We start from the raw sequence: 42,494 nt of genomic DNA, 5'->3' as shown, positions 1-42,494 counted from the left end.
GGGCGGGGGAGGTCTGGTTGGGGTAGTCGCTTGCCTTTCGTTGCCGGCTTGCGTTGCGTTTCCCGGTGGTGCTGGGTCAGCTGACCCAGCGGCCCACTACCGACAGCAGCCACAGGCCGATGAGCGTCGCCGCGAAGAGGAGGCTTGACCAGCGCAACAGGGGGCGGTAGTCGCCGTCCGCGGTGCGTACCCGGCGTATCGCGTAGAACCCGATGCCGAGCACCGGGAGCGGGATCAGGGGCAGCGCCGACAGCCGCACGGGGGCGGCTACCACGCACGCCAAGGTCATCAGCCCGAGCAGCACCAGCATGACCTTGTACAGGATCGGACTGCTCAGGTACGGCGCGACCACCCGGAAGGTCAGGTCGCTGATGCCACGCACATCGTCCCGCCCCTCCGGGACGACGGTGTCCCCGGCCGCCTCGGCCGGAGCGGTGCCCTCGCCGGCACCCGAACGGGGACCAGCCCCCTCCACGCTCATCCGGCTAGCTTAGCGAGCGTGGAGGAGCCGCCTTCACGCAGATCAGGCCGTTTTCTCGCCACGTTCGCTGCTGCGCCGCCGGGACGGCTGACGCGACACGATCGTGGGATTGACGTTCTCGCGGACCGTCTGCTCCGTGATGACGACCTTGGCGACGTCGGTGCGGCTCGGGATGTCGTACATCACCGGCTGCAGCACCTCCTCCATGATCGCGCGCAGGCCACGGGCGCCGGTGCCGCGCAGCACCGCCTGGTCGGCGATGGCTTCGAGCGCCGTCTTGGTGAACTCCAGCTCGACGTTGTCCATCTCGAAGAGCTTCTTGTACTGCTTCACCAGGGCGTTGCGCGGCTCGGTGAGGATCCGGACCAGCGAGTGCTTGTCCAGGTGCGTCACGTTCGCCACGACCGGGAGACGGCCGATGAACTCCGGGATCAGCCCGAACTTGATCAGGTCCTCGGGCATCGTGTCGGAGAAGACGTCGCTCTCCTCGATCTCGGCCTTCGTGCGGATCTCGGCGCCGAAACCGAGGCCGCGCTTGCCGACCCGCTCGTTGATGATCTTCTCCAGGCCCGCGAACGCGCCCGCCACGATGAACAACACGTTCGTGGTGTCGATCTGGATGAACTCCTGGTGCGGGTGCTTGCGCCCACCCTGCGGCGGCACCGACGCCGTCGTGCCCTCCAGGATCTTCAGCAGCGCCTGCTGCACACCCTCACCGGACACGTCCCGCGTGATCGACGGGTTCTCCGACTTGCGGGCGATCTTGTCGACCTCGTCGATGTAGATGATGCCCGTCTCGGCGCGCTTGACGTCGTAGTCCGCGGCCTGGATCAGCTTCAGCAGGATGTTCTCGACGTCCTCGCCGACGTACCCGGCCTCGGTGAGCGCCGTGGCGTCCGCGATCGCGAACGGCACGTTCAGCATCTTGGCCAGGGTCTGCGCGAGGTAGGTCTTGCCGCAGCCGGTGGGCCCGAGCAGCAGGATGTTCGACTTCGCCAGCTCGACCGGCTCGTCCTTGGCATCCTTCGGACCGGTCTTGTCCTCGGACTGGATGCGCTTGTAGTGGTTGTACACCGCCACGGCGAGCGTCCGCTTCGCGTCGCTCTGGCCGATGATGTACTGGTCGAGGAACTCGTGGATGTCGAGCGGCTTGGGCAGCTCGTCGAGCTTGACGTCGCCGGCCTCGGCCAGCTCCTCCTCGATGATCTCGTTGCACAGGTCGATGCACTCATCGCAGATGTAGACGCCAGGTCCGGCGATGAGCTTCTTCACCTGTTTCTGGCTCTTCCCGCAGAAAGAACACTTCAGCAGGTCCCCGCCGTCGCCGATCCGTGCCATGACCGTTGACCTGTTCCCCTCCGGTGCGCCTGCCGGCACACCTGATCGTGTTCCTGCCCTCGCCGCCGAGCCAGCGGGAAAAATGGCCGCTGCCCCTAGACGGTACCCGCCCGGAGCGCCGCGCGGGAGGACCAGCGGGCGCCGGGCGCCCCGAGACCCTAAACCGGGGGCCGGGGCGCGCCGGGTAGGACACGCACCGGCCGGGTCAGAGTCCCGGGGCCGGGCCTCAGCCGATCTGCGTCGCCTTGCGGTACGGCAGCACCTCGTCGATGATGCCGTACTCCTTGGCCTGCTCGGCGGTCAGGATCTTGTCGCGCTCGATGTCCGCGCGGACCTCGTCGGCGGTCTTGTTCGTGTGCTTGGACAGCGTGGTCTCCATCAGGCGGCGCACCCGCTGGATCTCGTTGGCCTGGATCTCCAGGTCCGAGACCTGCCCGTAGGTGCCCTCGGTGGCCGGCTGGTGGATCAGCACGCGGGCGTTGGGCAGCGCGAGCCGCTTGCCCTTGGTGCCCGCCGCCAGCAGGACCGCGGCCGCGGAGGCGGCCTGGCCGAGCGCGACGGTCTGGATGTCCGGGCGCACGAACTGCATGGTGTCGTAGATCGCCATCAGCGAGGTGAACGAGCCACCCGGCGAGTTGATGTAGATCGTGATGTCGCGGTCGGGGTCCTCGTGCTCGAGGTGCAGCAGCTGGGCCATCACGTCGTTGGCCGACGCGTCGTCCACCTGCACACCCAGGAAGATGACCCGCTCCTCGTACAGCTTGTTGTACGGGTTCGACTCCTTCATGCCGTAGCTCGTGCGCTCGACGTACGACGGCAGGATGTACCGGGACTGCGGAAGCTGGAAGTTGTTCATGAGAGCTTTCTCCTCATCAGGCCCGGTCAGCGGCTGCCGTTGCTGGACGGGAGCTGGTTCTCCCGGGTGAGGACGTGGTCGACGAAGCCGTACTCCCGCGCCTCCTCGGCGGTGAACCAGCGGTCCCGGTCGCCGTCGGCGATGATCTGCTCGACCGACTGACCGGTCTGCTCGGCGGTGATCCGGGCCAGCTCCTGCTTCCACTTGCCGAAGACCTCGGCCTGGATCGCGATGTCGGACGCGGTGCCACCGACACCGGCCGACGGCTGGTGCATCAGGATGCGCGCGTGCGGGAGCGAGTAGCGCTTCCCGGGGGCGCCCGAGGACAGCAGGAACTGCCCCATCGAGGCGGCCAGGCCCATCGCGTAGGTCGCCACGTCCGGCTCGATGAGCTGCATCGTGTCGTAGATGGCGAACCCGGCGGTCACCGAGCCGCCCGGCGAGTTGATGTAGAAGCGGATGTCCGACTCGGAGTCCTCCGCGGACAGCAGCAGGAGCTGCGCGGTGATCCGGTTCGCCACCTCGTCGTTGACCTCGGAGCCGAGGACGACGATGCGCTCCTGGAGCAGCCGCTCGTACACCGAGTCGGTCAGATTGAGGCCCGCGGTCGAGCTGCGAGCCTCTGCCTTGTGCTGCGTCACGTCTGCCTGCCTTTTCACCGCTGTGGCCCTCCCGGAGGGAGATCCACTGTGCACTGTCGAAGATGCTGAGATCTTGTAACCGACCCTAACGAACTCGGGCGGCCCGGCATGCCCGGTACCGCCCAAGTTCGCTGACAGCTTTATTTCTCGGAAGCGGCCGCGGGTTCCTCGGTGACCTCGGTCTCAGTGGCGGCCGCGGGGGCCTCGTCCTCGTCGCCGCCGAAGAGGTCGCTCAGGTCGATCTCGGCGCCGGAGGCGTCGGTGACCGTCGCCTTGCGCACGATCGACGCCAGCGCCTTGCCGCGGCGCACGTCGGCGAAGATCGCGGACAGCTGGCCCGACTGCTGGGCCCGCTGCACGTACTCGTCCGGGCTGATGCCGAAGCGCTGGGCCTGGTAGATGATCCGCTCGGTCAGCTCGGCGTCACCCACCTGGACCTCCTCCGCGTCGGCGACGCTGTCCAGCAGCAGCTGGGTGCGCACCGCCTTCTCGGCCTCGGTCTGCAGCTCGGCGTGGAACTCCTCCAGGGTCTTGCCCTGGGTCTCCAGCACCTTGGCGAGGTTCTCCTCGCTGTGGTCCAGGTCGTGGATCGCGTCGTGCTTGCGGTTCTCGACCTCGGCCTCGACGACCTTCTCCGGCAGCGGGACGTCGACGGACTCCAGCAGCTCGTCCAGGATCTTGTCGCGCGCCTGCACGCCCTGCTGGACCTTCTTCATCTTGGCCAGGCGCTCGCGCAGGTCGGCCTTGAGCTCGTCGATGGTGTCGAACTCGCTCGCCAGCTGGGCGAACTCGTCGTCGGCCTCGGGGAGCTCGCGCTCCTTGACGCTCTGCACGGTCACCGACACCTCGGCGTCGCGGCCGGCGTACTCACCCGCCACCAGCTTCGTGGTGAAGGTCTTGGTCTCGCCCTCGTTCGCGCCGATGATGGCCTCGTCGATGCCGTCGACCAGCTGGCCGGAGCCGATCTCGTAGGACAGCCCGCTGGTGGCCGCCTCCTCGACCTCCTGGCCGTCGACCGTCGCCGACAGGTCGATCGACACGAAGTCGCCGTCCTGGGCGGGGCGCTCGACGCCCTTCAGGGTGCCGAAGCGGGCGCGGAGGTTGTCCAGCTCGGCGTCGACCTCCTCGTCGGTGACCTCGACGTCGTCGACGCTGACCGACAGGCCGCTGAAGTCGGGGAGGGTGATCTCCGGGCGGATGTCCACCTCGGCGGTGAACTCCAGCACCTCACGGTCCTCGAGCTTGGTGACCTCGAAGTCCGGCTGGCCGAGGGTGCGCACCTCGCCGGCCCGCACCGCCTCCAGGTACTTCGCCGGGATGGCCTCGTTGACGACCTCATCGAGCACCGGCGCGCGGCCGATCCGGCTCTCCAGGACGCGAGCGGGCACCTTGCCGGGGCGGAAGCCCGGGATGCGGACCTGCTGGGCGATCTTGGAGTAGGCGCGGTCGAAGTTCGGTTTGAGTTCGTCGAACGGCACCTCGACATTGATCTTGACTCGCGTCGGGCTGAGCTGCTCGACGGTGCTCTTCAACGTGTTCTCCTCGAGCCGTGAAAACCTGGTTTTCGGGTGGTAGCCGACAAGCGGGCACGGCTGTGCCCAAAGGCCGAGTCTAGGCCAGTGACCCGACAGCACCGGCCCGGCCCTGCCTGCCAGGCGGTGAGGTACGGACGCGTGCGCTCCGTTTACATTTACGCACGCTTTGTCTACCGTCTTGGTCCTGCCGTCCCGCCGTCCCCAGGAGCCCGGTCCGTGACAGCCGATGCCCAGGTCCAGGGCGTTCCGCAGGTCGTGGCGGAACCCCCGACGCGCCTGCCGATGGTGGTGGCGCCGACCGTCGCGCTGGCCGCCTGCGGGCTGGGCCTGTGGAGCTGGGCGACGCTGCTCGCCCTGGTCTGGCACTCACCGGCGTGGGTGACCGTGCCGCTGCACACGCTCGCCGTGGTCGCCCTGTTCACCGTGCTGCACGAGGCCGCGCACCACGCCGCGGGCAGCCTCACGTGGGTGAACGGGGCGCTCGGCCGCCTGACGGTGCCGTTCGTGTCGCCGTTCGGCGGCTTCCCCGCGGCCAGGTACGTGCACCTCACCCAGCACCGGTCCGGTTCGCCGGAGCACCTCACGCCGTGGAACACGCGCGGACCGGCGTGGACGCTGCCGCTGCGATGGGCCACCGTCGACCTCTGGTACGCGTGGCGCTACCTGTCCACACCGGGGCGGCCGACCGCGGAGAGCGCCGAGATGCTCGGGATGCTCGTGTTCCTGCCGTGCGTGCTCGCGGCCGTGGTCGGCACCGGGCACGGGTGGGAGCTGGCGGTGGTCTACGTGGTGCCGCAGCGGCTCGCGCTCGCGCTGGTGTCGTGGTGCCACGACTGGCACCCGCGGCGGCGGCCGACCGGCTACCACCGGATGCACGCCGAGCGGCCCGGCCGTCCGTTCTACCGCTACACCGCGATCCCCCGGCCGCGGTCGCCGGAGCCGGCGGCGCCCGCCGCCGAGGCGCCGACGGAGTTCCACCCGCTGACCGTCACCGGCGTGCGCTCGCTGACCGGCGAGGCCGTCGTGGTCACCCTCGCCGTGCCGGACGATCTGCGCGAGGTCTTCCGGTTCACGCCGGGACAGCACCTCGTGCTGCGGGCCGAGATCGACGGCGAGCCGGTGGAGCGCAGCTATGCGATCTGCGCGTGCCCGGACGAACCGGAGCTGCGGGTGGCGATCAAGCGGGTGCCCGGCGGGCGGTTCTCCGGGTACGCCATGGGGTTGCGGCTCGGCGACCGGGTCCTGGCGCGGCCGCCGTCCGGGACGTTCACACTGCGCTCGGAGCCGCGGCACGTGGTGGCTGTCGCGGCGGGGTCGGGGATCGCGCCGGTGCTGCCGGTCGTGGTGCACCTGCTCGAGAAGTCACCCCGCAGCCGGGTGACGCTGCTGTACGTGAACCGGTCCGGGGACGACACGCTGTTCGCCGACGAGCTGTCGGAGTACACGCGCCGCTTCGAAGGGCGGCTGCGGGTGACGCACTACCGGACCGACGAGCGCGACCCGAGCCTGCGGTACGCGCGGGGGACGCGGCCGTTCGACAGCATCGGCCAGGCGCTGGCGATCTCGTACGAGCGGTACCTGCCGGGCGGGCTGGACCCGGGCCGAATCCGGGGGCTGCTGGAGGCGCGGCTGCACCCGTCGAAGGTGGACGAGTGGCTGCTGTGCGCGCCGGCCGAGGTCGCCGGGCCGGTGCGGTCGGCGCTGGCGGAGCACGCCGTGCCGGACGAGGCCGTGCACGTGGAGCACTTCCACCGGCCCTGACCGGTCATTCGCAGAGCGTGCGGACGGACTCCAGTTCACCGCGCACGACCGACGCCTGCTCCGCGACGACCGTCTCCGGTGTGCCGTCCGGGAAGAACATCGTGAACTGGTACTCGGCGCCGTCGCCGTTCGGGAGCACGCGGGTGTAGACGCCGGCGGCCGGGTTGTCGGCGGCGAAGAAGTCGACGGTGCCGTGTTCCCGTGACGCGCGGACGCGCACGCGTGTGCCGTCCACGCCGGGCGCCCACTTCGGCAGCTGGCTGGGGTCGGACACGAGGTCGAAGACGGTCTGGGGCGTGGCGGCGATCGAGACGGACTCGGCAATCGTAGGCATGAGCAGATCGTACGCTCATGCTTATCGTCTTGTCACTCTACGATTCGGTGCGTGGCAGAACTCGGCGCCTCGCTGGCGCGCATCGTGCGGCGGTTGATGAAGGCGGAGGAGCCCGTGCTGCGTGCGCACGGGCTGTCGATGTGGGCGTACGCGGCGTTGTCGAGCCTCGCGGCGCAGCCGGCGACCTCGCAGCTGGCGCTGGCGAAGGCCATCGGTTACGACAAGACCCGGCTGATCGGCCTGCTCGACGAACTCGCCCAGGAGGGCCTGGTGGTGCGCGAGCGCGACCCGGCGGACCGCCGCTCGCACACGGTGCGGCTCACCCCGGACGGCGAGGCCCGCCACGCCGCGGCGCGGGCCGCCATCCGCGCCGTGGAGGACGAGCTGCTCGGCCCGCTGAGCGCCGCCGAGCAGCGTTCGTTCCGCGCGATGCTGGCCCGCGTCGCGGAGGGGGCCTAACGCCGGTCCAGCAGGATCAGCGGCACGGCGGCCGCGGCGAGCGCGGCGCCGATCAGGCAGACCGAGGTGAGCGGGGCGCCCCACGTGAGCGCGGCCGCGGCCAACGCCGGGGTGATGCTGATCCCCAGCTGGAACGCCGAGACAGTGGTGGCGCCGGCGAGGGTCGGCGCGCCGGCCGCGACGGTGAAGACGCGTCCGTAGATGGCCGGGTTCAGCACGAACGCCCCCACGCCGAGCAGGAAGACCAGCGGCACCACCGCCCAGCCGTGCCCGACCGCGGCGGCCATCGCCACCGAGAGCACCACGATCGCGCCGGCGCCGGTCAGCAGCGCCAGGTGCGGGCGGCGGTCGGACACCCGGCCACCGATCGACAGCCCGGCGAACGCCCCGATGCCGAACAGCGCGAGGATCGCCGGGACCCACACCGCGGGCACGGTGAGCATGGCCGCCAGGTAGTTGAACGTGATCATGTAGGCGGCCGTGGTCAGGATCGTGATCGCGAACAGGCCCCACAGCGCCGGTTTCCGCATGGTGGCGAGTTCACCCGGGACGCTGGGCCTGCTCGCGTGGTTCGGCGTGGCGGGGATGCCGAGCAGGCACCCGGCGATCCCGGCCACCGTCAGGGCCACCACCGCCCAGAACCCGCCGCGCCAGTCGGTGAAGTGGCTGAGCAGCGTGCCCGCGGGCCCGCCGGCGACCATCGCCACGCTGAGCCCGCTCACCACGACGCCGGAGGCCCTGGCTTTCCGGTCGGGCGTCACGAGGCTGATCGCGGTCACCGACGCGACCGCGAAGAAGCCGGCGTAGGCGATGCCGGCGACCACGCGCGTGACCACCAGGACGGGGTAGTCACCGAGCAGCCCGGCGGCGATGCTCGCGGCGAAGACACCCTGCGCCACCACCAGCGTCGTGCGGCGCGGCCAGCGCAGGCTGAGCACCGCGAACGGTGGCCCGCCGAGCACCACACCGAGCGCGAACGCGGTGATCAGGAACCCGGCCGAGGACAGCGTGACGTCCAGGTCCGCGGCGACCGCCGGCAGTACCCCGGCCAGCAGGAACTCCGCCGTGCCCATCGCGAACAGGCTGAAGCCGAGCAGGTACACCCCTGCGGGCAGGCGGTTCCGGGTCCGCCTGCCGACCAACATCTCCATTCGGATCACCTCCACCGCGAGGATCCGGAGATCCGCCCGGCTCCGACAACAGACGTTGCCGAAACCGGGACGCCTTTGGTTCACTCCGCCTGTGGAGTCGCAACCGACCGTCGGCGCCGTCATCGAGCAGATCGCTCCCCGGCTGCGGCGCGCCCGTGAGCGGAAGAACGTCAGCCTGACCGCGCTGGCGCGCGCCACCGGCATCTCGACGAGCACGTTGTCGCGGCTGGAGTCGGGTCAGCGCAAGCCGAGCCTGGAGCTGCTGCTGCCGGTCACCGCCGCGCTGGGGGTGCCGCTCGACGAGATCGTCGCCGCGCCCCGGATCGTCGACCCGCGGGTGCCCCAGGAGCCGACGCGGAAGGACGGCAGGGTGCTGATCCCGCTGTCCCGGCAGCAGACCGAACCGCGGGCGTACAAGATGATCATCCCGGCGCACGACGAGGAGCCGCACCTGCGCACCCACGCGGGCCACGAGTGGCTGTACGTGCTGCGTGGACGGCTCCGCGTGCAACTGGGCGGCCAGGACTTCGTGATGGGCGCCGGGGAGGCCGCCGAGTTCGACTGCCAGATCCCGCACTGGTTCGGCGCGGCCGGCCGGGGTGCCGTGGAGGTGCTGAGCCTGTTCGGCAAGCAGGGTGAGCGCATCCACCTGCGCACGCGGGCGCGCGGCTGACGGTTAGCGGCGGGGTGTCCCGGTCGACCCACACCGTGACGGTGCGCGGAGGGCGCGATGGCGCGCCAGGCGCGCCGCTGGCGGTCAGGCCGGCGTGTCCCGCTCGAGCCAGACCGTCACCGTGGGCGGACGGCGCGGCGTGCGGGTCCTGGCGAGCGATGCGTCCGGCGACCGGCGGTGCGCCGGTCACCCCGTCGGTCAGCACCACGCCGGTTTCATCGGCCAGCGCGCGAGCCTGCGGGACCGACAGCCCCACGAACTCCGGGACCGGCCACTCGGGCTGGTAGTTCAGGTTCCGCGACGCCCCGCCCATCCGGCGATGCTAACGGCGCAGCCGCAAAGCCAGCGTCGGGCAGAGGCGGGCCGCTCGTTCGGCGTGTGGGACCAGTCCGGGCGGCACCTCGGGCTCCCGGGTGGGCGGCACCGGGTAGCCCCACGGGTCCCGGTCCAGCGCGCCAGCGCCGTGCGCGAGGTCCGCGTCCCGGTCGGCCAGCGCGGGAAACCCCGTTGCGGCGCGCGCTCGCCCCGCCAGGTAGGCCCTATCCGCGCCGCCGTCCGTGGGACGACAAGTCCCCGCCGCGGAGCGCGGGCACCGTAGCGCTGTCCGAAGTGGACTCCCCCGTCGCTGAAGCCTCGTGCACCGTGCCCGCGACCGCGGTCAGCCAGCCGGCCCGCCGCGCGTCGCTCTCCCTCGCGCCCACGTCAGTTCGAGCCCGATGTGCTGTCGTCGCGGCGCGGCAGCACGCCCTGCTGACCGCCCGGGCCTGCCATAGCAGTGCCCTCGGTCAGCGTGTCGGCGGTCGCGGCGTCGCCGGACACCGATGCGACGACTGTGACCGTGTCGCCGGTGGCGATGCTGCTCAGGTCGGCGTTGCCGCCGACCGCGGTGTCGCTGTCGATCGTGTAGGTCTTGGTGTAGCCGTCGTCGCTCTTGGCGGTCAGCGACGTCGCGCTGACCTCGGTCACGGTGCCGATCTGCATCAGCTCGGTGGTGTAGCCGCCGTTGCCGTCGGAGACGACGTACTCGCCGTGCAGCGCGTTCATCATCGCGCTCGGCGAACCGCCGCCGGGCATCCCCATTCCGCCCTGGCTCATCGCCGACGAATCGGTCGAACCGCTCGCCGCGTAGATCGCCACGCCACCCGCGCCCGCGACGCCGACCGCGATGGCGACCGCGGCCACGGTCTTGCGCGCGGACCACTTCCGCGGCGGCTGCTGGGCGCCCCATTCCTGGGACTGCGGGGCGGTCTGCTGTTCCGTGGTCATCGTGGGTTCCTCTCGCCGGTGCGTCGAGGACCAGCTTCGGCGGCTCCGCTGTGGACCGACTGTGGGACGGGTGAAGGATTCCTGTGCCCGGACGGACACAGCCGCCTCACAGGGACGGCACAAGCACCACACACGAACCCGACGGATCGTCGTGGCATGAACCTGCCCCACCGGCGGGCCGGGACGCGACCGCGGCGCGTCCGCCCGCTGCGGACCAAGCTGATCGCGGCGCTCGTCGCGCTGCTCGCCGTCGTGTGCCTGGTGGTGGGCGTGATCAGCGAGTTCGCGCTGAGCAGGTTCCTCACCCAGCAGGTCGACACCCAGGTGCGGGACGCGGTCGAGCGGACCCGGCACTTCGACGGGCCCGCCGGAAACGATCCGCTGCACATCCCGGGCACCGCGGAAGGCACCCTGTACGCGCAGCTCTCCGGCGGCCGGGTGCTCGAAGCGGCCACCCTCGCCCCCATCCCGGGCTCGCCGGAGAACGAGGCGCAGGCGCTGCCCGCCGCCGACGCCGCGGCCCTGCCGGCGATCCCGGTCGACGGCCACGCCCACACGATCTCGCTGTCCAGCGGCGACTACCGGGTCATCGCGACCATCGACGACGGGGTCGTGCTGGTCCTCGGCCTGCCGATGAACCAGGCCGAGGACACGCTGCTCACCGTCGGGATCATCCTCGCCGCGGTCGCCGCGATCGCCGTGCTGGGCGCGGGGTTCGTCGGGGCGTTCGTCGTGCGCCGGACCCTGCGCCCGCTGGACCGCGTGGCCGCGGCGGCGTCCAAGGTGACCGAGCTGCCGCTGGACCGCCGCGACGTCGCGTTGTCAGTGCGCGTCCCGGTCACCGACACCGACCCCTCCACCGAGGTCGGTCAGGTCGGCTACGCGCTGAACCGGATGCTCGTGCACATCGACAACGCCCTCGACGCCCGCGCGAACAGCGAGATGCGGGTGCGCCAGTTCGTCGCGGACGCCAGCCACGAGCTGCGCACGCCGCTCGCCGCGATCCGCGGGTACGCCGAGCTGACCCGGCGCAGCGGCGGCCGCGTGCCGCCGGAAATCGCGCACGCGATGAGCCGCGTCGAATCCGAAGCCGACCGCATGACGACGCTGGTCGACGACCTGCTGCTGCTCGCCCGGTTGGACGCGGGACGCCCGCTCGACGCCGGCGAGGTCGACCTGACCCGCCTGGTCGCCGACGCCGTCGGCGACGCGCACATCACCGGGCCGGGGCACCGGTGGCGGCTCGAGCTGCCGCCCGACCCGGTCGTGGTGACCGGCGACGCGCAGCGCCTGCACCAGGTGCTCGGCAACCTGCTCGCCAACGGCCGCACGCACACCCCGCCCGGCACGACGGTGACCACGCGGCTGACCGTGTCGGCGGACGGCAGCGCGGTCCTGACCGTCACCGACGACGGCCCCGGCATCGCGCCGGACCTGCTGCCGCACGTCTTCGAACGCTTCGCGCGCGGCGACTCGTCACGCTCCCGCACGGCAGGCAGCACCGGTCTCGGCATGGCCATCGTCGCCGCGGTGGTGCACGCGCACCACGGCACGGTCGGCGTGCACAGCAGACCCGGCCGCACCGAGTTCGAGGTGCGGCTGCCGCGCACAGGTTCCGCACAGGAACGCCACAAGACCGGCCAAGCTCGCGCGGTCACAGTGAACTCATGACGGCCCTCGCCGAGCGCGGCTCCACGCCCTCGACCCCCGAACCCGCCGATCCGCACCCGTCCCGCCCGGGGTGGGTGCGCCCGGCACTGGGCGGGCTGCTGATCGCCACCGCCGTGCTCTACCTGTGGGGGCTGAGCGCGTCCGGCTGGGCCAACGCGTTCTACTCGGCCGCCGCGCAGGCCGGCGGGGAGAGCTGGAAGGCGTGGTTCTTCGGCTCCAGCGACGCCGCGAACGCGATCACCGTCGACAAGACACCCGCCGCCCTGTGGGTGATGGGCCTGTCGGTGCGGCTGTTCGGGCTCAGCTCGTGGAGCATCCTCGTGCCGCAGGCGCTGATGGGCGTCGGCTCGGTATGGGCGCTGTTCGCTTCCGTGCGCCGCGTCTCCGGGCCGGCGGCAGGACTGCTGGCAGGTGCGGTGCTCGCGCTGACCCCGGTGGCGGCGCTGATGTTCCGCTTCAACAACCCGGACGCGCTGCTGGTCCTGCTGCTCGTGCTCGGCGCGTATTGCGTGACGCGGGCGCTGGAGAAGGCGTCCCCGAAGTGGCTCGCGCTGGCCGGGGTCGCGGTCGGGTTCGGCTTCCTGGCGAAGATGCTGCAGGCGTTCCTGGTGCTCCCGGCGTTCGCGATCGCCTACCTCGTCGCCGCACCCGCCTCGCTGGGCAAGCGGCTGCTGCACCTGCTCGGCGCGCTGGGCGCGGTGGTCGTCTCGGCGGGCTGGTACCTCGCGGTCGTCGAGCTGTGGCCGGCGGACTCGCGGCCGTTCATCGGCGGGTCGCAGAGCAACAGCATCCTCGAACTGACCCTCGGCTACAACGGCGTCGGCCGGATCACCGGCGACGAGGTCGGCAGCCTCGGCGGCGCGCAGAGCAGCGGCAGCTGGGCGCGGCTGTTCGGCAGTGAGATGGCGGGCGGGATCGCCTGGCTGCTGCCCGCCGCCGCGATCGCCACCGGCGCGCTCGCGTGGCTGACCTGGCGCGCCCCGCGCACCGACCGGACCCGCGCCGCGACGATCCTGTGGGGCGGCTGGCTGGTCGTCACCGGCGGCGTGTTCAGTTTCATGAGCGGGATCATCCACCCCTACTACACGGTCGCGCTGGCCCCGGCGGTCGCCGCGCTCGTCGGCACCGGCGCCGTGCGGCTGTGGCGGGCGCGGACGCACCCGATCGCGTCCGGGCTGCTGTCCAGCGGGGTCGTGCTCACCGCGCTGACCGCATACCTGTTGCTGACGCGGGAATCCACCTGGCTGCCCTGGCTGAAGTACGTGGTGCTGCTGCTCGGGCTGGCCGCCGCGGTGCTGGTGCTGGTGTCCGACCGGCTGCCGCGCGCCGGCGCCCGCGGGGTCGCGGCGCTGGCCCTGATCGCCTCGCTCCTCGGGTCCGGCGCGTACACGGTGGCGACCGTCGCCACGCCGCACTCCGGCGCGATCCCCTCGGCCGGGCCGAGCAGCGGCGGGTTCGGCGGCTTCGGCGGCCAGGGCGGCCCGCCCGGTGGTGGTCAGCGCGGCGGGATGCGCGGCGGCGTCGGCAGCCTGCTCACCACCACGACACCGAGCGCCGAGATGACCGCGCTGCTGCAAGCCGACGCGGAGAACTACACGTGGGTCGCGGCCACCGTCGGCTCCAACCCGGCGGCGAGCTACCAGCTGGCGTCCGGCTTCCCTGTGATGGCGCTGGGCGGGTTCAACGGCACCGACCCGTCCCCGACGCTGGCGCAGTTCCAGCAGTACGTGGCGGACGGGCGGATCCACTACTTCATCGGCGAGCCGACCGAGATCAACAGCACCGGCGGCAGCGACTCGGCCGAGGAGATCGCCGAATGGGTCGCCGCGAACCACAGCGCGACCACTGTGGACGGTGTAACCGTGTACGACCTGACTTCCTAGGCGCCACAAGAACTTTTCACAGAAGGGGCACAGCGGGCCGGCCGATCGTGGAGTCATGACAGTCACGACTCCCGCGGCCGGCCCCGGCACCACCCGCATCGACACCTGGACAGCCAACCCGGTTCTCGATGTCGTCATCCCGGTCTACAACGAGGAAACCGACCTGGAGCCGTGCATCCGCCGGCTGCACGCCCACTTGACCGCCACCCTCCCCTACCGCTTCCGCATCACCGTCGCCGACAACGCGAGCACCGACACCACACTGCAGGTGGCCGAGCGCCTCGCCCGCGAGTTCGCCGAGGTCGAGGTGCACCACCTGGACCTCAAGGGCCGCGGGCGGGCACTGAACGCCGTCTGGTCCACTTCGGACGCTCCGGTCGTCGCCTACATGGACGTCGACCTGTCGACCGACCTGGCCGCGCTGGCGCCGCTGGTCGCCCCGCTGATCTCCGGGCACTCGGACGTCGCGATCGGCTCGCGGCTGGCCCGCGGCGCCCGCGTCGTGCGCGGCCCCAAGCGCGAGTTCATCTCCCGCTGCTACAACCTCATCCTGCGCGGCGCGCTCGCCGCCAAGTTCTCCGACGCGCAGTGCGGTTTCAAGGCGATCCGCTCCGACGTGGCCAGGCAGCTGCTGCCGCTGGTCGAGGACACCGGCTGGTTCTTCGACACCGAACTGCTGGTGCTCGCCGAGCGCGCCGGGCTGCGCATTCACGAGGTGCCGGTGGACTGGGTGGACGATCCGAACTCCTCGGTCGACATCATCGCGACAGCGACCGCCGACCTCAAGGGCGTGGCCCGGATGCTGCGCGCGTTCACCAAGGGCACGCTGCCGATCAGCGACCTGCGCGCGCAGCTGGGCCGCCACCCGATCGGCGTGTCGGCGCCCGGGGTGCCGCCGCGGCTGGCCACGCAGCTGGTCCGCTTCGCCGCGATCGGTGTCGGCAGCACGCTCGCCTACCTGGTGCTGTTCCTGCTGCTGCGCCTCGGCATGGGCGCCCAGCTCGCCAACTTCCTGGCGCTGGGCCTCACCGCCGTCGCCAACACCGCCGCCAACCGCCGGTTCACCTTCGGCGTGCGCGGCGCGAAGGGCGCGGGGCGGCACCAGTTCGAAGGCCTGATCGTGTTCGGCCTCGGGCTCGTCCTGACCAGCGGCTCGCTCGCGCTGCTGACCGGGCTCACCGCGCCCGGGCTCGCACTCGAACTGACCGTCCTGGTGCTGGCGAACCTCGCCGCCACCGTCCTCCGATTCGTCCTGCTGCGCGGCTGGGTGTTCCACCCGCGCCGCCAGAGCTGACTCCACCGAGAGAAAAGAGAGCCGAGATGACCAGCGTCCTGACCGAGCCGGCCCGCACCGGGCCGCGGCACCGGGCCGGGGATCCCGACGGGTCCCCGCCCGGCGGCCGGATACGCCGGCTCTTGCGGGGGCCGTCGAACCAGCCCGCCTGGGTGCGGCCCGCGGTGCTCGCGCTGCTGGCCGCGACCGCGGTGCTCTACCTGTGGAATCTGACCGCCTCCGGCTACGGCAACAGCTTCTACGCCGCCGCGGTCCAGGCCGGCACCCAGGACCTGAAGGCCTGGCTGTTCGGCTCGCTGGACTCCGGCAACTCGATCACCGTCGACAAACCACCCGCCGCGCTGTGGGTCGCGGTGGCCTTCGCGCGGATCTTCGGCTTCTCCAGCTTCACCGTGCTGGCGCCACAGGCGCTGATGGGTGTCGCCTCGGTCGGACTGCTGTACACGACCGTGAAGCGGATGTCCGGACCCGTCGTCGGGTTGTTCGCGGGCGCCGCGTTCGCGCTGACCCCGGTGGCCGTGCTGATGTTCCGGTTCGACAACCCGGACGCGCTGCTGGTGCTGCTGCTCGTGGCGGGCGCGTACTGCACGGTGCGCGCCACCGAGAAGGCGAGTGGGAAGTGGCTGGCGCTGGCCGGTGTCGCGATCGGGTTCGCGTTCCTGACCAAGATGATGCAGGCGTTCCTGGTGCTGCCGGCGTTCGCACTGGTGTACCTGGTGGCCGCGCCGGCCTCGCTGCGGCGTCGCCTGCTGCACCTGCTCGGCGCGCTCGTCGCCGTCGTCGTGTCGGCCGGGTGGTACGTCGCGCTGGTGGAGATCTGGCCCGCGTCTTCGCGTCCCTACATCGGCGGTTCGACGACCAACAGCCTGCTGGAGCTGGCGCTCGGCTACAACGGCCTGGGCCGGATCTTCGGCGGCGACGGCAACACGGGCGGAGGCGGCGGCGCCGGATTCGGCGGCAGCACCGGCCTGTTCCGGATGTTCAACTCCGCCTTCGGCACCGAGATCTCCTGGCTGCTCCCCGCCGCGGCGCTCGGCCTGGTCGCCGGGCTGTGGTTCACCCGCCGCGCGCCGCGCACCGACAACACCCGGCTGTCGCTGCTGCTGTGGGGCGGCTGGCTGGTCATCACCGCGGGCGTGTTCAGCTTCATGAGCGGCACCGTCCACCCGTACTACTCGGTGGCGCTGGCCCCGGCGATCGCCGCGCTGGTCGCGATCGCGGGCAAGGCGCTGTGGCAGGGCCGGGCGAACTCCTCCGCCCGGGCGGTGCTGGCCGGCATGGTCGCGGTGACCGCGGTGTGGGACTACATCCTGCTCGCCCGCACCCCGGACTACCTGCCATGGCTGAAGTTCGTGGTCGTCGCGCTCGGGCTGGTCGTGTCGACCGGGCTGCTGGCCGGGGCCACTCAGTTCCGGCGGATCGGCGCGGTGCTGATCACCGCCGCGGTGCTGGTGTTCGGGCTCGGCGGCGCGGCCTACGCGGTGACCACCGCGAGCGTCGCGCACAACGGCTCGACCCCGGCGTCCGGCCCGGGCAGCAGCGCGATGGCCGGCAGCGTGATGGGCGCCGGCCCGGGCAGGGAGACGTCCTCGGCGGAACTGACCACGCTGCTGTCGCAGACCACGACCAGGTGGGCGGCGGCGGTCAGCGGGTCACAGCAGGCCGCGAGCCTGGAGCTGGCGACCGGCAAGGCCGTCATCGCGATCGGCGGCTGGGACGGCAGCGACGACTCGCCGACGCTGGAGCAGTTCCAGGCCTACGTCGCGGCCGGCGAGATCAAGTACTACCTCGCCGACGGGCAGGGCATGCGCGGCTCCGGTGAGACGTCGTCCAGCGAGATTCAGGCGTGGGTCGCCGCGAACTTCACCGCCACGACCGTCGGCGGCACCACGGTGTACCTGCTGAGCTCATAACCTGGCTTCACGCTGATCTCAGCCTGAGCACAGGCGGGCGGTCGACAGTGGAGGTATAACAGCACGAAGGAGGCCACCATGCACCGCCTCACCACCAGCCCCGTGTGGGCCACCGCGACCGCCCGCGGCCCGCGTTCGGTGAACGCCGACGCCACCGCGGCCTACACCGACCCGAGCACCGGGGAGGTCGTGTTCGCCCTCGCCGACGGCGTCGGCGACGAGGCGAGCGCCGCGCGGGCCGCCCAGGTCGCCGTCGCCACCGCCGTCCAGGTGCCCGCGTCGCAGGGGCCTGCCGCCGCGCTGGCCGCGGCGCAGCGGGCGGTCCGCGCCGAGCCGGCGGGCGACTGCGTGCTGGTGGTCGCGACGCCCGTCGACGGCGGTTACGGCGTCGGGTGGGTCGGCGACGTGCGGGCCTACGCCTGGAACGGCGACTCGCTGCGGCAGCTGACCAGGGACCACACGCTCGCGCAGTACTTCCGCGACCGCGGCCAGGTGCCCACCCCCAGGATGGAGCACCTGGTCACGACCAGCGTGCGGACGGCGCGCCCGGACGAGTTCGGCCACGCCGACGCGATGGGTCCCGCGGGGCTGCTGCTGACCAGCGACGGCGTCCACAAGGTCCTGACCCGCGCCGCGATGGCCGAGCTGCTGCGCGTGCCGTCGAACAGCGCGCAGGCGCTGGTGGACGCGGCGCTGGCGGCGGGCGGCCACGACAACGCGACCGCCCTGATGGCCGACCTGGCGCCCGCCCTGCCCGACCTGACCACCACCCCGCTGCCCACGGTCACCCCCGCCTGACAGGATCTCCGGATGACCACCGAGATCGTCGTTCCCGACCAGGCCTTCGTCGAGCGGCTGCTGGAGGAGATGGGGCTGGAGTACGGCCTCGACGAGGACGGCGATCTCGGCGCCCCGTGGGAGCACTTCCGGATGTACTTCGTGTTCCGCGGCGCGGACGAGGGACGGACCTTCGCCGTGCGCACCTTCTACGACCGCCGCCACGCGATCGAGGCCAAGCCGCACCTCCTGGAACTCCTCGACGACTGGAACCGCCGCACGCTGTGGCCGAAGGTGTACAGCCACACCGGCGACGACGGTGCGGTCACGCTGGTCGGTGAGGCGATGATGCTGATCGGCGCCGGCGTCACGGTGGAGCACTTCGTGACCACCACCGCCACCTGGATCCACGCGTCCGTCGAGTTCGACACGTGGCTCGTGGAGCAGCATCGCCTGCTCACCGACGAGACGTAGCACCCGTCACCCGCGGACCGGCGGCACCGCGTTGTCGCGGATCACGTCGGCGTAGAAGTGGGCGCTGCGCTTCATCGTGCGGACCTGCGTCCGGTAGTCCACGTGCACCAGCCCGAAGCGCTTCGAATACCCCTCCGCCCACTCGAAGTTGTCCAGCAGCGACCAGTACGAGAACCCCCGCAGGTCGACCCCCTGCGCGAGCGCCGCGTGCGCCGCCCGCAGGTGGGCGGCCAGGAACTCGACCCGCTCGACGTCGTCGATCCAGCCGTCCGGCCGCACCGAGTCGTCGTAGGCCGCGCCATTTTCCGTGACGTACAACGGCACCGCCGGGTACTCGCGGTGCACCCGCACCAGCGTCTCGGTCAGCCCCTCCGGCTGCACGAACCACCCCGAGTGCGTCACCGACGCCGCCGTGTCGGGCACGAACCCGATCCCGTCCGCGCCAACCCACTCCAGCCCGCCCGGCTCGACCCCTGGCCGCAGCGTGCCGGTGACCTCGTAGCCGCGGTAGTAGTTGATCCCCATCTGGTCGATCGGCGCCCCGATCAGCGCCAGGTCCCCGTCCCGCAGGCAGGCGCCGAGGCCGAACGGCTCCAGGTCCGCCAGCAGGTCCTCCGGGTACCGCCCACGTAGCACCGGGTCGAGGAACAGCCGGTTCTGCAACCCGTCCACCCGCCTCGCCGCGTCGCGGTCCGCCGCCGACGACGGGTCCTCCGCCCGCACCGGGTACAGGTTCAGCGTGATGCCCGCCTGCGCCCGCGGCGCGTGCCGCCGGATCTCGGCGAGGCCGAGGCCGTGCGCGAGCAGCAGGTGGTGCGCCGCCGCGACCGCCGCGCGCGGCTCCTGCCTGCCCGGCGCGTGGATCCCCTTGGCGTAGCCCAGAAACGCCGAGCACCACGGTTCGTTCAGCGTGGACCAGAACGGCACCCGGTCGCCCAGCCGCTCGGCGGCCGACGCGGCGAACTCGGCGAACCGGTGGGCGGTGTCGCGTGCGGCCCATCCGCCGCGCTCCTCCAGCGCCTGCGGCAGGTCGAAGTGGTAGAGCGTCGCCCACGGGGTGATCCCCCGCTCCAGCAACGAGTCCACCAGCCGCTCGTAGAAGTCCAGCCCCGCCGGGTTGACCGCGCCGCCGTCCGGGCGCACCCGGGACCAGGCCAGCGAGAACCGGTACACCCCGAGCCCGAGTTCGGCCATCAGCGCGACGTCGTCCCGGAAGCGGTGGTAGTGGTCGGCGGCAGGCTCTCCGGTGTCACCGCCCGCGACCGCGCCCGGACGACGGCAGAACGCGTCCCAGATCGAGTCGGTGCGACCGTCCACAGTGGTCGCCCCCTCGATCTGGAAGGCCGCCGTGCTGACCCCCCACGCGAACCCGGGCGGGAACTCCAGCCCGGCGGTGACCTCTTCACCCAGAACCGACATGCTCACCCTTTCACCGCGCCCTGCATGATCCCGGACACGATCTGGCGCCCGAGCAGCAGGAAGACGATCAGAACCGGAATGGTCGCCAGCGTGGTCCCGGCCAGCACCAGCGAATAGTCGACGTAGTGGCCGCTCTGCAGCTTTTCCAGCGCCACCTGCACGGTGGGGTTGCCCGCGTCGAGCACGATCAGCGGCCACAGGAAGTCGTTCCACGACATCATGAACGTGAACATCGCGAGCACCGCGGCCGCCGGGCGGATCGCGGGCAGGCAGACGTGCACGAAGGTCCCGAACACGCTGCACCCGTCCACCCGCGCGGCCTCGATCAGCTCGTACGGCACGGCGTCCACGATGTACTGGCGCATCCAGAACACCCCGAACGCGGTGACCAGGTTCGGCACGATCACCGCCTGCAGGTGCCCGGCCCAGCCGAGCTCGGACATCATGATGAACAGCGGGATCACGCCCAGCTGCGTGGGCACCGCGAGCGTCACCACGATGAACACGAACAGCCCGTTCGAGCCGCGGAACCGCATCTTGGCGAAGGCGAACCCGGCGAGCGCGGAGAACAGCACGGTCGTCAGCGTCACCGTGCCTGCCACGATCACGCTGTTGCCCAGCGCCTTCCAGAACGGCACCGCGTCGAACACGCGGACGGCGTTGGCCCAGAAGTTCCCGCCCGGCAGCAGCGGCGGCAGGTGGTCCGACAGCATGCCGGTGTCGCGGCTGGCCACCAGGAACGACCAGTAGAACGGGAACAGCGAACCCGCGACGAACGCGATCAGCGTGGCGTAGACGAAGAAGCGCGAACCGCCGCGCCCGCGCGGGAATCTCAGTGTGGTCATCGTTTCAGTCCCGTCGTCGCGGCGACCCGCCGGGTGATCAGGAAGTTGACCAGCGCGATGAGGACGATCAGCAGGAACAGCAGCCACGCGATCGCCGAGGCGTAGCCGAGGTCGAAGCCCTCGAACGCCGACTGGTACAGGTACAGGGTCAGGGTCTGGAACTGGTGCTGCGAACCGCCGTTGTTCGACCCGGGCATCGCGTCGAACAACTTGGGCTCGGTGAAGATCTGCAACCCGCCGATCGTCGAGGTGACCACCACGAAGATCAGCGTGGGCTTCAGCATCGGCAGCGTGATGGAGAAGAACCGGCGGACCGCGCCGGCCCCGTCGACCACCGCCGCCTCGTACACGTCCCGCGGCAGCGCCTGCATCGCCGCCAGCACGATCAGCGCGTTGTAGCCGGTCCAGCGCCAGTTGACCATCGTCGCGATCGCCAGGTGGCTGGCGAACCGGTTGGCCTGCCACTCCACCCGGTCCAGCCCCACCGCCTCCAGCATCGCGTTGACCAGCCCGTACCGCGGGCCGAACAAGTTCGCGAAGATGATGCCGAGCGCGACGAGGCTGGCCGAGTAGGGCAGCAGGATCCCGACCCGCCAGCTCGCCGGGAAGCGCAGCCGCAGCGACAGCAGCGCCGCGAGCAGGATCGCGATCACCAGCTGCGGCCCGCTGGAGAGCACGAAGATCGAGATCGTGTTCACGACCGCGTTCCAGAACTGCGCGTCGCCCAGCAGCGTCACGAAGTTCTCCAGCCCGACGAACTTCGGGTCGTCGTCGCCGATCTCCCAGTCGAACAGCGACACGTAACCCGTGTAGAGCAGGGGGAACAGGCCGGTCAGGCCGAACACCACGAAGAACGGCGCGATGTAGAGGTACGGCGAAAACCTGACGTCCCAGCGCGACAACCGTTGCCGCAGCGTCGGTCTCACCGGTTCCGGCGGCACGTCCTGCCGCGGTGGTTTTTCGGCCACAGTGGTCATCGGCCCGTTCCCCCTGCGCTCACTTCACGATCTTCTTGGCTTCGTTGACCACCTGCTGCCAGGCCTGGCCGGGTGGTGTCCCCTGCTCGACGGCCTGCAGCGCCGGGCTGGTGACGTTCTCCTGGATCTGGCCGTCGCCGGGACCCTTGTACTGCGCGCGGGTCACCTTCTTGGCCTGCTCGGAGTAGAGCTCGCCGACCTTGGTGTCGCCGAAGTACGGCTCGGTCTGCTGCAGCAGCTGCGGCGAGGTGAGCGCCTGCGTCTGGCTCGGGAAGTTGCCGCGCGCCTGGAACGCCTTGAGCTGCTGCTCCGGCGCGGTCAGCCACGCCGCGAACTCCGCGGCCTCCTTCGGGTGCTGGCTCTGCTTGGGCACGGTCAGGTACGAGCCGCCCCAGTTGCCGCCGCCGTTGGGGAACGCGTCGGTGACCGCCCACTTGCCCGCGTTGCCGGGACCGGCGTTCTCCTCGACCACGCCGAGCATCCACGACGGGCACACGGTGGTGGCGAAGGATCCCTGCTGGAACCCGGTCTTCCACTCGTTGCCGAACGCGATGAGCTTCGCGGACTGGCCGCGCTGGATGGCTCCGGTGATGCGGTCCCAGGCCGCCTTGATGCCCGGGTTCGTCTCGATGGTGAGGTTGTCGTTGCGGTCCAGGTAACCGGTTTCGAGCTGGTTGACCATCGAGTTGTACAGCTGCGAGGACGCGTCGAACCACGCCTTGCCACCGGTGCGCTGCACGTACTGGTCGCCGGCCGCGAAGTAGGACTCCCAGGTCGCGAAGAGCGACTTGACGCCCTCGGGATCGGACGGCAGACCGGCGGCCTGCAGCAGGTCCTTGCGGTAGCACAGGGCCAGCGGGCCGATGTCGGTGCCGTAGCCGATCAGGCGGCCGTCGGAGTCTTTGCCCGCCTCGTACTTCCAGTTCAGCCACCGGTCCGGGGTCACGTCCTTGGGACCGATCTCGGTGAGGTCGTTGAACTTGGACGACTTGTCGATGATGTCGGAGAAGTGGCCCTCCTCGACCGCGACCACGTCCTCCAGCCCGTTGCCCGCGGCCAGCTTCGTGATCAGGTTCTGGTGGTAGGGGCCGCCCTCGCCGGTCTTGTGGTGGGTGATCTTGATGTTGGGGTGCAGGCGTTCGTACTCGGTGATCAGGTCTTCGTAGCCGAATTCGGTGAAGGTGCCGATGGACAGCTCGATCCGCCCGTCGCCGGACGTCCCGGACGAGCCGCCGCCACAGGCGGCCAGGCTCGCGCCCAGCACCGCCAGTCCGATCGCGAAGCTCACGCCCTTGTGAAGATGTCGCACGTCGATTCCCTAACTCGTGGGGTTCCAGGGAGGGAGATTTTGGGAGCGCTCCCAGAACGGGCTTGAGTGTGTCCCTAGTCACCCGCCGTGTCAAGATGCGCTATTGTTGGAAGCGCTCCCATCGATGGCGGAAGGTGACCCGGTGACCGCACACGGCAACCACGACGGCCGACCGACGCTGGAGGACGTGGCCGCCTTCGCCGGGGTCTCGCGCTCGACAGCGTCCCGGGCGCTCAACGACGACCCGAACGTCAGCGCGCGCGCCCGGGAAGCGGTGCGCGCGGCGGCGGCCGATCTGGGCTATTCGCCGAACCAGGCGGCGCGGTCGCTGGTGACGCGGCGGACGGGCGCGGTGGCGGTGGTGCTGTCCGAGCCGGAGGAGGTCGTGCTCGGCGATCCGTACCGGACCGCGGTGATGCGCGCCGGGTACCGGGAGCTGGCGGCGTCCGGCGCGCAGATGGTGTTGATGTTCTGCGACGGCCGGGACGACTTGGCGCGGACGTTGCGCTTCCTGGAGGGCGGGCACGTCGACGGCGCGCTGGTGTTCGCGCCGCACCAGGCGGACCCGTTGCCGCGGGCGCTGCGGCTGCTGCGGCTGCCGGTCGTGTTCGGCGGCCCGGCGGGCGGGGTGGCGCGTGGCGTGCACGTGATCGACTTCGACAACGAGTCCGGCGCGCGGCTCGCGGTGGAGCACCTGGTTTCGCTGGGCCGCCGCCGCATCGCGACGGTCGCCGGCCCGCAGGACCAGACCGCGGCGGTCCACCGGTTGTCCGGATGGCGCAAGACGCTGGCCGACGCGGGGCTGGAGTCGGCGGGCCTGGCGGAGGAGGCGGACTTCACGCTGGACGGCGGCCGCGACGCGATGGACCGGCTGCTCGCGCGGAAACCAGACCTGGACGCGGTCTTCGTGGCGAGCGACGTGATGGCCGCGGGCGTGTTGCAGTCACTGGGCGCCGCGGGCCGCCGCGTGCCCGCCGACGTGGCGGTCGTGGGTTTCGACGACCACCCGGCGCTGGCCACCGCGATGAACCCCCCGCTGACGACGGTGCACCAGGACCCGGCCGCCCAAGTGCGCCAGATGGTCGCCACGCTGACCGCCCTGCTGGCCGGCGAAACGATCCGCCCGCGGCGGCAGGTGCTACCGGTGTCGCTGAAACTGCGCGAATCGGCGTGAGCCGCCCCGGCCTCAGCCGGACCCGGCTCGCTCCCGTTCGTAGTGCCGGGCGGCTTTCGCCCGGTTGCCACACCCCGCCATCGAGCACCACCGGCGGGTGCCGTTCTTGGTCGTGTCGTAGAAGTGCAGCACGCACTTCGGGTGCGCCGCGCACCGCTTGATCCGCTCCGGCTTGCCGTCGACGAGTCCCAGGTAGTCCGTCGCGGCGAGCCAGGCAGGCAGCCAGGCCGGATCATCGGTTGTGCCACGCGCCTCCGGCCCCGCTGCGCCGAGCCGGTAGCGCAGCGCCCCGCGCTCGAGGATCAGGTTGAGTTCGCGAGCGGCGTCCCGCCCGGCTTCGCCGTCGACCAGGGCCCGGAGAACTTCCCGCGTCTCACGCAGGGCGCCGCGCGTCGCCTCGTTCGCGACCGCCCGGTCCGCCAGGCCGGCCGAGTGCAGCCAGACGCCCACACCGTCGGTGGAGTCGAGCAGGTCCTCGGGGCCGTTCTCGCCGATCCAGTACGTGTTCAGCAGATCGAGGCACAGCGGCTCGCCGGTCAGCGGACGGGGGTCTGGCACGAGCCGAGTCTACCCGGTCATCTCCCGATAGGTGGTTGACACTGGATCGTCTAACCGTCTAACTTCATTAAGACGGTTAGACCCCACCGAGGAGGAAGCTCATGACAACTGCCACGATCAGCGCCGTTCAGACCGGCCACGTCGGTCTGAACGTGACGGACCTGGAGCGCGCGGTGCCGTTCTACACCCGGGTTTTCGGGTTCCAGGTGCAGGCGGAAAGCGGGAACGACGAGCGGCGCTGGGCTTTCCTGGGGCGCGACGGGCGGCTGGTGCTGACCCTGTGGCAGCAGAGCGAGACGCCGTTCCCGGCGTCCTCGGCCGGGCTGCACCACCTGTCCTTCCAGGTCGACTCGATCGACGAGGTGCGAGCGGCCGAGTCGGTGCTGCGCGAACTCGGTGCCGAGTTCCGCTACGACGGAGTGGTGCCGCACGGGGAAGGCATGAGCTCCGGCGGCATCTTCTTCACCGACCCGGACGGCATCCGCCTGGAGATCTACGCGCCGAGCGGCGCCGAGACCGCGGCCGCCCCCAGCGGCGAGGCGCCCACCTGCGGCTTCTTCTGATCCGCACCCTGATTCCGCGCTGAAAGGAGGCCGCTGTGGCGGTCGACGTCTACCACGAGGGTGAACGGGCCGCCCAGCGGCGCTCCGGCCTCCTCGACCAGGGCGGGTTCTCCGCCCGCGCGATCCAGCACGCGATCCCGGCGGTGGCCCGGGATTTCCTCGCCCGGCAGGTCATGCTCGTGCTCGGCGCCACCGACGCCGAGGGCCGGGTCTGGGCCACACTCCTGTCCGGACCGCCGGGGTTCCTGCGGGCCGAGGACGACACCACGCTCGCCGTCGCGGCGCTCCCGGCGCCCGGCGACCCGTTGCGCTCCCGGCTCGGCGAACCCGCACCGGTGGGCATGCTCGCGATCGAGGCGTCCTCCCGGCGCCGCATGCGGATGAACGGCCGCAGCACACCGGTCGCCGGCGGCTTGCGGGTCGCGCTCGAGCAGGTCTACGCGAACTGCCCGAAGTACATCCAGAAGCGGGAACCGCACCCGGAGCAGGCCGCGCCCGGCGAACCGGTCACCTCGTCCGCCCTGTCGCCGGACCAGCGGGAACTCCTCAGCCGCGCCGACACGTTCTTCGTCGCCACCGCCGACCGGGACGGCGACGCCGACGCTTCACACCGCGGCGGCAACCCGGGCTTCGTCCAGGTGCTGTCCGACACCACGCTGCGCTGGCCGGACTACGTCGGCAATGCCATGTTCAACACGCTGGGCAACCTGGAGGTCAACCCGGCCGCCGGACTGTTGTTCCAGGACTGGGCCACGGGCACGACCCTGCAGCTCACCGGAACGGCGCGCACCGACTGGGGGCCGGCCGCGGCCGGCTCCCTGCCGGGGGCGCAACGGGTCGTCGACTTCACCGTCAGCGCCGTGGTCGAGATTCCCAGCGCCAGTCGCCTCCGCTGGAGCGCACCTGCCTTCTCCCGCTTCAACCCTCCCCTCCCCACTGCCTCATAGGACGGTCACGGTGCAAGTACACGTCGACCTCGCGGTGTGCCAGAGCCACGGCCAATGTGTCTTCGGCGCGCCGGACGTCTTCTCCTTCGACGACGACGACCAGCTCCGCTATTCGCCCTCCCCGCCGGAAGAACGGCGTGCGGACGTGATCCGGGCGGCGTCCGCCTGCCCGGTGCGCGCCATCACCGTCGGCCCGTCCGGCAGCGGAAGACCGGCGGCATGACCGCCGGTGACGCGGGCATCGTGGTGGTGGGCGCGTCCCTGGCGGGCCAGCGCGCGTGCGCCGCACTCCGCCGCCACGGCTACCGGGGGCGCCTGACCGTCGTCGGCGCTGAGCCGCATCTCCCCTACGACCGGCCACCGCTGTCCAAGGAGCTCCTCGCCGCGACGGCGGACGAGTCCGCGGCGGCACTGCCGGCCGCCGGGCTCGGGATCGATTGGGTGCTCGGACGGCGAGCCCGCCGGCTGGACGTGCCGAGCCGCACCGTCGAACTGGACGGCGGCGACGTCCTGCCCTACACGGGCCTGGTCGTCGCCACCGGCGCCGCGCCGAACCCCTGGCCGGGAACGCATCCGCCGGAAGTCGGGGTGTTCCGCACGCTGGACGACGCCCGGGCCCTGCGGAACCGGCTCGGCGGCGGCGATCACCTGCTGGTCGTCGGAGCCGGTTTCCTCGGTGGCGAACTGGCCGCCGCCGCCCGGGGCCGGGGGACGTCCGTCGAGCTGGTCGAAGCGCAGCCGCAGCCGCTGCGCTCCGCACTGGGGCCGGTCGCCGGCGAGTTCGTCGCGGCACTGCACCGCGCGGCCGGGGTGTCCCTGCGGACGGGCACGCGGGTCGGCTCGTTCACCGGTGGCCACCGGCTGACCGGCGCGATCCTGTCGGACGGCACCCGGGTGGCGGCCGACCTCGCGGTGGTGGCACTGGGCGCGTCGCCGCGCACCGGATGGCTCGCCGGCGCGGGCCTGCGCATCGACCGCGGTCTCGTCTGCGACCACCACGCACGAGCGCTCGGCATCGACGGGACGCCGGTGCCGGGCATCGTGGTGGCGGGAGACGTGGCCCGGTGGCCACACCCGTGGGCGGGGCCGGACGGCGCCGTGCTCGGCCACTGGACACACGCGGTCGAACAGGCCGAGGTGGCCGCCCGGACCCTGCTCGACCCGGCCCATCCCGCCACCTACCGCCCGGTGCCGTCGTTCTGGTCCGACCTCTACGGCGTCCGGCTCCGCGCCGTGGGTTTCCCCGCGTTCGCCGACACCGTCGAGGTCCACGAAAACGACCCGGACGGCGGCAGACTCGACATCGCCTACCGGCGGGATGGCGAGCTGGTGGGCGCGCTGACCGGCAACCGCCCCGGCCGGCTGACCGCCTACCGCGCCCAGCTGGCCGAGGCTCTCGGACGCGTGCCTGCCTGACCGGCCCGACCGCCGGACCGTCCGATGTGGACGGCCTTCGTGACGGTCATCCCGCCGACCGGCGAGGCGCGCGACGGCCGGTGTCGCTGAAGCCGCGCAAATCCGCGTAGGCCGTTGTCCACTCAGGACTGGGCCGGGCCGAGCAGAGCCGCGACGGCGGCGGCCGCCTTGGCCGCGTCGGGTTCCTCACCGACGATCAGATCGGCGTAGATGAACGACTCCGCGATGCGGGTCATCACGTACGCCGTGTCGTGCGCGGGCAGCGGCAGCCGCAGACCGGAATCGGCCTCCTCGGCGCGGAGCAGCCCTTCGAACAGCGCGATCACGCGGGTCTGGTGCACACCGGCCCGGGTGGTGAGCAGCCGCAGCGCGCGGTCGCGCTCCCGGCGGAGGTAGGCCCGGAAGAACCCGGCGTCGATGATGGCACCGCTGAAGGCGTGGAACACCGACACGACCCGGGCCACCCCGGTCCCCTCGGCGCCGCGGACGGCGCCCTGCCAGGTCGGCAGGCACAGCGACCAGATCACCTCGGACAGCAACTCGTCGCGGTTGCCCACCCAGCGGAACAGGGTCGCCCGGTCGACCCCGAGTTCCGCGGCCAGCGCCCCCATGTCGACCCGCTCACCGGCGAGGAAGGTGCGGCGCGCCGCCCGCAGAGCCTGACGCGGCCCGGCGTGACGGCTCTCCTGTCCCGCGTAGAGCTCGCGGGACAGCCTGGTGAACGGCTCCCGGCGCGCGGACTCCAGCGCCGCGTCCGACGCCAGCCTGCTCCAGGACACGTCTGTGCTCACACCGGCACTCTACGTCGAGGGGACGCGGGCTGCAACATTTCTGAATGTGTTGCACCGACGCCGGCGCACGGTTATCGTTCCCGGCACCCCAAGTGGATCCGATGTGGACAGAAAGGCAGCAACGATGCGCCTTCACCGTGTTCTCGCGGCAGCCCTGATCGCCGCAGCCATCGCCGTGCCGGCGCCCGCGGCCGCCGCACCGTCCTTCGCGCCGGTGGACCGCCCCGGACCGGAGCTCACCGTGCCCGCCGCGGAGCTGGCGAAGAGCATCACCTGCACGGCGAACGCCGCCGTGGCGACCGAAGACGTGGTGCTCTTCGTGCCCGGCACGACCCTGACCCCCCAGCAGGACTTCGGCTGGAACTGGTTCCGGGCGCTGGACCGGCTCGGCAGGCCCTACTGCGCGGTGACCCTGCCGGACCAGGCGATGTCCGACGCCCAGGTCTCCGCCGAGTACGTGGTCAACGCGATCCGGCACGTGCACCGGATCAGCGGACGCCAGGTCGACGTCGTCGGCCACAGCCAGGGCGGCACCGAACCCCGCTTCGCGCTGCGGTTCTGGCCCGACCTGCGGCCGATGGTCGACGACTACGTCGGACTCGGGGCGACCAACCACGGCAGCGTCGTGATCAACGCGATGTGCCCGCCGGTCCTCGGATGCGCACCCGCGCTGTGGCAGCAGACGCTGAACTCGGCCTACACCAGGGCGATGAACTCCGGCCAGGAAACCTTCCCTGGCATCTCCTACACGGCGGTCTACACCCGCACCGACGAGTTCGTCCAGCCCAACCTCGACGACAGCGGCACCACCAGCCTCCGCGGCGGGGGCGGGCGGATCACCAACGTGGCCGTCCAGGACGTGTGCCCGGCGAACGTGGCCGGAGAGCACCTCGCCGTCGGCACCTACGACCCGACGGCGTACGCGATCGCGATGGACGCCCTGACGCATCCCGGTCCGGCCGACCCCGCACGCGTGCCCCGCGAAACGTGCGGACAGCTGTTCATGCCCGGAGTCGATCCAGTGCGGTTCGCGACCGACTACGCGGCGCTGACCGGTGTGATCGCCGAGCAGCTCGCCCTGCACGGCCGGGTGCCGGCGGAGCCGCCGCTCAAGCCGTACGTCTTCGCCACCCGCTGACACGCGTTCCGGTCCCGCCCCCGGGGAGAGGGCGGGACCGGACGTTCACGCCCGGCCGCCGGACGGTCCGATGTGGACGACCTTCGTCACGGTCATCTCGTCGAGCAGCTCGGGCCCGTAGCCGAACCCCTCGCCGCTGGCCTTGCGCGGGTGGGCCGCCCCGGCGGGCGCGCCGCCGAAGACGTTGTTCACCTTCACCGTCCCGACGGGCAGTTCCCGCCACGCCCGCTGCGCGTGCGCCATCGACTCGGTCAGCACCGTCGCGGTGAGGCCGTACCGGTCGTCGGCCGCCTCTTCCAGCGCCTGGTCGAAGCTGTCCACCACGCGCACCGGCGCGACCGGCCCGAACGTCTCCTCGCTCAGCACCCGCATCGACGGCGTGCATCCGGCCAGCACGGTCGCCGGGTAGTGCGCGCCCGGCCCGTCCGGCAACGTCCCGCCCGCCAGCAGCGACGCGCCCTGCGCCACCGCGTCCTCGACGTGCGAGTGCACGTGCTCGCGCTGCCGTTCGTCCACCAGCGGCGCCATCGGCACCTCGGACGGTCGCTTGCGCGCCTCCGCCACCAGCGCGTCCAGGAACTCATCGGCCACCGACCGGTGCACGTAGATCCGCTCCACCGACACGCAGATCTGCCCGGCGTTGGCGAACGCCCCCAGCGCGGCCTGCCCGGCCGCCCACTTCGGATCCACACCGGCGTCGACGATCAGCGCGTCGTTGCCGCCGTTCTCCAGCAGCACCTTCGCCCCGGTCCGCGCCGCGGCCACCGCCACCGAACGGCCGGTCGCCGTGCTGCCGACGTGCGCGATCACGTCGACGTCCGCGGACTCCGCCAGCTGCGCGCCCACCCGGCCGTCGCCGTCCACGCAGACCAGCACGTCCGCGGGCAGGTGCCGCGCGATCAGCTCGGTCAGCATCCGCCCCACGTGCGGGCACCGCTCGCTCGGCTTGTGCACGACGACGTTGCCCGTCGCCAGCGCGGCGCCGATCAGCCCGCACGCGACCGCGACCGGGTCGTTCCACGGCGTCAGCGCCACCACGAGGCCACGCGGCCCGGGCACCATCAGGTCCGTCGCGTCCCAGCCGCCCTGCAGGCTGCGCCCGCGGTGGGCGGGCCCCAGCTCCGCGTACTGCTCCAGGGTCCCCGCACCGGCGAGGACACCTTCGCGTGCCTCGTCCGGCAGCTTGCCGGTCTCGCGGTTGTTCATCGCGGCCAGCTCGTCGGCCCGCTCGCGCAGCTCGGCCGCCGCGGCCTTCAACGCGGCAGCCCGCTCCCCCGCCGCGGTCCGCGCCCAGCCCGCGAACGCCGCCCGCGCCGCGCGCACCGCCTCGGCGACCTCTTCCGCGGTCGCGCTCGGCACGCGTCCCACCAGCTCACCGCTCGCGGGGTCGCGGACCTCGATGGCCGCGTCTTCCCGGGTCATCAGCTCAGTCATCGCACCTCCTGTCCGCGGTGCGAGTACCCCTGCTCCTCCTCCGCGACACCCGGCGGGCTCAGCCCTCGGCGATCTGCTGCGCCTTCGCGTAGGCCAGCTGCAGGAAATCGGCGCCGGTCAGAGCGGCCATCGCCGCCACGACCAGGCGCGTGACCCGGGGCGCGAAGACGTGGCCGACGGTGAACCCGGTCACCACCCACATGTCGAGGCAGAACGGGCAGCTGAGCAGCTCGCCGAGGCTGTGCCGCAGCCCGGAGGGCTTGCGCACCTCCTCCATCACCTCGGCAGGCCCGCCGGTGTCAGCGTATCGGGTGAACGGGGCGCGCAGGGGGCTGGTGACGGCGTCCTTGCTGATCGTGCGCGCCAGTTTGTGGGTACCCATCGCCATCAGGGCGATGTCGGACACCCGCAGGTCACGGGGCAACTTCCGGCCGGTGAGCAGAGCCGCGAGCACCGCCGTCGCCACGAGCGAGGTGTACACGAGCATGACGACGAGGTAGCCGCCCAGCGGACGGTCGTGGTTCCCCCGGTAGGCGTCGGCCTCCGCGCGACCCGCGGCGGCGAGGTCCCGGAGTCCGGCGTGCTGCGCCATACGCTCTCCTGATACTCGGCTGTTCGTGCGGCCACCGGGTACCCCCGAGGCCCACGGGCAACCGCCCGGCCGCGAAGGAGGAGAAATGCCGCACAAGTACCTCTTCCGACGCGCGACGCCCGACGACGCCGACGCGATCCGGGAACTCGTCCACGCCGCGTACGCGAAGTGGGTGGACCTCATCCGGCGCGAACCCCTGCCGATGCGCACGGACTACCGGCAGGCCGTCACCGCTCACCACATCGACCTGCTCTACGACGACGACCAACTGGTCGCGTTGATCGAGATGATCCCGGCGGTGGACCACCTGCTGATCGAGAACGTCGCCGTGCGGCCGTCCGCGCAGGGCGCCGGTTACGGGCGGCTGCTGATGCGGCACGCCGACCTGCTGGCCCAGTCGATGGGCCTGCCCGGCGTGCGGCTCTACACGAACGCCCTGTTCACCGAGAACATCCGCTTCTACCGGCGGCTGGGTTACCGGGTGGACCGCGAGGAGCCGTTCCTCGACGGCGCGCTGGTGCACATGAGCAAGGCGGTCTGACGCCTCACTTGTCCTTGCCGGGCTTCTTGTCCGGCCCCTTGCCCTTGTCCTGGCCCTTGCCCTTGTCGTCCTTCCGGCCCTTCGCCGGCGCGGGAGCCTCCTCGCTCTGGCTCGCCGGAGCGGTTTTCGCCACCGGGGCGGGTGTTTCGCTCGTCACCGGCGGCGGCGCGGCCACCGGCGCGGGGGCCGGAGCGGTGGGTGCGGGCACCGAGGCCGGAGCCTCCGTGGTGGAGCCGTTCAGCAGGGTGAACGCCATCGCGGCCGCGGCCGCCACGCCGGTGATCCCGGCGGCGACACCGAGGCGCCGCTTCGGCTTCAGCGGCACCAGCGGCCGGGTGACCCCGCCGAGCACGGCCGCCACCTCGCGCGCCGTCGGCCGCCCCTGCGGGTCCCGGTTCCCCATGCGCCGCAACAGGTCCGCGAAGTGCGGTGGCAGGCCCTCCGGCACCGCGGGCGGGCGCAGCAGGCGCGCCACCGCGGACTCGGTCAGCGACCCGGGGTACTCGCGCCGCCCGGACAGGCATTCCAGCAGCACCAGCCCGAGCGAGTAGACGTCCGCGGCCGGCCCGACCGGTTCTCCGCGCACCTGCTCGGGCGCCATGTACGCGGCGGTGCCCACGACGGTGCCGGTGGTGGTGAAGCGGGTGCTGTCGTGGCCCTGCGCGATGCCGAAGTCACCGAGCACCGCCCCGTCCGGCCCGAGCAGGATGTTGGCGGGCTTGACGTCCCGGTGCGTGATCCCCGCGTGGTGCACGTAGGCCAGCGCGTCCGCCAGCCGCGCGCCCAGCTCGATCGTCTCGTCCACCGCCAGCGGCCCCTCGGCGATGCGGTCCGCGAGCGTCGGGCCGTGCACCAGCCGCATCACGAAGAACGCGCGCCCGTCGCACACGCCGGAGTCGTACAGCGGCACCAGAGCCGGGTGCCGCAACCGGTCCAGGATGCGGAACTCCTGCGCCTGCCGCCGCTGCTGGGCGGGTGTCGAGCCGGCGTGGAAGAGCTTGATCGCGACTTCGCGTTCGGCGACGCGGTCCCACGCGCGGTGCACGTCGGCACTGCCACCGCCACCGATCCGCTCCTCGAGCCGGTACCGCTCACCCATGTCCACGGGGAATCGCTACCCCTGCGCGGGTGGCGGCAAACCCGGCCAGGGGTGGCCTGGACGACACGGATCGGCAAGAGTGGGGCCATGAGCAGCGCAGAGGTGCGGGACGGCGTGTCGTTGACGAACCTCGACCAGTCACTGTTCGCCGATGCCGGCGCCACGAAGCGCGATCTGGTCGACTACCTGGACGCGGTCGCCGACCGGATGATCGCGGCGCTGCGGGACCGGCCGCTGTCGGTCGTGCGGGTGCTGCGCGGCCAGGACGCGTTCATGCAGAAGAACCTGCCGAAGTACACGCCGGAGTGGGTGCCGCGGGTGAGCATGTGGGCCGAAAGCTCGCACCGGCAGGTGACCTACGCCCTGTGCGACGACCGCCGCACGCTCCTGTGGTTCGGCAACCAGCGGGCGATCGAGTACCACCCGACGCTGGGCCTCGCCGGGCACCTGGACCAGCCGACGCACCTGGTGCTCGACCTGGACCCGCCGGAGGGCTCGGCGGCCTTCGACCTGGCGGTGCGCGCGGCCCACCTGGTGCGCCGCGCGCTGGACGACTGCGGTCTGGCCGGCGCGGTGAAGACCAGCGGTTCCAAGGGGGTGCACATCTTCGTGCCGGTGCGCGGCGCCGACGCGGAGCAGGCCGCCGCGGCCACCCGGGCGCTGGCCGCGCGGGCCGAGGCGCTCGACCCGGAACTGGCGACGACGGCGTTCATCCGCGAGGACCGCGAGGGCAAGGTCTTCCTCGACTCGACCCGCGCGGGTGGCGCCACGGTCGTGTCGGTCTACAGCCCGCGGGTGCGGCCCGGTCTGCCGGTGTCGTTCCCGGTGCCGTGGAGCGACCTGGACAACGTGCACCCCGGCGACTTCACCCTGCGGGAGGCCCTGCGGCTGCTGGACTCGGGCGACCCGTGGACCGAGTCGCTGCCGGACCCACAGGAGCTGCCGGAGGAGCTGGTCGAGCACGGCCGCACCATCCCGATCGCCCGCGTGCAGGCGATGCACGAGGGCAAACGCCGGGCCCGCGCCCGCCGCGAGCAGGGCTCCTGACTGTGGTGACTCGGGCGCGCTGATCCTGCCCGCCGCTCACCTGCCGCGGCTGCTCCCGCCGCCCGGGCGCTGGCTGCCGCGCTGCTGCCCCTGCCCCGAGCCGCAGCCCCGCCGCCCAGCCGCCAGCCACCACTGCTGCCCGTCCCCCGAACGGCAGCCCGGCCACCCCGTCACAAGCCGCCACGCTGCCGCCCCTCCCCCGAGCAGCAGCCCGGCCACCCCGTCGCAGGCCCCCACGCAGCCGCCACTCCCCCGCGCAGCAGCCCGGCCACCAGTCACAAGCCCCCACACAGCCGCCACTCCCCGGAACGGCAGCCCCACCACCCAGCCGCAGTCCGCCACGCAGCCGCCGCTCCCCGGAACGGCAGCCCCACCACCCAGCCGCAGGCTGCGGCCCCGGCGACCCCGCGCAGCCACAAACCCCCCATACAGCCGCCCCTCCCCCAAGCAACAGCCCCACAAAGCCGCCCCTCCCCCAAACAGCAACCCCACCACCCAGGCCGCCCCAGCCACCTAGCGCGGCGTCTCCGAGCGGAAGCTGTGCCCCAGCTCCGGCCCGAGGCCGAAGTAGTGCCGGAAGTTGTAGATCAGCGGGCTCCACGCGCCGGGGTCCACGTGCTGCGTCCCCGGCACCACCAGCCGCGGATCGCAGTGCACGCGCAGCACCTCCGCCTGCACCACCACGAACCCGCCGCCGCAGCCCTCCCCCACCTCGGCCACCCGCGCCTCCAGCGCGATCGGGCAGTCCGCCACCCGCGGCGGCCGGACCAGGTCCGAGTTCACGGGCCGCAGCCCGGCCGCCGCGAACTTGTCCGCCTCGTGCCGGAACGTGCCGCGTTTGTGCGCGGGCACCGGGTCCGCGCCGGTGAGCGGGGCCAGCCGCTCCACCGCCCGCCACTGCTCCGGACCGGGCAGGTTGACCACCACGTCCCGGCGCGCGCGGAGGTTGGCCGCCGTGTGCGAGGCGGCGGACAGCCCCAGCACGACCACGTGGCCCAGCGCCCACGCCGAGGACATCGGCGCGAGGTTGGCGCTGCCGTCGGCGTTCTCGGTCGACAGCAGCACCACGGGCGTGCCGAAGTACAGGATCTTCGGGTTGATCACGACGTGCTCGTCCGTTGCGGTGTTCACGCCGCCACGCTAGGAACCGGTCGTGTCGGTCCCGGCCGAACTCAGCGGTGCCTGCCCCGCCGCACCTGCTCCACCAGCGCGATCAGCACTTCCTTCGCCGACTCCCGGTTCCGCGCGTCGCACAGCACCACCGGGATGCCGGGGTCGAGGTCGAGCGCGGCCGCGACCTGGTTCGCGCGGTACTGGCGGGATCCGGCGAAGCAGTTCACCGCCACCACGAACGGCGTCTCCCGCCGCTCGAAGTAGTCGACCGCCGGGAAGCAGTCTTCGAGGCGGCGCGTGTCGGCGATGACGACCGCGCCGAGCGCGCCCTGCGCGATGTCGTCCCAGAAGAACCAGAACCGGTCCTGCCCCGGCGTGCCGAACAGGTACAGCGCGAGGTGCTCGTCGAACGTGATCCGGCCGAAGTCGATGGCGACCGTGGTGGTCGTCTTCTGCTCCACGCCCTCGGCGTCGTCGATCCCGGCACCGGCCTCGGTCAGGTACTCCTCCGTGCGCAACGGCTGGATCTCGCTGACGGCCCCGACCATCGTGGTCTTGCCCGCGCCGAACCCACCCGCGATGAGGATCTTCAACGCGGTGAAGGGTTTCGCAGGCGCGGGCAGTGGTTCAGAGCGCACGGAGTCCATTCAGCACTTCCCTCAGGATGCGATCGGTCGGCCCGGTGGCGGCCGGCGCCGGGCGGGTCACCTCGATGTGCCCGCCGTTCAGCAGGTCCGCCAGCAGCACCCGCGTGACGTTGAGCGGCAGGTTCGCGCGGGCCGCGATCTCCGCGACCGACAGCGTGTGCGCCTGGCACAGCTGGAGGATCACCGCCTGCTCGGGGCTCAGGGTGAGGTCGTGCTCGGGCCGCGTGCGGGCGGAGACGAGCGCGATGATGTCCAGGAAGTCGGCGGACGGCCGGGCCCGGCCCCTGGTCAGCGCGTACAGGCGGACCATGGGGCCGGACTCGTCGCCGTACCAGTCGCTCACGTGCCTGTCCGGTCCAGCCGCGGTGCGGTGTACATGTGCTCACCCACCTGCGAAACGAGCCGCGCCATCTCGTAGGCGACCAGTCCGATGTCCGTGCCTGCTTCGGCGAACACCGACAGGCAGGTCCCGCCGCCCGCCGCGATGACGAACAGGAACCCGCCGTCGAGCTCGACCATCGTCTGCCGGACCGCGCCGGCGTCGAACTGCCTGCCCGCGCCCTTCGCGAGGCTGTTCAGGGCCGACGACACCGCGGCGAGGTGCTCGCTCTCCTCGCGGGTCATCCCCGTCGAAGTGGCCATCGCCAGGCCGTCGTTGGACAGCAGCAGCGCGTTCCGGACCCGTGGCGCGTTGCCCACCAGCTCGTCCAGCAGCCAGGCGAGCTCCCTGCTGTTATCGGTGGTGTCCACCGCTACCCCTCTCGTCGTCATCCGTTGCGTCCGCGGGTGAATCCCTGCTGCAGGGCGGACATGGTGGCGCGGGCCTCGTCGGGCGACGTCCGCGGCGCCGCGGCTTCGTCCTGCGCGGATTCACGCAACCCGGGAGCGAGGTGCGCCTGTCGTTTGCGGCGCGGCAGACCGCCGGTTTCGTCGTCCTCGGCGACCACCGGTTCTGGCCGCGGCGGAGCCGGCGGGCGCGGCGGCGGACGGTGCCGTCCGTTGTCCCGTTCCCGGGCCGGCTCGGGGCGCCGCGCCGGGCGCGACCGGGCCGTGGGGACCTCGGCGTCGGCGGGCGTGGCCTCGGCGCGGGTGAGCAGCGCGGTCGGCAGCAGCACGACCGCGGTCGTGCCGCCGTAGGCCGAGCGCCGCAGCGTCACGGTGATGCCCTGGCGCCGGGCCAGGCGGCTGATCACGTAGAACCCGAGCTGCTCACCGTCGAACAGGTCGAGCTGGTGCGCCTCGGCGATCCGCCGGTTGGCCTCGGCCAGTCGCTCCGGGCCCATGCCGAGGCCGCGGTCCTCGATCTCCACGACGAACCCGGCGCCGACGGCCTCGCCGTGCACCAGGACCGTGGTGTTCGGCGGGGAGAACGAGGTGGCGTTCTCGACCAGCTCGGCGATCATGTGGGTGAGGTCGGCGACGGCGGCGCCTTGGACGCCGACGTCGGCCATCCGGTGCACCTCGACGCGCTGGAACTCCTCGACCTCGGCGACGGCCGCGCGGACGACGGTCATCAGCGGGACGGGTTTGCTCCACACGCGGCCGGGGGCGGCGCCGGACATGATGATCAGGCCTTCGGCGTGGCGGCGCATGCGGGCGGCGAGGTGGTCGAGGCGGAAGAGGTCCTCCAGCTCGGCGGGTTCCTCGGTGCGCCGTTCCATCGTGTCGAGCAGGCTGAGCTGGCGGTGCACGAGCGACTGGCTGCGCCGGGCGAGCGTGACGAAGACGCCGGACACGCCGGTGAGCAGCTCCGCGCGTTCCGCGGCGGCGGTCAGGGCGGCGCGCTGCACGGCGTTGAGCGCGGCGCCGACCTGGCCGATCTCGCCGTCGCTCGGCGGCACCACCGGCACGTCGGCGTCCGGGTCGATCTTCTCGCCGGCCCGCAGCCTGCGCATCGCGCGCGGGAGCCGCCGGTTGGCCAGTTCGAGGGCCGAGTCGCGCAGGCCGACCAGCTCGATCACCAGGCCGCGCCCGATCCGCACGGAGATCAGCAGGGCGAGCAGCACCGCGGCGAGTCCCAGCAGGACGGTCACCGCGCTTTCGGTGAGGGCCGAGCTGCCCGCGTCGTCCGCTTCGGCGGCGGCCTCGATGGCGGCCTCCGAGCGGACGGCGGCGAGGTCGCGCGTGACCGCGTCGAGCGAGGAGGCCCACTGGCCGGAGGTGACGGTCGCGGCGAGGGCGCGGCCCGCGGTGTCGGCCTGCACGGTGTTCTGCACGTCGGTGAGGGCGCGGTAGGAGTCGCTGGACGTGATGTCGCGGAGGGCTTCCCGCTGGGTGTCCGGCAGGTCGGACAGCAGACCGGCGGTGAGGACGCGTTGCCCGCCGAGCGCGTCGACGAAGGCGCGGTAGGTCTCGGCGTTCGCGCGCCCGGCGGCCGCGGCGCGGGCCGCGGCGTCCTGCCGGGCGAGCATCTCCCCGACGCGGCCGAGGGCGGGCACGGCCAGGGCGACCGGGATGTCGTGGACGTCGGCGAGGGCGGCCTCGACCGCGAAGGCCATATCGATGGCGTCGGAGTAGGCGTCGAAGGTGGCGCGCCAGTCGGCCTGGCGGGCGGTCACCGCGCCCTGGGCGCTGCCCAGCCTGGTCACGTCGGCGACGAGGTCGCCGAGGCGGCGGTCCAGGTCGGGCGCGAGGCCGGCGAGGTCGGCGGCGACCAGGGTCACGCCGTCGCGCAGCGTCGTGAGCGCGGCGCGGGTCTGGGCGTACCGCTGCTCCAGCGCGGGCAGGTCACCGGAGCCGGCGAGGTGGGCGGCGACGACCGCGCGTTCGGCCTGCAGGCCGGTGACCAGGTCGGCGACCGGGGCGGTCAGGTGGGTGTCGAACTTCTCGACCTGACGCTGGTTCCAGGCGGTCTGCACGGCCGAGACCGTGGCGAGGCCCCACAGGACCATCAGCGAGACCACCGGCACCATCAGCAGCGCGACGATCTTCGCGCGGACGGACCGCGGCGTCAGGCGGTCGACGAGCCGGGGGGCCGGCGAAATGCGGGCATGCTTTTCTCGGCGCACGGCCATGGTTCTCCCATTGCGGAATTCGTTCGCGGTTCGCTCAGGTCGTCAGTTCTTTTTGCGGACCCGGGGAAAGCGCGACGAACGCGGAGGTCAGAAAGAGGTAGGAACCCAGCACGACGGTGAGCGGGAACACGAACTGCATGGGGGTGGCGCCACTGGTCACGGAATGCCCGGCGTGCACTTCGACGCTGACCGCCGCCATTCCGGTGTAGTGCATGGCGCTGACGGCGACGCCCATCACGAGGGACGCCCCCACCGCGGCGGCCTTGCCGTGGATGTTGAGGGTGGCCCAGAGCGCGGCGGTCGCGGCGGCGACCGCGATCGCGACGGACAGCGTGACGACGCCGGGGTCGTAGGAGACGTTGCCGGACAGCCGCATGGCGGCCATGCCGATGTAGTGCATCGCGGCGACGCCCAGGCCGGCGACGGCGCCGCCGACGAGCACGGCGAGGGTCTTGGAAGCGAGGTAGCCCACGGCGAACACGCCGATGCCGACGACCGCGATGGCGACCAGGAGGCTGAGCACCGTGAGCGGGACGTCGTACCGGATCTCGCTGCCCGTGACGCCGAACCCCATCATCGCGATGAAGTGCATGGTCCAGATCCCGGTGCCGATGGCCATGGCGCCGTTGACGAGCCAGTGGCGGCGGGAACGGCCGGTCGCGGAAAGCGCTCGCACCATGCAGCGGAGGCCGAGTGCGCTTCCCACGCACGCCATGACGTACGACAGAACGGGCGTGATCCAGCCGAACGTCAATTCCGTCATCGAGCCCATTCTGTCCTTCGTTCACCGTTGGAAAAAAGCACCACCCCCAGGTCTGCTGGAGGACAGTAAGTGAAGGAGGAGGAAATCTCAACGGTACTGCGAAGTAGGTAACCGAGGTAAACACTTGACGCGGCGCACTGAGATTCTGTTCATGCCTCACGAAATCGTGTTGAACACAATTAAGGATGGCGGTGACGAAAAATAAGCGCCTGCCGGACGCGGTGCCCGCCGCCGGACACGACTCCGGCCGGCCGCCACACGGGCGACCGGCCGGTCGATGGTGGTCGGGATGACAGGATTTGAACCTGCGACCCTCCGCTCCCAAAGCGGATGCGCTACCAAGCTGCGCCACATCCCGGTTCGCCCCAGGGCCGGGGCGGTGCGATCACTCTAGCGCGAGCCGCTAGACTCGCAGACGCGCCCGTACGATGCGGGTGCATGCGGGCGTAGCTCAATGGTAGAGCCCCAGTCTTCCAAACTGGTGGTGCGGGTTCGATTCCCGTCGCCCGCTCTCACTGTCTTCGCAGGTCAAAGTACACAACGAGCGGCGGTCCCCGGTTCTGAGGGCCGCCGCTCGCTGCTGTCGTGCCATTACCGTGCCACTAGCTCCCGCCCTGCCGGTAGCGCTCCACCCGTGCGTTCAGCTCGTCGGCGATCTGCCGGTCACGGGCGCTCGTCGCATGCTGGTAGATCAGCGCAGCCCGCGCGGTGCTCTGCCCCATCCGCTGCATCAGCTCCCGCGTGGTCGCGCCGGCCTCCGCCGCCATCTGGTTGCCGGTGTGGCGGAGATCATGGAAGTGGAAGCCGTCGGGCAACCCGGCCTTGACCAGAAGCTTCTTCCAGTCCACCTCGCGACGGAAGTTCCCGCGCCGCAGCACCCCTCCGTCTGAGCGCAAACCAGCCTAATCTGGCGACCGAAGCAACGCCGCTATGAGTGACTTTATCGCGACTCATGCCATGGATCATGAAAACCCGAGCATGGCCCCAAACATCGATAGCAACTCAAGGCATCGCCCGCCGGATAAATACCCAATATCGCCCTGAGTTGACTTTCGCTTATTTCTATTTCTTGAGGCCGCGCCAACGGGTCGCGAGGACGACTCACCATACTGACCTCATGTAGATCGATATCACTGAGCACCGGCGCCGGATAGCACTGGATCAAGCCAGCTTCGATGTGATGACATGAGTATCTCCCGCAAGCGTTACACCTGCCACTGCTTTTGTCCACTTCTACCTCATAAAGTTCATCGAGCAGATGCGAACACTCGTCAATGTCTAGTTGACAGATCGAACAAAGACGCTTCGCAGTGAAGCCCATTGAAAACCCCCACCGATTATGCATTATGCTCAGTGGGCATGAATCGTAGTATATGCCTTCTCGGAAAGTTACATCGCACCCGAAAATTCCGCATACAAGCGCTGCCACTGAATGCGCGTGCAGGTGAGCAATATCATTTACTGGGGTATCTTCGAGGAAATTGTATGCGTCGACAGCATTACTCAACGCCGTCCGGGCGTGAGCCTCAAGATGGCTCCAGTATCGCTCGAAGAACTCCTCAAACTGAGGTTCCTTTGGTAGTACGAGCCGCCGATATTCTTCCAAATTGGCTAGCTCGCGGATCCGGGCACGCAGCCGCGCTTTGATCTTCGACCAGCGCAGGTGCAGCGTCTTCAAATCAGGACTAGCAACACCCAGAATATCGCAGCCGACACCTGGAACCTCGGGGATATCTGCCAGGCGACCCGGGAGGCAGGTACCGACCGCGATCAGGACACTACCATAGGCCGCCATCGATTGACGAAGGGCAGATATCCCATCGAAAAGCAAGGCGCTAGTTCGAGCCGGCCCTGATGCAGGCGGCAAAGGTACGTCAGTGCGAACAATCAGCCCCTGAATCCTCAAGGTTCCACCGTCTGCTGATCGCCCCCGGCTTCGATTTTGCCTCGGTTCTCGCGATTAGGCCAATCTACAAGCGAGTCAAGCAAACCTTCAACCGCCGCAGAGCGACCAGTTATCTCGACTCCACTTATGCGCCTCTTCTCGCCATCGAGGTCTACCGCTGCAATCTTCAAACGGACCGGGACTTCCTCGACGGCGACATCATTTTCCAATGCCAGCTTCTTTGCCTTGATTCTGATCGTGCGATACATTAGCTTGATCAGGTCGGTAGACAGGTTACCTACAATACCCAAGCCGATCGACAACCAGATTTCACTTGCCGTGTACTCGCCAAGGTAACGTCGCGCATTAGCGTGGTGCGAAAATTGGAGATCAATCCCGGAAGCCCTGGCCGTTTTCGGTAAGCCAGCCAGGTCTTCCGGATACAGACCATCACCGTTATCGGCAATCCTTTCTGGCAACAGAAAAAGATCGACGTCAGTAGCGTCAACACCAGCGATCACTTCAGCCAACCGAGGATCCGGGTCCCAATCGGTAACAAGCTCTTGCAACTCAACCTACCTTGCATCTTCTGCCGAATCTGGCTCTATGGGATCAAGACGCGCCGCCGGCGGCGGCGCGCTCTGCCGGTTGCCTTGGGTGCCGCAGCAGGACCCGGGCGCGGCTTACGCCGGGCTGCCGCTCCGCTTCGCCCGGC

The 42,494-nt window shown here is 71.2% G+C and carries 42 protein-coding genes and 2 tRNA genes; 18 read left to right on the top strand and 26 right to left on the bottom strand.

Translation table 11 applies throughout. The annotated features are described in order from the left end of the window. Nucleotides 1–76: 76 nt before the first annotated feature. The 5 genes from ABZ193_RS31725 to tig all read right to left on the bottom strand — a co-directional run bounded on the left by ABZ193_RS31725 (nt 77) and on the right by tig (nt 4,848). Nucleotides 77–481 carry a hypothetical protein gene (locus ABZ193_RS31725; protein WP_354712510.1) on the bottom strand — a complete coding sequence of 135 codons (405 nt, stop codon included), beginning with the start codon at nt 479–481 and terminating at the stop codon, nt 77–79. 42 nt (nt 482–523) lie between these two features. After that, a complete protein-coding gene (gene clpX, locus ABZ193_RS31720) occupies nt 524–1,819 on the bottom strand; it encodes an ATP-dependent Clp protease ATP-binding subunit ClpX (RefSeq protein ID WP_020420755.1) in 1,296 nt (431 codons plus the stop codon). Between the two features lie 226 nt (nt 1,820–2,045). Beyond that, a complete protein-coding gene (locus tag ABZ193_RS31715; RefSeq protein WP_020420754.1) occupies nt 2,046–2,675 on the bottom strand; it encodes an ATP-dependent Clp protease proteolytic subunit in 630 nt (209 codons plus the stop codon). A 26-nt stretch (nt 2,676–2,701) separates the two neighbouring features. Next, nucleotides 2,702–3,316, bottom strand: a complete 615-nt coding sequence (locus tag ABZ193_RS31710) for an ATP-dependent Clp protease proteolytic subunit (RefSeq protein WP_020420753.1) — start codon at nt 3,314–3,316, stop codon at nt 2,702–2,704. 140 nt (nt 3,317–3,456) lie between these two features. Then, nucleotides 3,457–4,848 (bottom strand): trigger factor, encoded by a 1,392-nt coding sequence (gene tig, locus ABZ193_RS31705; protein WP_020420752.1) that lies wholly within the window; start codon nt 4,846–4,848, stop codon nt 3,457–3,459. Nucleotides 4,849–5,067: 219 nt separating this feature from the next. Here tig and ABZ193_RS31700 point away from each other — a divergent pair, with 219 nt between their 5' ends. Further along, the gene (locus ABZ193_RS31700; protein ID WP_354712509.1) at nt 5,068–6,612 is read left to right on the top strand and encodes an FAD-binding oxidoreductase; all 1,545 of its coding nucleotides are present in this window, start codon (nt 5,068–5,070) and stop codon (nt 6,610–6,612) included. A 4-nt stretch (nt 6,613–6,616) separates the two neighbouring features. Here the strand turns inward: ABZ193_RS31700 and ABZ193_RS31695 are convergent, their stop codons facing one another. Beyond that, nucleotides 6,617–6,946 carry an SRPBCC family protein gene (locus ABZ193_RS31695; RefSeq protein ID WP_354712508.1) on the bottom strand — a complete coding sequence of 110 codons (330 nt, stop codon included), beginning with the start codon at nt 6,944–6,946 and terminating at the stop codon, nt 6,617–6,619. A gap of 51 nt (nt 6,947–6,997) precedes the next feature. Here ABZ193_RS31695 and ABZ193_RS31690 point away from each other — a divergent pair, with 51 nt between their 5' ends. Continuing rightward, nucleotides 6,998–7,405, top strand: coding sequence for a MarR family transcriptional regulator (locus ABZ193_RS31690; protein WP_020420749.1), 408 nt, complete (start codon nt 6,998–7,000; stop codon nt 7,403–7,405). On the opposite strand, the gene ABZ193_RS31685 is transcribed toward ABZ193_RS31690, so the two are convergent. Next, complete coding sequence (locus ABZ193_RS31685; protein WP_354712507.1) at nt 7,402–8,556, bottom strand: MFS transporter; 1,155 nt, start codon at nt 8,554–8,556, stop codon at nt 7,402–7,404. The genes ABZ193_RS31690 and ABZ193_RS31685 overlap by 4 nt on opposite strands. A 91-nt stretch (nt 8,557–8,647) precedes the next feature. Between ABZ193_RS31685 and ABZ193_RS31680 the strand changes: the two genes are divergently transcribed. Next, complete coding sequence (locus ABZ193_RS31680) at nt 8,648–9,229, top strand: XRE family transcriptional regulator (protein ID WP_020420747.1); 582 nt, start codon at nt 8,648–8,650, stop codon at nt 9,227–9,229. Nucleotides 9,230–9,931: 702 nt separating this feature from the next. On the opposite strand, the gene ABZ193_RS31675 is transcribed toward ABZ193_RS31680, so the two are convergent. Beyond that, nucleotides 9,932–10,495: a hypothetical protein gene (locus ABZ193_RS31675; protein ID WP_020420746.1), complete on the bottom strand. Its 564-nt coding sequence runs from the start codon at nt 10,493–10,495 to the stop codon at nt 9,932–9,934. 156 nt (nt 10,496–10,651) lie between these two features. Between ABZ193_RS31675 and ABZ193_RS31670 the strand changes: the two genes are divergently transcribed. From ABZ193_RS31670 to ABZ193_RS31645, 6 genes are all read left to right on the top strand, one after another. Next, a complete protein-coding gene (locus ABZ193_RS31670; RefSeq protein ID WP_020420745.1) occupies nt 10,652–12,166 on the top strand; it encodes a HAMP domain-containing sensor histidine kinase in 1,515 nt (504 codons plus the stop codon). Further along, complete coding sequence (locus ABZ193_RS31665) at nt 12,163–14,049, top strand: glycosyltransferase family 39 protein (protein ID WP_354712506.1); 1,887 nt, start codon at nt 12,163–12,165, stop codon at nt 14,047–14,049. Before ABZ193_RS31670 ends, ABZ193_RS31665 begins: the two co-directional genes overlap by 4 nt. A gap of 55 nt (nt 14,050–14,104) precedes the next feature. Continuing rightward, nucleotides 14,105–15,343: a bifunctional glycosyltransferase family 2/GtrA family protein gene (locus ABZ193_RS31660; RefSeq protein ID WP_354712505.1), complete on the top strand. Its 1,239-nt coding sequence runs from the start codon at nt 14,105–14,107 to the stop codon at nt 15,341–15,343. 26 nt (nt 15,344–15,369) lie between these two features. Continuing rightward, the gene (locus ABZ193_RS31655) at nt 15,370–17,256 is read left to right on the top strand and encodes a glycosyltransferase family 39 protein (protein WP_354712504.1); all 1,887 of its coding nucleotides are present in this window, start codon (nt 15,370–15,372) and stop codon (nt 17,254–17,256) included. A 78-nt stretch (nt 17,257–17,334) separates the two neighbouring features. Further along, nucleotides 17,335–18,054, top strand: a complete 720-nt coding sequence (locus tag ABZ193_RS31650) for a serine/threonine protein phosphatase (RefSeq protein WP_354712503.1) — start codon at nt 17,335–17,337, stop codon at nt 18,052–18,054. 12 nt (nt 18,055–18,066) lie between these two features. Next, complete coding sequence (locus ABZ193_RS31645; protein WP_020423305.1) at nt 18,067–18,507, top strand: YbjN domain-containing protein; 441 nt, start codon at nt 18,067–18,069, stop codon at nt 18,505–18,507. Nucleotides 18,508–18,513: 6 nt separating this feature from the next. Here the strand turns inward: ABZ193_RS31645 and ABZ193_RS31640 are convergent, their stop codons facing one another. From ABZ193_RS31640 to ABZ193_RS31625, 4 genes are read right to left on the bottom strand one after another with little or no spacing between them, the layout of a single operon-like run. After that, nucleotides 18,514–19,926 (bottom strand): GH1 family beta-glucosidase, encoded by a 1,413-nt coding sequence (locus ABZ193_RS31640; protein ID WP_354712502.1) that lies wholly within the window; start codon nt 19,924–19,926, stop codon nt 18,514–18,516. Nucleotides 19,927–19,928: 2 nt separating this feature from the next. Continuing rightward, complete coding sequence (locus ABZ193_RS31635) at nt 19,929–20,771, bottom strand: carbohydrate ABC transporter permease (RefSeq protein WP_020423303.1); 843 nt, start codon at nt 20,769–20,771, stop codon at nt 19,929–19,931. Beyond that, complete coding sequence (locus ABZ193_RS31630) at nt 20,768–21,748, bottom strand: sugar ABC transporter permease (RefSeq protein WP_020423302.1); 981 nt, start codon at nt 21,746–21,748, stop codon at nt 20,768–20,770. Before ABZ193_RS31630 ends, ABZ193_RS31635 begins: the two co-directional genes overlap by 4 nt. A 19-nt stretch (nt 21,749–21,767) precedes the next feature. Next, nucleotides 21,768–23,057: an ABC transporter substrate-binding protein gene (locus ABZ193_RS31625; RefSeq protein WP_027936664.1), complete on the bottom strand. Its 1,290-nt coding sequence runs from the start codon at nt 23,055–23,057 to the stop codon at nt 21,768–21,770. A gap of 124 nt (nt 23,058–23,181) precedes the next feature. Here ABZ193_RS31625 and ABZ193_RS31620 point away from each other — a divergent pair, with 124 nt between their 5' ends. Then, on the top strand, nt 23,182–24,231 hold the full coding sequence (locus ABZ193_RS31620; RefSeq protein WP_354712501.1) for a LacI family DNA-binding transcriptional regulator: 1,050 nt from the start codon (nt 23,182–23,184) through the stop codon (nt 24,229–24,231). A gap of 12 nt (nt 24,232–24,243) precedes the next feature. Here the strand turns inward: ABZ193_RS31620 and ABZ193_RS31615 are convergent, their stop codons facing one another. Then, nucleotides 24,244–24,789, bottom strand: coding sequence for a CGNR zinc finger domain-containing protein (locus ABZ193_RS31615; protein ID WP_020423299.1), 546 nt, complete (start codon nt 24,787–24,789; stop codon nt 24,244–24,246). 101 nt (nt 24,790–24,890) lie between these two features. Here ABZ193_RS31615 and ABZ193_RS31610 point away from each other — a divergent pair, with 101 nt between their 5' ends. From ABZ193_RS31610 to ABZ193_RS31595, 4 genes are read left to right on the top strand one after another with little or no spacing between them, the layout of a single operon-like run. Next, nucleotides 24,891–25,352: a VOC family protein gene (locus ABZ193_RS31610; RefSeq protein WP_237339509.1), complete on the top strand. Its 462-nt coding sequence runs from the start codon at nt 24,891–24,893 to the stop codon at nt 25,350–25,352. 35 nt (nt 25,353–25,387) lie between these two features. After that, a complete protein-coding gene (locus tag ABZ193_RS31605) occupies nt 25,388–26,299 on the top strand; it encodes a pyridoxamine 5'-phosphate oxidase family protein (protein ID WP_237339510.1) in 912 nt (303 codons plus the stop codon). Between the two features lie 10 nt (nt 26,300–26,309). Further along, on the top strand, nt 26,310–26,522 hold the full coding sequence (locus ABZ193_RS31600) for a ferredoxin (RefSeq protein ID WP_020423296.1): 213 nt from the start codon (nt 26,310–26,312) through the stop codon (nt 26,520–26,522). Further along, on the top strand, nt 26,519–27,715 hold the full coding sequence (locus ABZ193_RS31595) for an FAD/NAD(P)-binding oxidoreductase (protein ID WP_354712500.1): 1,197 nt from the start codon (nt 26,519–26,521) through the stop codon (nt 27,713–27,715). Before ABZ193_RS31600 ends, ABZ193_RS31595 begins: the two co-directional genes overlap by 4 nt. A 122-nt stretch (nt 27,716–27,837) precedes the next feature. Here the strand turns inward: ABZ193_RS31595 and ABZ193_RS31590 are convergent, their stop codons facing one another. Continuing rightward, on the bottom strand, nt 27,838–28,506 hold the full coding sequence (locus tag ABZ193_RS31590) for a QsdR family transcriptional regulator (RefSeq protein WP_354712499.1): 669 nt from the start codon (nt 28,504–28,506) through the stop codon (nt 27,838–27,840). A gap of 124 nt (nt 28,507–28,630) precedes the next feature. Between ABZ193_RS31590 and ABZ193_RS31585 the strand changes: the two genes are divergently transcribed. Continuing rightward, nucleotides 28,631–29,644: an alpha/beta fold hydrolase gene (locus ABZ193_RS31585; RefSeq protein ID WP_354712498.1), complete on the top strand. Its 1,014-nt coding sequence runs from the start codon at nt 28,631–28,633 to the stop codon at nt 29,642–29,644. Between the two features lie 45 nt (nt 29,645–29,689). Here the strand turns inward: ABZ193_RS31585 and ABZ193_RS31580 are convergent, their stop codons facing one another. Next, nucleotides 29,690–31,078 (bottom strand): aldehyde dehydrogenase family protein, encoded by a 1,389-nt coding sequence (locus tag ABZ193_RS31580; RefSeq protein WP_354712497.1) that lies wholly within the window; start codon nt 31,076–31,078, stop codon nt 29,690–29,692. A gap of 58 nt (nt 31,079–31,136) precedes the next feature. Then, nucleotides 31,137–31,670 carry a DUF1360 domain-containing protein gene (locus ABZ193_RS31575; protein WP_237339514.1) on the bottom strand — a complete coding sequence of 178 codons (534 nt, stop codon included), beginning with the start codon at nt 31,668–31,670 and terminating at the stop codon, nt 31,137–31,139. Between the two features lie 85 nt (nt 31,671–31,755). On the opposite strand from ABZ193_RS31575, the gene ABZ193_RS31570 reads away from it, so the two are divergent. Further along, on the top strand, nt 31,756–32,211 hold the full coding sequence (locus tag ABZ193_RS31570) for a GNAT family N-acetyltransferase (RefSeq protein ID WP_237339515.1): 456 nt from the start codon (nt 31,756–31,758) through the stop codon (nt 32,209–32,211). Nucleotides 32,212–32,215: 4 nt separating this feature from the next. Here the strand turns inward: ABZ193_RS31570 and ABZ193_RS31565 are convergent, their stop codons facing one another. Further along, a complete protein-coding gene (locus ABZ193_RS31565) occupies nt 32,216–33,310 on the bottom strand; it encodes a serine/threonine-protein kinase (RefSeq protein ID WP_354712511.1) in 1,095 nt (364 codons plus the stop codon). A gap of 87 nt (nt 33,311–33,397) precedes the next feature. Between ABZ193_RS31565 and ABZ193_RS31560 the strand changes: the two genes are divergently transcribed. Next, a complete protein-coding gene (locus tag ABZ193_RS31560; protein ID WP_020423288.1) occupies nt 33,398–34,357 on the top strand; it encodes an ATP-dependent DNA ligase in 960 nt (319 codons plus the stop codon). A 513-nt stretch (nt 34,358–34,870) separates the two neighbouring features. Here the strand turns inward: ABZ193_RS31560 and ABZ193_RS31555 are convergent. The 7 genes from ABZ193_RS31555 to ABZ193_RS31525 all read right to left on the bottom strand — a co-directional run bounded on the left by ABZ193_RS31555 (nt 34,871) and on the right by ABZ193_RS31525 (nt 40,252). After that, nucleotides 34,871–35,488: a flavin reductase family protein gene (locus ABZ193_RS31555; protein WP_354712496.1), complete on the bottom strand. Its 618-nt coding sequence runs from the start codon at nt 35,486–35,488 to the stop codon at nt 34,871–34,873. Between the two features lie 41 nt (nt 35,489–35,529). Beyond that, nucleotides 35,530–36,108, bottom strand: coding sequence for an ATP/GTP-binding protein (locus tag ABZ193_RS31550; protein WP_255346846.1), 579 nt, complete (start codon nt 36,106–36,108; stop codon nt 35,530–35,532). Then, entirely contained in the window at nt 36,098–36,460 is a 363-nt protein-coding gene (locus ABZ193_RS31545) for a DUF742 domain-containing protein (RefSeq protein WP_020418244.1), read from the bottom strand. Before ABZ193_RS31545 ends, ABZ193_RS31550 begins: the two co-directional genes overlap by 11 nt. Next, on the bottom strand, nt 36,457–36,867 hold the full coding sequence (locus tag ABZ193_RS31540; RefSeq protein ID WP_237339519.1) for a roadblock/LC7 domain-containing protein: 411 nt from the start codon (nt 36,865–36,867) through the stop codon (nt 36,457–36,459). Before ABZ193_RS31540 ends, ABZ193_RS31545 begins: the two co-directional genes overlap by 4 nt. A gap of 17 nt (nt 36,868–36,884) precedes the next feature. Further along, nucleotides 36,885–39,125 (bottom strand): ATP-binding protein, encoded by a 2,241-nt coding sequence (locus ABZ193_RS31535; protein ID WP_354712495.1) that lies wholly within the window; start codon nt 39,123–39,125, stop codon nt 36,885–36,887. Between the two features lie 40 nt (nt 39,126–39,165). Beyond that, entirely contained in the window at nt 39,166–39,894 is a 729-nt protein-coding gene (locus tag ABZ193_RS31530) for an MHYT domain-containing protein (RefSeq protein ID WP_202961422.1), read from the bottom strand. Between the two features lie 281 nt (nt 39,895–40,175). Then, nucleotides 40,176–40,252: transfer RNA gene (locus ABZ193_RS31525), tRNA-Pro, on the bottom strand. A gap of 82 nt (nt 40,253–40,334) precedes the next feature. On the opposite strand from ABZ193_RS31525, the gene ABZ193_RS31520 reads away from it, so the two are divergent. Then, a tRNA-Gly gene (locus ABZ193_RS31520) sits at nt 40,335–40,405 on the top strand. Between the two features lie 91 nt (nt 40,406–40,496). On the opposite strand, the gene ABZ193_RS31515 is transcribed toward ABZ193_RS31520, so the two are convergent. Beyond that, nucleotides 40,497–40,742: a hypothetical protein gene (locus ABZ193_RS31515; RefSeq protein WP_354712494.1), complete on the bottom strand. Its 246-nt coding sequence runs from the start codon at nt 40,740–40,742 to the stop codon at nt 40,497–40,499. 1,054 nt (nt 40,743–41,796) lie between these two features. Beyond that, nucleotides 41,797–42,309, bottom strand: a complete 513-nt coding sequence (locus ABZ193_RS31510) for a hypothetical protein (RefSeq protein WP_354712493.1) — start codon at nt 42,307–42,309, stop codon at nt 41,797–41,799. Nucleotides 42,310–42,494: the final 185 nt, after the last annotated feature.

This window comes from Amycolatopsis sp. NPDC006125 (assembly GCF_040614195.1).
GTDB lineage: Bacteria > Actinomycetota > Actinomycetes > Mycobacteriales > Pseudonocardiaceae > Amycolatopsis_E > Amycolatopsis_E tucumanensis.
Note: the sequence above shows the minus strand (reverse complement) of the source record. Positions and strands in the feature narration are given on the sequence as shown.

What these genes read in the sequence shown, in the direction of transcription:
- ABZ193_RS31725 (WP_354712510.1), bottom strand. Translation starts at nt 481, where the DNA reads ATGAGCGTGGAGGGGGCTGGTCCCCGTTCGGGTGCCGGCGAGGGCACC.
- clpX (WP_020420755.1), bottom strand. Translation starts at nt 1,819, where the DNA reads ATGGCACGGATCGGCGACGGCGGGGACCTGCTGAAGTGTTCTTTCTGC.
- ABZ193_RS31715 (WP_020420754.1), bottom strand. Translation starts at nt 2,675, where the DNA reads ATGAACAACTTCCAGCTTCCGCAGTCCCGGTACATCCTGCCGTCGTAC.
- ABZ193_RS31695 (WP_354712508.1), bottom strand. Translation starts at nt 6,946, where the DNA reads ATGCCTACGATTGCCGAGTCCGTCTCGATCGCCGCCACGCCCCAGACC.
- ABZ193_RS31685 (WP_354712507.1), bottom strand. Translation starts at nt 8,556, where the DNA reads ATGGAGATGTTGGTCGGCAGGCGGACCCGGAACCGCCTGCCCGCAGGG.
- ABZ193_RS31675 (WP_020420746.1), bottom strand. Translation starts at nt 10,495, where the DNA reads ATGACCACGGAACAGCAGACCGCCCCGCAGTCCCAGGAATGGGGCGCC.
- ABZ193_RS31670 (WP_020420745.1), top strand. Translation starts at nt 10,652, where the DNA reads ATGAACCTGCCCCACCGGCGGGCCGGGACGCGACCGCGGCGCGTCCGC.
- ABZ193_RS31665 (WP_354712506.1), top strand. Translation starts at nt 12,163, where the DNA reads ATGACGGCCCTCGCCGAGCGCGGCTCCACGCCCTCGACCCCCGAACCC.
- ABZ193_RS31660 (WP_354712505.1), top strand. Translation starts at nt 14,105, where the DNA reads ATGACAGTCACGACTCCCGCGGCCGGCCCCGGCACCACCCGCATCGAC.
- ABZ193_RS31655 (WP_354712504.1), top strand. Translation starts at nt 15,370, where the DNA reads ATGACCAGCGTCCTGACCGAGCCGGCCCGCACCGGGCCGCGGCACCGG.
- ABZ193_RS31650 (WP_354712503.1), top strand. Translation starts at nt 17,335, where the DNA reads ATGCACCGCCTCACCACCAGCCCCGTGTGGGCCACCGCGACCGCCCGC.
- ABZ193_RS31645 (WP_020423305.1), top strand. Translation starts at nt 18,067, where the DNA reads ATGACCACCGAGATCGTCGTTCCCGACCAGGCCTTCGTCGAGCGGCTG.
- ABZ193_RS31640 (WP_354712502.1), bottom strand. Translation starts at nt 19,926, where the DNA reads ATGTCGGTTCTGGGTGAAGAGGTCACCGCCGGGCTGGAGTTCCCGCCC.
- ABZ193_RS31635 (WP_020423303.1), bottom strand. Translation starts at nt 20,771, where the DNA reads ATGACCACACTGAGATTCCCGCGCGGGCGCGGCGGTTCGCGCTTCTTC.
- ABZ193_RS31630 (WP_020423302.1), bottom strand. Translation starts at nt 21,748, where the DNA reads ATGACCACTGTGGCCGAAAAACCACCGCGGCAGGACGTGCCGCCGGAA.
- ABZ193_RS31620 (WP_354712501.1), top strand. Translation starts at nt 23,182, where the DNA reads ATGGCGGAAGGTGACCCGGTGACCGCACACGGCAACCACGACGGCCGA.
- ABZ193_RS31610 (WP_237339509.1), top strand. Translation starts at nt 24,891, where the DNA reads ATGACAACTGCCACGATCAGCGCCGTTCAGACCGGCCACGTCGGTCTG.
- ABZ193_RS31595 (WP_354712500.1), top strand. Translation starts at nt 26,519, where the DNA reads ATGACCGCCGGTGACGCGGGCATCGTGGTGGTGGGCGCGTCCCTGGCG.
- ABZ193_RS31585 (WP_354712498.1), top strand. Translation starts at nt 28,631, where the DNA reads ATGCGCCTTCACCGTGTTCTCGCGGCAGCCCTGATCGCCGCAGCCATC.
- ABZ193_RS31580 (WP_354712497.1), bottom strand. Translation starts at nt 31,078, where the DNA reads ATGACTGAGCTGATGACCCGGGAAGACGCGGCCATCGAGGTCCGCGAC.
- ABZ193_RS31575 (WP_237339514.1), bottom strand. Translation starts at nt 31,670, where the DNA reads ATGGCGCAGCACGCCGGACTCCGGGACCTCGCCGCCGCGGGTCGCGCG.
- ABZ193_RS31570 (WP_237339515.1), top strand. Translation starts at nt 31,756, where the DNA reads ATGCCGCACAAGTACCTCTTCCGACGCGCGACGCCCGACGACGCCGAC.
- ABZ193_RS31565 (WP_354712511.1), bottom strand. Translation starts at nt 33,310, where the DNA reads ATGGGTGAGCGGTACCGGCTCGAGGAGCGGATCGGTGGCGGTGGCAGT.
- ABZ193_RS31560 (WP_020423288.1), top strand. Translation starts at nt 33,398, where the DNA reads ATGAGCAGCGCAGAGGTGCGGGACGGCGTGTCGTTGACGAACCTCGAC.
- ABZ193_RS31530 (WP_202961422.1), bottom strand. Translation starts at nt 39,894, where the DNA reads ATGACGGAATTGACGTTCGGCTGGATCACGCCCGTTCTGTCGTACGTC.